This window comes from Halospina sp. K52047b (genome assembly GCF_008709855.1).
Taxonomy (GTDB): domain Bacteria; phylum Pseudomonadota; class Gammaproteobacteria; order Pseudomonadales; family Oleiphilaceae; genus Halospina; species Halospina utahensis_B.
Window position 1 is genome coordinate 112,915 of sequence record NZ_VYJH01000007.1, and the last position, 57,167, is coordinate 170,081.

54 protein-coding genes and 1 tRNA gene (2 of these 55 only partly in view) are annotated in these 57,167 nt (G+C 64.2%); 33 read left to right on the forward strand and 22 right to left on the reverse strand.

Annotated features, from left to right (window positions below; translation table 11 throughout):
- On the forward strand, positions 1–1,860 hold the 3' portion of the coding sequence (locus F3089_RS10345; protein ID WP_151440731.1) for an EAL domain-containing protein. 615 nt of this gene lie to the left of the window's left edge; only the last 1,860 of its 2,475 coding nucleotides appear in the window; its start codon lies beyond the left edge, outside the window; it ends in the stop codon at positions 1,858–1,860.
- Here the strand turns inward: F3089_RS10345 and argH are convergent.
- The gene (argH, locus tag F3089_RS10350) at positions 1,857–3,278 is read right to left on the reverse strand and encodes an argininosuccinate lyase (protein ID WP_151440732.1); all 1,422 of its coding nucleotides are present in this window, start codon (positions 3,276–3,278) and stop codon (positions 1,857–1,859) included. The genes F3089_RS10345 and argH overlap by 4 nt on opposite strands.
- Before the next feature lie 82 nt (positions 3,279–3,360).
- Between argH and F3089_RS10355 the strand changes: the two genes are divergently transcribed.
- From F3089_RS10355 to F3089_RS10380, 6 genes are all read left to right on the forward strand, one after another.
- Positions 3,361–4,410, forward strand: coding sequence for a sensor histidine kinase (locus F3089_RS10355; RefSeq protein ID WP_151440733.1), 1,050 nt, complete (start codon positions 3,361–3,363; stop codon positions 4,408–4,410).
- Positions 4,407–5,132 (forward strand): LytR/AlgR family response regulator transcription factor, encoded by a 726-nt coding sequence (locus tag F3089_RS10360; protein WP_151440734.1) that lies wholly within the window; start codon positions 4,407–4,409, stop codon positions 5,130–5,132. Before F3089_RS10355 ends, F3089_RS10360 begins: the two co-directional genes overlap by 4 nt.
- 84 nt (positions 5,133–5,216) lie before the next feature.
- Complete coding sequence (gene hemC / locus F3089_RS10365) at positions 5,217–6,155, forward strand: hydroxymethylbilane synthase (protein WP_151440735.1); 939 nt, start codon at positions 5,217–5,219, stop codon at positions 6,153–6,155.
- Entirely contained in the window at positions 6,136–6,930 is a 795-nt protein-coding gene (locus F3089_RS10370; protein ID WP_151440736.1) for a uroporphyrinogen-III synthase, read from the forward strand. Before hemC ends, F3089_RS10370 begins: the two co-directional genes overlap by 20 nt.
- Positions 6,931–6,939: 9 nt before the next feature.
- Complete coding sequence (locus tag F3089_RS10375) at positions 6,940–8,034, forward strand: uroporphyrinogen-III C-methyltransferase (RefSeq protein ID WP_151440737.1); 1,095 nt, start codon at positions 6,940–6,942, stop codon at positions 8,032–8,034.
- Positions 8,031–9,293, forward strand: a complete 1,263-nt coding sequence (locus F3089_RS10380) for a heme biosynthesis HemY N-terminal domain-containing protein (protein ID WP_151440738.1) — start codon at positions 8,031–8,033, stop codon at positions 9,291–9,293. Before F3089_RS10375 ends, F3089_RS10380 begins: the two co-directional genes overlap by 4 nt.
- 4 nt (positions 9,294–9,297) lie before the next feature.
- Here F3089_RS10380 and F3089_RS10385 read toward each other — a convergent pair whose 3' ends face one another.
- The 3 genes from F3089_RS10385 to rho are packed head-to-tail and all read right to left on the reverse strand — an operon-like array spanning position 9,298 to position 12,808.
- Positions 9,298–10,029: an NAD(P)H-flavin reductase gene (locus F3089_RS10385; RefSeq protein WP_151440739.1), complete on the reverse strand. Its 732-nt coding sequence runs from the start codon at positions 10,027–10,029 to the stop codon at positions 9,298–9,300.
- Positions 10,030–10,062: 33 nt separating this feature from the next.
- The gene (ubiD, locus tag F3089_RS10390) at positions 10,063–11,529 is read right to left on the reverse strand and encodes a 4-hydroxy-3-polyprenylbenzoate decarboxylase (protein WP_151440740.1); all 1,467 of its coding nucleotides are present in this window, start codon (positions 11,527–11,529) and stop codon (positions 10,063–10,065) included.
- Positions 11,530–11,545: 16 nt separating this feature from the next.
- Positions 11,546–12,808, reverse strand: a complete 1,263-nt coding sequence (gene rho, locus F3089_RS10395; protein WP_077530171.1) for a transcription termination factor Rho — start codon at positions 12,806–12,808, stop codon at positions 11,546–11,548.
- 312 nt (positions 12,809–13,120) lie between these two features.
- Between rho and moaB the strand changes: the two genes are divergently transcribed.
- The 4 genes from moaB to F3089_RS10415 are packed head-to-tail and all read left to right on the forward strand — an operon-like array spanning position 13,121 to position 15,635.
- On the forward strand, positions 13,121–13,696 hold the full coding sequence (gene moaB, locus F3089_RS10400; protein ID WP_151440741.1) for a molybdenum cofactor biosynthesis protein B: 576 nt from the start codon (positions 13,121–13,123) through the stop codon (positions 13,694–13,696).
- Positions 13,696–14,916, forward strand: a complete 1,221-nt coding sequence (locus F3089_RS10405) for a molybdopterin molybdotransferase MoeA (protein ID WP_151440742.1) — start codon at positions 13,696–13,698, stop codon at positions 14,914–14,916. The genes moaB and F3089_RS10405 overlap by 1 nt, the downstream gene beginning before the upstream one ends.
- Positions 14,909–15,169 (forward strand): molybdopterin converting factor subunit 1, encoded by a 261-nt coding sequence (moaD, locus tag F3089_RS10410; RefSeq protein WP_151440743.1) that lies wholly within the window; start codon positions 14,909–14,911, stop codon positions 15,167–15,169. Before F3089_RS10405 ends, moaD begins: the two co-directional genes overlap by 8 nt.
- Before the next feature lies 1 nt (position 15,170).
- Positions 15,171–15,635, forward strand: coding sequence for a molybdenum cofactor biosynthesis protein MoaE (locus tag F3089_RS10415; RefSeq protein ID WP_151440744.1), 465 nt, complete (start codon positions 15,171–15,173; stop codon positions 15,633–15,635).
- On the opposite strand, the gene F3089_RS10420 is transcribed toward F3089_RS10415, so the two are convergent.
- Together F3089_RS10420 and trxA are read right to left on the reverse strand one after the other, a co-directional pair.
- Complete coding sequence (locus tag F3089_RS10420; protein ID WP_151440745.1) at positions 15,621–16,223, reverse strand: NTP transferase domain-containing protein; 603 nt, start codon at positions 16,221–16,223, stop codon at positions 15,621–15,623. The two genes, F3089_RS10415 and F3089_RS10420, sit on opposite strands and share 15 nt — an antisense overlap.
- A 38-nt stretch (positions 16,224–16,261) precedes the next feature.
- The gene (trxA, locus tag F3089_RS10425; RefSeq protein ID WP_077530165.1) at positions 16,262–16,588 is read right to left on the reverse strand and encodes a thioredoxin TrxA; all 327 of its coding nucleotides are present in this window, start codon (positions 16,586–16,588) and stop codon (positions 16,262–16,264) included.
- Positions 16,589–16,772: 184 nt separating this feature from the next.
- Between trxA and ppx the strand changes: the two genes are divergently transcribed.
- Positions 16,773–18,287, forward strand: coding sequence for an exopolyphosphatase (gene ppx, locus F3089_RS10430; protein WP_151440746.1), 1,515 nt, complete (start codon positions 16,773–16,775; stop codon positions 18,285–18,287).
- Here the strand turns inward: ppx and F3089_RS10435 are convergent.
- A complete protein-coding gene (locus F3089_RS10435; RefSeq protein ID WP_151440747.1) occupies positions 18,278–20,215 on the reverse strand; it encodes an ABC-F family ATP-binding cassette domain-containing protein in 1,938 nt (645 codons plus the stop codon). The genes ppx and F3089_RS10435 overlap by 10 nt on opposite strands.
- 25 nt (positions 20,216–20,240) lie before the next feature.
- On the opposite strand from F3089_RS10435, the gene F3089_RS10440 reads away from it, so the two are divergent.
- Positions 20,241–20,747 (forward strand): TIGR02444 family protein, encoded by a 507-nt coding sequence (locus F3089_RS10440; RefSeq protein WP_192497341.1) that lies wholly within the window; start codon positions 20,241–20,243, stop codon positions 20,745–20,747.
- Entirely contained in the window at positions 20,744–21,481 is a 738-nt protein-coding gene (gene bamJ, locus F3089_RS10445) for a BamJ family beta-barrel-assembly machinery protein (RefSeq protein ID WP_225741734.1), read from the forward strand. Before F3089_RS10440 ends, bamJ begins: the two co-directional genes overlap by 4 nt.
- Positions 21,482–21,490: 9 nt before the next feature.
- On the opposite strand, the gene rsd is transcribed toward bamJ, so the two are convergent.
- On the reverse strand, positions 21,491–21,964 hold the full coding sequence (rsd, locus tag F3089_RS10450) for a sigma D regulator (protein WP_151440797.1): 474 nt from the start codon (positions 21,962–21,964) through the stop codon (positions 21,491–21,493).
- Between the two features lie 101 nt (positions 21,965–22,065).
- Positions 22,066–22,575: a disulfide bond formation protein B gene (locus F3089_RS10455; protein ID WP_151440749.1), complete on the reverse strand. Its 510-nt coding sequence runs from the start codon at positions 22,573–22,575 to the stop codon at positions 22,066–22,068.
- A gap of 101 nt (positions 22,576–22,676) precedes the next feature.
- On the opposite strand from F3089_RS10455, the gene F3089_RS10460 reads away from it, so the two are divergent.
- A complete protein-coding gene (locus F3089_RS10460; protein WP_151440750.1) occupies positions 22,677–23,162 on the forward strand; it encodes a flagellar basal body-associated FliL family protein in 486 nt (161 codons plus the stop codon).
- On the opposite strand, the gene rmf is transcribed toward F3089_RS10460, so the two are convergent.
- Genes rmf through F3089_RS10475 form a run of 3 tightly spaced genes read right to left on the reverse strand, consistent with a single transcriptional unit; the run spans position 23,057 to position 27,373 of the window.
- Positions 23,057–23,416 carry a ribosome modulation factor gene (rmf, locus tag F3089_RS16260; RefSeq protein WP_502707336.1) on the reverse strand — a complete coding sequence of 120 codons (360 nt, stop codon included), beginning with the start codon at positions 23,414–23,416 and terminating at the stop codon, positions 23,057–23,059. The genes F3089_RS10460 and rmf overlap by 106 nt on opposite strands.
- 56 nt (positions 23,417–23,472) lie before the next feature.
- Positions 23,473–25,011 carry a glutamate--cysteine ligase gene (gshA, locus tag F3089_RS10470; RefSeq protein ID WP_151440752.1) on the reverse strand — a complete coding sequence of 513 codons (1,539 nt, stop codon included), beginning with the start codon at positions 25,009–25,011 and terminating at the stop codon, positions 23,473–23,475.
- 13 nt (positions 25,012–25,024) lie between these two features.
- Entirely contained in the window at positions 25,025–27,373 is a 2,349-nt protein-coding gene (locus F3089_RS10475) for a Tex family protein (protein WP_151440753.1), read from the reverse strand.
- 275 nt (positions 27,374–27,648) lie between these two features.
- Here F3089_RS10475 and F3089_RS10480 point away from each other — a divergent pair, with 275 nt between their 5' ends.
- The 5 genes from F3089_RS10480 to pstB all read left to right on the forward strand — a co-directional run bounded on the left by F3089_RS10480 (position 27,649) and on the right by pstB (position 33,290).
- Positions 27,649–28,686 carry a porin gene (locus tag F3089_RS10480; protein ID WP_192497342.1) on the forward strand — a complete coding sequence of 346 codons (1,038 nt, stop codon included), beginning with the start codon at positions 27,649–27,651 and terminating at the stop codon, positions 28,684–28,686.
- A gap of 157 nt (positions 28,687–28,843) precedes the next feature.
- Positions 28,844–29,860, forward strand: coding sequence for a substrate-binding domain-containing protein (locus F3089_RS10485; protein WP_151440755.1), 1,017 nt, complete (start codon positions 28,844–28,846; stop codon positions 29,858–29,860).
- A 73-nt stretch (positions 29,861–29,933) separates the two neighbouring features.
- Complete coding sequence (gene pstC / locus F3089_RS10490; RefSeq protein ID WP_151440756.1) at positions 29,934–31,184, forward strand: phosphate ABC transporter permease subunit PstC; 1,251 nt, start codon at positions 29,934–29,936, stop codon at positions 31,182–31,184.
- A gap of 10 nt (positions 31,185–31,194) precedes the next feature.
- Positions 31,195–32,406, forward strand: a complete 1,212-nt coding sequence (gene pstA / locus F3089_RS10495) for a phosphate ABC transporter permease PstA (RefSeq protein WP_192497343.1) — start codon at positions 31,195–31,197, stop codon at positions 32,404–32,406.
- Positions 32,407–32,423: 17 nt separating this feature from the next.
- On the forward strand, positions 32,424–33,290 hold the full coding sequence (gene pstB, locus F3089_RS10500) for a phosphate ABC transporter ATP-binding protein PstB (RefSeq protein ID WP_151440757.1): 867 nt from the start codon (positions 32,424–32,426) through the stop codon (positions 33,288–33,290).
- Between the two features lie 17 nt (positions 33,291–33,307).
- Here the strand turns inward: pstB and F3089_RS10505 are convergent, their stop codons facing one another.
- Positions 33,308–33,595, reverse strand: coding sequence for a PAAR domain-containing protein (locus tag F3089_RS10505; RefSeq protein WP_151440758.1), 288 nt, complete (start codon positions 33,593–33,595; stop codon positions 33,308–33,310).
- Positions 33,596–33,710: 115 nt separating this feature from the next.
- On the opposite strand from F3089_RS10505, the gene rep reads away from it, so the two are divergent.
- Positions 33,711–35,726, forward strand: coding sequence for a DNA helicase Rep (rep, locus tag F3089_RS10510; protein WP_151440759.1), 2,016 nt, complete (start codon positions 33,711–33,713; stop codon positions 35,724–35,726).
- Here the strand turns inward: rep and narL are convergent.
- Together narL and F3089_RS10520 are read right to left on the reverse strand one after the other, a co-directional pair.
- Positions 35,721–36,395, reverse strand: a complete 675-nt coding sequence (gene narL, locus F3089_RS10515; RefSeq protein ID WP_151440760.1) for a two-component system response regulator NarL — start codon at positions 36,393–36,395, stop codon at positions 35,721–35,723. The genes rep and narL overlap by 6 nt on opposite strands.
- Positions 36,396–36,430: 35 nt before the next feature.
- Positions 36,431–38,263 carry a type IV pili methyl-accepting chemotaxis transducer N-terminal domain-containing protein gene (locus tag F3089_RS10520; RefSeq protein WP_151440761.1) on the reverse strand — a complete coding sequence of 611 codons (1,833 nt, stop codon included), beginning with the start codon at positions 38,261–38,263 and terminating at the stop codon, positions 36,431–36,433.
- 171 nt (positions 38,264–38,434) lie between these two features.
- Here F3089_RS10520 and F3089_RS10525 point away from each other — a divergent pair, with 171 nt between their 5' ends.
- The 8 genes from F3089_RS10525 (at position 38,435) to moaA (ending at position 48,572) form a co-directional block, all read left to right on the forward strand.
- Positions 38,435–39,016, forward strand: a complete 582-nt coding sequence (locus F3089_RS10525) for an MFS transporter (RefSeq protein ID WP_151440762.1) — start codon at positions 38,435–38,437, stop codon at positions 39,014–39,016.
- 155 nt (positions 39,017–39,171) lie between these two features.
- A complete protein-coding gene (locus F3089_RS10530) occupies positions 39,172–42,921 on the forward strand; it encodes a nitrate reductase subunit alpha (protein ID WP_151440763.1) in 3,750 nt (1,249 codons plus the stop codon).
- 1 nt (position 42,922) lies between these two features.
- Positions 42,923–44,476, forward strand: coding sequence for a nitrate reductase subunit beta (gene narH / locus F3089_RS10535; RefSeq protein ID WP_151440764.1), 1,554 nt, complete (start codon positions 42,923–42,925; stop codon positions 44,474–44,476).
- A 7-nt stretch (positions 44,477–44,483) separates the two neighbouring features.
- Positions 44,484–45,218: a nitrate reductase molybdenum cofactor assembly chaperone gene (narJ, locus tag F3089_RS10540; RefSeq protein ID WP_192497344.1), complete on the forward strand. Its 735-nt coding sequence runs from the start codon at positions 44,484–44,486 to the stop codon at positions 45,216–45,218.
- 17 nt (positions 45,219–45,235) lie between these two features.
- Positions 45,236–45,919, forward strand: a complete 684-nt coding sequence (gene narI, locus F3089_RS10545; protein ID WP_151440766.1) for a respiratory nitrate reductase subunit gamma — start codon at positions 45,236–45,238, stop codon at positions 45,917–45,919.
- A gap of 156 nt (positions 45,920–46,075) precedes the next feature.
- A complete protein-coding gene (locus F3089_RS10550) occupies positions 46,076–46,888 on the forward strand; it encodes a peptidylprolyl isomerase (RefSeq protein ID WP_151440767.1) in 813 nt (270 codons plus the stop codon).
- Between the two features lie 228 nt (positions 46,889–47,116).
- Complete coding sequence (locus F3089_RS10555; RefSeq protein WP_151440768.1) at positions 47,117–47,563, forward strand: hypothetical protein; 447 nt, start codon at positions 47,117–47,119, stop codon at positions 47,561–47,563.
- Positions 47,564–47,573: 10 nt separating this feature from the next.
- Positions 47,574–48,572 (forward strand): GTP 3',8-cyclase MoaA, encoded by a 999-nt coding sequence (gene moaA, locus F3089_RS10560; protein ID WP_151440769.1) that lies wholly within the window; start codon positions 47,574–47,576, stop codon positions 48,570–48,572.
- A gap of 63 nt (positions 48,573–48,635) precedes the next feature.
- On the opposite strand, the gene F3089_RS10565 is transcribed toward moaA, so the two are convergent.
- From F3089_RS10565 to F3089_RS10580, 4 genes are all read right to left on the reverse strand, one after another.
- On the reverse strand, positions 48,636–49,097 hold the full coding sequence (locus tag F3089_RS10565; protein WP_151440770.1) for an Rrf2 family transcriptional regulator: 462 nt from the start codon (positions 49,095–49,097) through the stop codon (positions 48,636–48,638).
- 68 nt (positions 49,098–49,165) lie between these two features.
- On the reverse strand, positions 49,166–49,579 hold the full coding sequence (locus F3089_RS10570) for a c-type cytochrome (RefSeq protein ID WP_192497345.1): 414 nt from the start codon (positions 49,577–49,579) through the stop codon (positions 49,166–49,168).
- A 66-nt stretch (positions 49,580–49,645) separates the two neighbouring features.
- On the reverse strand, positions 49,646–50,137 hold the full coding sequence (gene bfr, locus F3089_RS10575) for a bacterioferritin (protein WP_095616305.1): 492 nt from the start codon (positions 50,135–50,137) through the stop codon (positions 49,646–49,648).
- A 100-nt stretch (positions 50,138–50,237) separates the two neighbouring features.
- Entirely contained in the window at positions 50,238–50,444 is a 207-nt protein-coding gene (locus F3089_RS10580; protein WP_151440771.1) for a bacterioferritin-associated ferredoxin, read from the reverse strand.
- A 259-nt stretch (positions 50,445–50,703) separates the two neighbouring features.
- On the opposite strand from F3089_RS10580, the gene F3089_RS10585 reads away from it, so the two are divergent.
- The 3 genes from F3089_RS10585 (at position 50,704) to F3089_RS10595 (ending at position 53,717) form a co-directional block, all read left to right on the forward strand.
- Positions 50,704–50,780, forward strand: a tRNA-Arg gene (locus F3089_RS10585).
- Positions 50,781–51,371: 591 nt separating this feature from the next.
- The gene (locus tag F3089_RS10590) at positions 51,372–52,628 is read left to right on the forward strand and encodes an alginate export family protein (protein ID WP_151440772.1); all 1,257 of its coding nucleotides are present in this window, start codon (positions 51,372–51,374) and stop codon (positions 52,626–52,628) included.
- 105 nt (positions 52,629–52,733) lie between these two features.
- On the forward strand, positions 52,734–53,717 hold the full coding sequence (locus F3089_RS10595) for an NAD(P)/FAD-dependent oxidoreductase (RefSeq protein WP_151440773.1): 984 nt from the start codon (positions 52,734–52,736) through the stop codon (positions 53,715–53,717).
- Here the strand turns inward: F3089_RS10595 and F3089_RS10600 are convergent.
- Complete coding sequence (locus F3089_RS10600; protein ID WP_151440774.1) at positions 53,708–54,646, reverse strand: GGDEF domain-containing protein; 939 nt, start codon at positions 54,644–54,646, stop codon at positions 53,708–53,710. The two genes, F3089_RS10595 and F3089_RS10600, sit on opposite strands and share 10 nt — an antisense overlap.
- 238 nt (positions 54,647–54,884) lie before the next feature.
- On the opposite strand from F3089_RS10600, the gene tpx reads away from it, so the two are divergent.
- A complete protein-coding gene (gene tpx / locus F3089_RS10605; RefSeq protein WP_151440775.1) occupies positions 54,885–55,385 on the forward strand; it encodes a thiol peroxidase in 501 nt (166 codons plus the stop codon).
- Here the strand turns inward: tpx and F3089_RS10610 are convergent, their stop codons facing one another.
- Positions 55,386–55,931 (reverse strand): LOG family protein, encoded by a 546-nt coding sequence (locus F3089_RS10610; protein WP_192497346.1) that lies wholly within the window; start codon positions 55,929–55,931, stop codon positions 55,386–55,388.
- A gap of 116 nt (positions 55,932–56,047) precedes the next feature.
- Positions 56,048–57,167: the 3' portion of a methyl-accepting chemotaxis protein gene (locus F3089_RS10615; protein WP_192497347.1), read on the reverse strand. The gene runs 524 nt beyond the window's last position; 1,120 of the gene's 1,644 nt are visible here — the last part of the coding sequence; the start codon falls outside the window, past its right edge — the gene reads right to left on this strand; it ends in the stop codon at positions 56,048–56,050.

Here is a 57,167-nt window from a genome sequence, read left to right on the forward strand (position 1 = left end):
AACCAGAACCACCGCTGGCTGCGGCTCACCGGTCGCAGCCTGGACGATTCCGGCAAACGCCGCCTGATCGCCGGCAGCGCCGTGGACATCACCACTCGCCGTGCGGACGCGCACTCGGCCCAGGTCTGGAAGTACCGTACCGAAAGCGTGCTGGCCGCCTCGAACGATCTGATCGTCATCATGAACCCGGGACTGGAAATCGTCGCGGTCAACCAGGCCTACAATGATGCCTTCCAGGCCGCCTTCGGGGTCATGCCCAATGTGGGCGACCAGCTCACGGATCTGCTCGCGGACTACCCGGAGGAACGGCGCCTCTACGCCCGCCTGTGGGAACGCGCCATGAGCCAGGAAGGCTTCTGCATCGAGATGCCCCTGGCGCAGTCCGAGGAACAGCAGACGGTCTACGAGATCCAGTTCAACCGCATCTTCTCCCCCGGCGGGGAGCTGCTCGGGGCGGCGCAGGTGGCCCGGGACAAACGGGTTTCCCAGCTGGATGGCGAGGATCACGTCCACTACCTGAACCGGCACGATCCGCTGACGGGACTGCTTAACCGCCGCGAGATCCTCCAGCGCCTGCACCGTGCCCTGAGCCTCCAGCGTGAGGCCGGCACACCCCACGCCCTGGTGCACCTGGATCTGGACGGTTTCAGCACCCTCAACGCCCGCTTTGGCTCCGGTGGCTGCGACCGCTACCTGCGGGAAATCAGCAGCATGATGTCGGGCCGTCTGCGCCAGCGCGATGCCCTTGCCCGGGTGGCCAGCGACCAGTTCGTCATCATTCTGGACAACTGCGGTACGGAGGAAGCCGTCAAGGTCTGCCACAACCTGAGGGATGCCGTCAGCGCCTTCGGCTTTGAGTGGCGGGGCGACACCATCCAGACCACCGTCAGTGCCGGTCTCCTGCCCCTGCACCTGGTGACCGACGAATCACCGGAGCAGTGCCTCACCCTGGCTGCGGACCTGTGCGAGACCGCCAAGGCCACCGGCCCCTCCAGCCTCAACCTCTACCGCACCGGCGCCGAAGGCGGTGACGAAACCGCTACCCGCGAGGACCTGGCACAGCTGATGTACGCCATCACCACCGATGCCATCGAGCTGCACTTCCAGGCACTGCGCCCGATCGCCAGCGCCACCTGGGGCGACCATGTGGAGGTACTGGCAAGGCTCTACCGGGAGCCGGACGACCAGGGCCGCCGCGCCGAGGAACTCTGGCGCCCGGCCTCCTTCATGCCGCTGGCGGAACGCTTTGATCTGGGGTATGCACTGGACCGGCGCGTCATCGCCCGCGCCCTGGCCTGGCTGGAGGAGAACCCCCTGATGCAGCCACGGCTCAAGATGATCAGCTTCAACCTGTCCGCCAGCAGCCTTCTTGATGCCAGCTTTGCGGACGAGGTGGCACACCAGATCGAGGCCAGCTCCTTCGAGGCAACCAGCTTCTGCTTTGAGATCCGCGAGACCCAAGCATGCCGGTACCCGGATGAGGCCCGGCGGAGTGCTGAAGCACTGCGGGCGGCAGGGTGCCGGATCGCCCTCGATGCCGCCGGTATCAGCGGTCAGACCCATAACCTGATCGGTGATCTGGGAATCAGCATCGTCAAGCTGGACGAAAGCCTGGTGCATGACCTGGCGGATAACCCGCTGCAGGTGATCATGGTGGAAGCCATCCACCGGATGGCTCTGATGTGCGACGCGGTGACCGTTGCCCCCTTCATTGAGGACGACGCCACCCTGCGCAAGGTGCGTGAACTGGGGCTGCACTTCGGTCAGGGCTATCGCCTGACCAGCCCGGAACTCCTGGACCAGCTCGCACCCCCGGCCCAGCCCGGCAGCCGGGGCGGTTTCTTCAGGGCGCGTGGTTAACCCGCAGCGCCACCCTGCGTCAGCGCTTCCAACTGCTGCGCCGCCTCCCGAGCCGCCTCCCGTACCCGGACTGGCGCGGTGCCACCCACATGGGAACGGGAGCTCACGGAACCCTCCAGGGTCAGCACCTCGTAGACATCGTTACCGATCGCCCCGCTGAACTGCTGCAGCTCGGCGAGCTCAAGGTCTTCCAGGTCGCGACCATCGCGGTCAGCATAGGCAACGGCCTGCCCCACCACCTCGTGGGCATCCCGGAACGCCAGGCCCTGCCGCACCAGGTAGTCCGCCAGGTCGGTGGCGGTGGCGAAACCGCGCCGGGCCGCGGCCCGGGTGTTGTCCCTGCGCACGGAAAGCGCCGGCATCATATCCGCGTACGCCCGCAGGCAGCCCTTGACGGTATCCACGGTGTCGAACAGCGGCTCCTTGTCCTCCTGGTTGTCCTTGTTATACGCCAGCGGCTGGCCCTTCATCAGGGTCAGCAGGGACATGAGATGGCCGTTCACGCGCCCGGTCTTGCCGCGCACCAGCTCGGGCACATCCGGGTTCTTCTTCTGGGGCATGATGGAGGAACCGGTGCAGAACCGGTCCGGCAGATCCACGAAGCTGAACTGCGCGGAGGTCCACAGCACCAGTTCCTCGCTGAAGCGCGAGAGATGGGTCAGAAGCAGCGCGGCGAAGCTGCTGAACTCGATGGCGAAATCCCGGTCACTGACCGAATCCAGTGAGTTGGCAGTAGGGCCGTCAAAGCCCAGCAGTTCCGCGGTGTAGTGGCGGTCGATGGGGTAGCTGGTGCCGGCCAGGGCCGCAGCGCCCAGCGGCAAGCGGTTCACGCGCTTGCGGCAGTCGAGCAGCCGCTCATGGTCCCGCTGCAGCATCTCGTTCCAGGCCAGCATGTGGTGGCCGAAGGTCACAGGCTGGGCGCTCTGGAGATGGGTAAAGCCGGGCATGATGGTGTCCGCCTCGCGCTCAGCCAACTCAATCAGGCCGGACTGCAGCCGGCCCAGTTCAACCGCGATGGCGTCGATCTCGTCGCGCAGGTAGAGGCGGATATCGGTGGCGATCTGGTCGTTACGCGAACGCCCGGTGTGGAGCTTCTTGCCGGTGACACCGATACGCTCGGTCAGCGCCGCCTCGATGTTCATGTGCACGTCCTCAAGGCTCACCGACCACTCAAAACGGCCCGCCTCGATGTCGGCGTGCACGGCCTCCAGACCCTCTATGATCTGGCGCTCCTCCTCAGCGGTGAGCACGCCGACCTTCGCGAGCATGCGCGCGTGGGCAATGGAACCGCGAATGTCATGGTGGTAGAGCCGCTGATCAAAGCCCACCGAGGCTGTGAACCGCTCCACAAAGGCATCCGTGGGCTCGCTGAACCGCCCGCCCCAGAGTTTGGCCGCCGCTTTCCGCTCGTCGCTCATGGTCTATCCTGTTGTCATGGAATCAAATGCACCCGCAGGCCGCGCAGTATAACAGCCTTCCAATCCGGCGCCCTATGTCACCATGAACCAGAGCCAGGAGCCACAAAACGACGGCGGCTTCATCCCGGATCTCTGCCAGGTCCGGGCCGTGTTCCTGCTGGTGCTCACCACCGAGCTGGTGGTGCTGCTGTTCGCACTGGCCCGGCCTTCCAGTGGCCTGCTGGACTGGCACTACCTGGGCCTGGCCTCGCTGCTGGCCCAGTGGGTCACCCTGACCGCCGCCGGCCTCATCTGCACGTTCAGGAGCCAACTCGAATCCCTGGGGGTGCCGCTTGCCACTGTTGCCATCACCCTGCTGGTACTGGTGGACACTGCCGCCTTCACACTGTTCGGCCAATGGCTTCTCAACCCCGCGCTCTCGCCGTTGGACGCCCCGTTCACCCTGCTGCGCAACCTGCTCATGGCAGCGCTGATCACCCTGATGGCGCTGCGCTACTTCCACCTGCAGTACCAGCGCCGCCGCCAGGAGGAAGCGGAAGTTGAGGCCCGCATCGCCGCGCTCCAGGCGCGCATCCAGCCCCATTTCCTGTTCAACAGCATGAATACCATTGCCAGCCTGATCGCCTCCGATCCGGAACGCGCCGAGGAGGTGGTGCTGGATCTCTGCGACCTCTTCCGGGTCAGTCTGAACACCGCCGGGACCCGCCTCATTCCTCTGTCCGAGGAGCTGCGCCTGTGCGAACGCTACCTCGCCATCGAAAAGCTGCGCCTGGGCCCGCGCCTGGAAGTGGACTGGCACCTGGACGACAGCGCAAGCGAACTGCCGGTACCACCGCTGATCCTGCAGCCCCTGATGGAGAACGCGGTCTATCACGGCATCCAGCCCCTGACCGGGGGCGGCACCATCCGGGTGGAATCCGAACGGACCCGGCGCTGGCTCTATATACTGATCCACAATCCTCTGGCCAGCGACCAGGCAGGCCGCCACCAGGGCCAACGCATGGCCCTGGAGAACATCCGGGCCCGGCTGCAGGCGGTCTACGGAGACACCGCGGCTCTCAAGGCCAGCCAGGGGAATGACCACTTCACCGTAACGCTGAGACTGCCGGGAAACAGGGAGAACGAGGCATGACGGAACACCGGGTCCTGATCGTGGACGACGAGGCCCCCGCCCGGGACCGGCTGCGACGGCTGCTGGAAGCCATCGAGGGCTGCCGGGTCTGCGCCGAGGCCGGCAACGGCACCGAAGCCCTGGAAAAAGCAGCGGAACACCGGCCCGACATCGTGCTCATGGACGTGCGGATGCCGGGTATGGACGGAATGGACGCAGCCCGGGAGCTGACCGCCCAGGCCACACCACCGGCGGTGATCTTCTGCACCGCCTATGACGACTACGCCCTGAGCGCCTTCCGGGTGGACGCCACGGACTACCTGGTCAAACCCGTGCGCCGGGAGGCCCTGGCCAGCGCGCTGAGCCGCGCCGGCCGCGTCAATCGCCCACAGAGCCGGCAATTTGCGCCAGAGGACAACCCCGCCATCGTGGTCCGCAACCAGGCTGGCGTGGAGCGCGTTGAGCTCGACCGGCTCTACTACGCCAGCGCCGACAACAAGTACGTGACCCTGGTCCATGACCGCGGCGAAACCCTGTGCGACTACAGCCTGCGCGAGCTGGAGCAGGCCCACGGCGAGCACCTGCTGCGCATCCACCGCCACACCCTGGTCAACCGCCGTTACCTGGAGGCACTGACCCGCACCCAGTCCGGCCACCAGGCCCAGCTTTCGGACCCGGCGGGCACCCGACTGCGCGTCAGCCGCCGCCACGCCGGCAGCGTGCGCGAGCACCTCCAGGGCTGAAGCAGTAACGGGCGACAACGGCCCCCTGAAACGCTACCCTAGGGGACCCCTGACATCATCCACCCACTGAGGAACCGCCGCTCCATGGCCCGAGACACCCTGCGCATCGCCACCCGCCGGAGCCAGCTTGCCCTGTGGCAGGCCGAACACATCAAGAGCCGGCTGGAACAGGCCCATCCAGGGCTGAGCGTCGAGCTGGTGGGCATCAAGACCCGGGGCGACAAGATCCTGGACGTGCCGCTGGCCAAGATCGGTGGCAAGGCCCTGTTCGTGAAGGAACTTGAAGAAGCCATGCTGGATGGGCGTGCGGACATCGCCGTTCACTCCATGAAGGACGTTCCGATGGTCTTCCCCGAGGGCCTGGGGCTCATGGCCATCTGTGAACGTGGCGCTCCCACGGACGCTTTCGTGAGCAACCACCATGCGGATGTGGACGCCCTGCCCGAAGGCGCCGTTATCGGCACCTCCAGCCTGCGCCGCCAGGCACAGCTCGCGGCGCACCGGCCCGACTGCCGCATCGAAACCCTGCGCGGCAATGTCAACACCCGCCTCGCCAAGCTCGATGACGGCCAGTACGACGCCATCGTGCTGGCCACCTCCGGCCTGCGCCGACTGGGCTTCGACGAGCGCATCCGCTACGAGATCCCGCCGGAGATCAGCCTGCCGGCAGTCGGTCAGGGCGCACTGGGCATTGAGTGCCGCGCGGACGACGCCGAGCTCATCGCCATGCTGGAACCGCTGGTCCATGCCGATTCCCGCGACCGGGTACTGGCGGAGCGGGCCCTGAACACACGCCTGGAAGGCGGCTGCCAGGTCCCCATCGGCGCCTATGCCGAACTGGAAGGGGATGAGCTCCACCTGCGCGGCCTGGTGGCCTCACCGGACGGCAGCCGGGTTCACCATGTTGAGGGGCGCGCCCATCGCAGCGAAGGCGAAGCCCTTGGTCGTCGCCTGGCCGAACAGCTTCTTGAAAAGGGCGCCGGCGCCATCCTGGCCGAGGTCTATGGCTACGAGCCCGAATAACCCGCCACTGGCCGGGCGCCGGATCCTGGTGTCCCGCCCCGAACCCAGGGCGGAGGAAACGCGCCAGGCGCTCGAGCAGGCCGGTGCCTGCAGCCGTGCGCTGCCGCTGATCGCCATCCAGCCCCGCACACTGGATGGCCGTGAACGCAGCCTGATCCAGGAACTGGACAACTTCCGGAAGATCATCGCGGTCAGCCCCAATGCCGCACGTCTGCTTCTGGAGCAGGCGGATGACTGGTGGCCGCAGTGGCCCGTGGGCCTGGAGTGGTGGGGGCCCGGCGAAGGCACCGCCAGGGTGTTCCGCGATGCCGGCCTCCCTGGCCAGGCGCCGCTCAGCGGCCATGATTCCGAGGCCCTGCTCAACTGCCCCTCATTCCAGCCGGAGACTGTGGCCGGCGAAAAAGTCCTGATCGCACGCGGCGACCGGGGGCGGGAACTGTTACGCGATACCCTGACGGATCGCGGCGCCCGTGTTGAGGTCCTCCCACTGTACGAGCGCACCCCCATCGACTGGCCCGAGGCCACGCTCCGGGAACACCTCACCACCTTTGACCCGGACACCGTGCTCGCACTTTCCGGGGAAACATTGAAGCGCCTGCTCGAGGTGGGTCAGAATGCAGACTCGAAGCTGCGGGAACGCTGCCTCGTGGTACCGGTGGAACGGGTGGCCCAGCAGGCCCGTGACGCCGGCTTTCGCGACGTCCGGGTGGCCCCGGCCATGAGCCCGGACGGGCTGATCGACGCCTGCGGGGCGTCCCCCTCAAACGCGGAGTAACGGACACTCGTGAACAACAACAGCAAACAGCTTCCGGCGACCACCACAGCCAGCCCCCAGCCCAGCCCCGCGCGGCTCTGGCCACTGTGGCTGATCATCCTCCTTCTGGCCGCGGGCCTGCTTGGCGCCGGGGCCATGCTGTGGGAACAGCACCGCAGCCAGCAGCAGCTCAGCAACCGTCTCGACACCCTCAGCAGCATGGCCTCGGATCTGCGCCAGAGTCAGCGCTCAAGCAGCGAGGCCCGTGAACAGCGCCTCAACCGCATTGAAGGGAAACTCGACGAACAGACCAGCGCACTGGACACCCAGTCGCGCCAGATCGCCCACAACGCCCGCTCCCTGCTCGGACTGGGTCAGCGCACCCGGACCGACTGGCTGCTCGCCGAAGCGGAGTACCTGCTGCGCCTCGCCAACCAGCGGCTGGAACTGGAAAACGACCACCAGGGAGCGCTGCGCCTTCTGGAACGCACCGATGAACTGCTGGCGGGCATCGACGCCGCCGGCGTCCACCCCATCCGCGAAGCCCTTGCCGAGGAGATCCTGGCGCTGCGCACCATGGACCCGGTGGACCGGACCGGCATCCATCTGCAGCTCGAGGCCGCCATTGGGATGATCCCGGAGCTGGGCCGTACCCAGTCCCTGGACCCGGCCGACACACCGCCCGGCGCCAACAGCAAGAGCAGTCAGCAGACGGATGCCGGCCTGTGGCAGCAGCTGCTGGACGTTCTCGACCGCATGGTCCGTATCCGCCGGGTGGAGGGGCCCACCCAGGCCCTGCTGACCCCCGAGCAGGAAACCCAGGCCCAGCTCCATCTCCAGCTGATGTTCGAACAGGCCGCCGCCGCCCTGCTGCGCGGCGACAACGCTGTCTACCGGCGCTCCCTCGGGCGTGCCGGGGACTGGCTGGAGCGCTGGTATGACAGCAGCAACCAGACGGCCTCGGCACTGCGCGAGCTGATCAGCGACCTCCGGGATGAACGCCTCCAGGCCGAAGCGCCGGACATCAGTGAATCCCTGGAACTGCTCAAGGCCCGACTGCGGGCCCGTGCCGACGAATCCGGTCCGCCCCAGTCGGATGATGACAATGGGGAGACCAGCCAATGAGGGCCCTGCTCATTGTTCTGTGCGTCGCCGTGCTGGCAGGCACGCTTCTCAGCCTCGGCATGTCGGAGGACCCCGGCTACATACGCATCAGCATCGGAACCTGGCTGATTGAGACCAACTTCTGGGTGGGGATGTCACTGGTGGTGCTGGCCGCCCTGATCCTGCACTGGCTGCTGGGGCTTGTGCGCGGGCTGCGCCTGAGCCCCGGTGCCATGGGCCAGTGGTGGCGCAACAGCGGGCGCCGCCGCGCCCGGCGCCGGACCACACAGGGGCTGCTGGAGCTGGCCGAGGGCAACTGGGGCCGGGCACGCAAACTGCTTGAACAGGGTGCCGGCAACGCGGAAACACCGCTCATCAATTACCTGTCAGCCGCGGAAGCCGCGCACCAGCAGGGTGACCAGGAGGAGGCCGACCGCTTCCTGCGCCTCGCCTGGGAAAGCACCGCTGGCTCGGATCTGGCGGTCGGCCTGACCCAGGCCCGGCTGCAGCTCAACGCCGGACGCAACGAACAGGCCCTGGCAACACTGCTGCGCCTGCGCCGCAACTCCCCCAATCACCCGCACGTGATGCGCCAGCTCGCGAATGTCTACCGCAACCTCGAGGACTGGCAGGCACTCAGTGAACTGCTGCCGGAACTGCGCCGCCACGCCGCGCTGGATGAAAGCAGCCTGACCGTTCTGGAGCAGGAAGTCTGGCTCAACGTGCTTGACCAGGCCGCCGAGCGGCTGGAACGCCAGCCCCCGGAACAGCGCAACCTGGACCATCTGGACCGGGTCTGGGATCAGCTTCCCCCGCCCCGGCGCAATGACGAGTCCGTGGTGCATCACTACGCCAACCACCTGGCCCGCCTGGGCGCGGAGTCCCGCGCCGAAAGCCTGCTGCGCAAGGTCCTGCGCCACAGCTGGAGTGACCTGCTGATCAACCTCTACGGCCGCATTCAGGGCCCCAGGGAGGATGAGCAGTTATTGGCGGCTGAGGGCTGGCTCAAGGAGCGCCCCAACAACCCGGAACTGCTGCTGGCCCTGGGGCGCATCAGCCTGCGTAACCGGCTCTGGGGCAAGGCCAGGGAATACCTGGAAACCAGTCTCGGAGTACGCCACAGCCAGGAGACGGCCGCGGAACTGTGCCGGCTCTACGCCCACCTGGGCCGCTACGAGGACAGCGTCCGCCTGCTTCGCCAGGGAGTTCTCGAGCACCATGGTCTGCCCAGGCTGCCCATGCCGGAGCCCCGGCGCCGCAGCGGTACCCCGGCGCGCTGAGGCCTCAGCCGCGCGGGGCGTACTGCAGCACGTCCGAGTGGAAGCGGGCCGGGTCGAAACCGGCAGGCGTGAGACCATCCAGAACGCTGTAAACCATTGCGGGTGAACCGCTGGCAATGACCTTCACCTGACCCAGGTCATGGCCATCCGCCAGGATGGCCTCGGCCAGGCGTTCATGATGACAGTCCGAGGCCGCATCCGCCTCGCACACCACCGGCCGGAAATGAAAGTCCGGCCAGGCCTCCTCCCAGCGTTCAGCGGTCCCGCGCAGATACATGTCCCCGGCGTCGCGTGCCCCCCAGTAAAGGGTGACCGGCTGCTCCATGCGGCTGAAGCGCAGGTAGTCCACAATGCTCTTGGCCTGGGCAAACCCTGTCCCGGCCACAACCAGCAGCAGCGGCGCCCCGGGGGGTTCCTTCAGGCAGGCCTCACCATAGGGCATGGAGATCCGGGCGCAGCCCTCGTGACGCAGGTATTCCATGACTTCATGGGCACTGGCCCACTCCGGCGGCGCCTGGATGTGAAGGGTCAGCTGCTCGGCCCCGGGGGCACTGGCGATGGAAAACCAGGCCGGATCCCGCCCGGGCAGATGGATGGCCAGGTACTGCCCGGCACTGAAGGGCACGGGGCGGCCCTGGGGCCACTCGAACCGTACCTGATAGATGTCGTTACCGACCTGCCCGATCTCGCTGAGATGGAACAGGTCTGTCTTCGGCTGTTGCGCGTTGGCGTCCATAGTATCCTCGTACGCGGCGCAGGCGGCCGGAGTTCAGTCGAGGCCGAGCTGGGGCCAGAGTTCGTCCACCCGGCGTTTGACCTCGTCGCTCATGGTAATCGGGCGCCCCCACTCCCGGTCAGTCTCACCAGGCCACTTGGTGGTGGCATCCAGCCCCATCTTGGAACCCAGCCCTGCTACCGGCGATGCGAAATCCAGGTAATCAATGGGCGAGTTGTCCACCAGGGTGGTATCGCGGGTCGGGTCCATGCGGGTGGTGATCGCCCAGATCACGTCCTGCCAGTCGCGGGCATTGATGTCATCATCGGTGACGATCACGAACTTGGTGTACATGAACTGGCGCAGGAAGGACCATACACCCATCATCACGCGTTTGGCATGGCCGGGGTACTGCTTCTTCATGGTCACAACGGCCATGCGATAGGAGCAGCCCTCCGGAGGCAGGTAGAAGTCCACGATCTCCGGAAACTGCTTGCGCAGGATGGGTACGAACACCTCATTCAGGGCCACGCCCAGAACCGCGGGTTCGTCCGGGGGGCGCCCCGTATAGGTGCTGTGGTAGATGGGATTTTTCCGGTGGGTGATGCGTTCAACCGTAAAGACCGGAAAGGTCTCTACCTCGTTGTAGTAGCCGGTATGGTCCCCGAAAGGCCCCTCTGGCGCCGTGTCATCCGGGTAGATGTAGCCTTCCAGGATGATCTCCGCGCTGGCCGGCACCTGCAGGTCACCTACCCCAGCATTGACCAGTTCGGTGCGCGAGCCACGCAGCAGGCCGGAGAACGCGTACTCGGAAAGGGTATCCGGCACTGGTGTCACCGCCCCCAGGATGGTGGCCGGGTCAGCCCCCAGCGCCACCGCCACCGGGAAGGGCTCGCCCGGATGCTGCTGTTGCCACTGCTGGAAATCCTGCGCTCCACCGCGATGGGCCAGCCAGCGCATGATCAGGCGATTGCGCCCGATCCGCTGCTGGCGGTAGATGCCCATGTTCTGGCGTTCCTTCTCCGGCCCGCGTGTGACCACCAGTGGCCAGGTGATGAGCGGCCCCGCATCTTCCGGCCAGCAGGTCTGCACCGGCAACTGGTAGAGGTCCACGTCATCCCCTTCCAGCACCACTTCCTGACAGGGCGCGGACCGCTTGATCTTGGGCCCCATCTTCATGACCTGGCGGAAGATGGGCATCTTGTCGAAGGCATCACGGAAGCCCTTGGGCGGTTCCGGCTCCTTGAGGAACGCCAGCAGCTCGCCGATCTCGCGCAGACTCTCGACGCTGTCACGCCCCATGCCCATGGCCACGCGCTTGGGCGTGCCAAACAGGTTCGCCAGAACCGGCATGTTGTACCCCGTCGGGTTCTCGAACAGCAGCGCCGGTCCCTCCTTCTTCAGGGTCCGGTCGGCGATCTCGGTCATCTCCAGCCGTGGGTCAACCTCGGTGGTGATGCGCTTGAGTTCGCCCTGCTGTTCAAGCTGATCAATGAAATCGCGCAGATCCCGGTACTGCATGAAGGCTCCTGCGGGGTTATCGTTTCTTCATCGCCTGGAAGAATTCCTCGTTGGTCTTCGTGTCCCGCAGCTTGTCGATCAGGAACTCCACGGCGGCCACGTCGTCATCCATCGAGTGCAGGAGCTTGCGCAGGATCCAGACCCGCTGCAGCTCGTCCTCGCTGACCAGCAGATCCTCGCGGCGCGTACCCGAACGGCGGACGTTGATGGCCGGATAGGTGCGGCGCTCGGCGATCCGGCGGTCCAGGTGCACCTCCATATTGCCGGTGCCCTTGAACTCCTCGTAGATCACCTCGTCCATCTTGGAGCCGGTGTCCACCAGGGCCGTGGCCATGATGGTCAGACTGCCACCCTCTTCCACATTCCGCGCAGCGCCGAAGAAACGCTTGGGCTTTTCCAGGGCGTGGGCGTCGACACCACCGGTCAGCACCTTGCCCGAGGACGGGATCACGGTGTTGTAGGCCCGGGCGAGACGGGTGATGGAGTCCAGCAGGATCACCACGTCCTTCTTGTGCTCAACCAGGCGCTTGGCCTTTTCGATCACCATCTCGGCCACCTGCACGTGGCGTGCCGGCGGCTCATCGAAGGTGGAGGCCACAACCTCGCCGCGCACCGTGCGCTGCATCTCCGTGACCTCCTCCGGGCGCTCATCGATGAGCAGCACCATCAGGTGGCAGTCAGGGGAGTTGCGCACAATGGACTGGGCCATGGTCTGCATCAGCAGCGTCTTACCCGCCTTGGGCGGAGAAACGATCAGGCCACGCTGGCCTTTGCCGATGGGGGAGACAAGATCCAGGATCCGCGCCGACAGGTCCTCGGTGGAACCGTTGCCGGCTTCCAGCCGCAGCCGTTCCTCCGGGAAGAGCGGCGTCAGGTTCTCGAACAGGATCTTGTGGCGGGTATTGTCGGCCTTGCCGAAGTTGATGTCGTTGACCTTGAGCAGTGCGAAATACCGCTCGCCGTCTTTCGGAGGCCGGATCTTGCCGGAAATCGAGTCCCCGGTGCGCAGGTTGAACCGCCGGATCTGGCTGGGCGAGACATAGATGTCGTCCGGGCCCGCCAGATAGGAGGAATCGGCGGACCGCAGAAACCCGAACCCGTCCTGGAGGATCTCAAGCACGCCATCGCCGTGGATGTCCTCACCGCTTTTGGCGTGTTTCTTGAGAATCGCGAAGATCACATCCTGCTTTCGCGAACGGGCCATGTTTTCGAGGCCCATCTCCTGGGCAACCTCAATGAGTTCGGGAACGGGTTTTTTCTTGAGTTCGGTCAGATTCATAGATTGTCTGGGATTACGTCTGGATGGATAGGATGAAGTTGGTTGTTATCAGACTGCTGGGGAAGCGAAGTTCCGGATTGCCCGGGTTCTGCCGATCGGGGCGATTCAGTGAAACCAGGGTCAGAACGGAGATTCCGGGATTGGCGGATGGGTGGGGCACCGACCCGCCTGCCTTAATCAGGAGTTGTCAAAATACACCATTTTCAACGGCAGTGCAAAACCCCCGCGTTTACCCCACTGGAGGCATTGGTGCAGCCCCCGGCTGCGCTTATCATGGCAGCATCAAGGAACCCTCACAGGAGACCCGACCCGATGGCATCAGCCAGTGACTTCGCGCCCCTCAACCTTGCCATCCTGACCATCTCTGACAGCCGGGGGCCGAGCGAGGACAGCTCCGGCCAGTTCCTGGTGGATGCCGCCCTTGAGGCGGGTCACAACATCGTGGCGCGGCGCCTGCTGCAGGACGACACCTGCCTTATGCGGGCTCTGGTCAGCCGCTGGATCGTGGATCCGCAGATCCAGAGCGTGCTGATCACTGGCGGCACCGGCCTGCAGGAGCGTGACAGCACGCCGGAATCGCTGGGCCCGCTGTTCGAAAAGACCATCGAGGGTTTCGGTGAGGAATTCCGCCGTCTCTCCGCCCAGGAAATCGGCAACAGCACCATCCAGTCCCGGGCCCTGGCCGGGCTGGCGAACCATACCGTGGTCTTCTGCATGCCGGGCTCCACCGGCGCCTGCCGCACCGCCTGGGAGGGCATCGTGCGTGACCAGCTCGACAGCCGCCATCGACCCTGCAACTTTTCCGCCCTGGTCCAGCGCAAACCCGAGCGGGACCTCAGCGGACTGGACCGGGAAATTCCCCTTGATGCCGCCCGGGGAGCCAACTGATGGCGGGCACGGACACACTGATCAGCGTGGATGAGGCCCGGACACAACTGATGAAGGCCGCCCGGGTCCTGCCCGGTACCGAGACCACGCCCCTGAATGACGCCCTCCAGCGGATCCTCGCCGAGAGCCCGGTTTCAGCGGTACAGGTTCCGCCAGCGGACAACAGCGCCGTGGACGGCTATGCCCTGCGCGCGGCGGATGCCGAAGCGGGCACACTGCCCGTTTCCCAGCGCGTGCCCGCCGGGCAGGCCCCCCACCCCCTGGAGGCCGGCACGGCCGCCCGCATCTTCACCGGCGCCGCCATTCCCGAGGGGGCGGATACCGTCGTCATGCAGGAGAACACCGAGACCGAAGGCGACCGGGTCCGGCTTCTCCAGTCTCCCGGCACCGGCCAGAACATCCGCCCTGCCGGGCAGGACATTGATACCGGCGAGACCCTGATCAACGCCGGAACCCGTCTGGATCCCTGGCATCTGGGGCTGCTCGCCTCCGCCGGACTTCCGGAGATCACCACCTTCCGCCCTCTGCGCGTGGCCATCATCAGCAGCGGCGACGAACTGATCCCGCCCGGCCAGCCCCTGGCGCCGGGGCAGATCCACAATTCCAACCAACCCATGCTGACCGCCCTGGTGCGCGCCGCCGGCTGGGAGCCCGTCCCGTTCCACACCATGGCGGATACTCTGGAGGCCACACAGGACACACTGGCCCAGGCCGCGGAGCAGGCGGACGCCATCATCACCACCGGCGGCGTTTCCGTGGGGGAGGAGGATCACATCCGTGATGCCATCCGGGCGCTGGGCGAGCTGGACCTGTGGCGCATGGCCATCAAACCCGGAAAACCTCTGGCGTTCGGCCATATCAACGAAACCCCCGTCCTCGGGTTGCCCGGCAATCCGGCGGCGGTCCTGGTGACCTTCCTGGTGCTGGGCCGCCCCTTCCTGCGCGCCTGCCAGGGAGAGGACGGCGAGCTCATGCCCCGACCCTGCACCATGCCCGCAGGATTCGCGGTGGAACGCCCCCAGAGCCGACGCGAGTTCCAGCGGGTGCGCTGTCGCTCCATCGAGGGCCGCACCTGGCTTGAATCAGCGCCGACCCAGAGTTCGGGCGTCCTCAGCAGTGCCTGCTGGTCGCACGGGCTGGCCATCATTCCGGAGCACCAGACCCTGGAAGTCGGTGATCCAGTCTCCTTCCTGCCGTTTTCGGAGCTTCTCCATGGCTGAATCCAGTATTGCAATCCGTTTCTTTGCCAGTCTGCGCGAACGCCTGGGGATCAGCGAGGAACAGCTGCCCGCCGACGGCATCACCTGTGTCCGTGATATCCGTGAGCAGCTTCAAAAGCGCGGCGACGAGTGGGCCGAACTGCTGGACGACGACTGTGTGCTCATGGCCGTGAACCAGGCCATGGCCCGGGAGGAAACGCCGGTGAATCCGGGGGACGAAGTGGCCTTCTTCCCACCGGTCACCGGAGGCTGAAATGATCCGCATCCAGAGCGAAGCGCTGGCGATCGAGCCCGTCCTGGCCGCGCTGGAAGACGATGCCCCTGCGATCGGCGCGGTCTGCAGCTTCACTGGCCTTGCCCGCGACCTTGGTGACCAGAGCGGCGTCCAGAGTCTATTCCTGGAGCACTACCCCGGCATGACCGAAACCGCCATCCAGGCCGTGGTGGACGAGGCCGACCGACGCTGGACCATTCACCGCACGGAGATCGTGCACCGTGTGGGCGAGATCCGGGCCGGAGAGCGGATTGTCTTCGTGGGGGTGAGCAGCCGCCACCGACAGGATGCCTTTGAGGCCTGCCAGTTCATCATGGACTACCTGAAAACCCGCGCTCCTTTCTGGAAAAAGGAAATCACCGCGGCGGGTAACAGCGACTGGGTGGAGCAGAAGGCCAGTGACCGCGAGGCAGCCCGGCGCTGGGCGGATTCAGACGGTCTCTGAGCGCGCCTCGCTGCTGAGCCGCGCCTGGTCCCCGGGCTCGTTCACGTTCAGGAACCCTTCCACCATGGCGCTGCAGTCCATCCATTCGGCGCCCAGCTGTTCCGCCAGCTCCAGTGCCCGGCGTTCGCCACGACTGAGATAGCGCTCAACCCGGCCCAGCAGCGCTACCGGGTAGTAGCCGTGCAGCGGGTGTCGCCGCTCACCGGTGTCCGAGAGACAGGGAATGGCGGGGCGCCGTCGCGCCGCCTCCAGGATCTGAACCGCCCATATGGGCGGGAGCCGTGGCGTATCACAGGGCGTCACCACCAGCCCCTGAAATCCACGCATACGGGCCCATCGAAGACCTTCCACCAGCCCCGCCAGAGGGCCGGCTTCGGCAAAGGCGTTATCCGGCAGAACGGTATCCGCCCACTGCCCGTGGGCATCCGCATTGCGGTTGGCACTGATGGCCACCGCGGAGGTCACCGGACACAGAACGTCGGCCAGGTGAGCCGCATAGGAGCGCCCGTCCAGGCGCAGAAGCCCCTTGTCTTCTCCGCCCATCCGTTCACCGCGCCCTCCGGCGAGAATCAGTCCACCAACCACCATAGTGCATCACAGCGCCCCGGCAGACCGGGGCGAAAACGTTACAGGTTGCTGTCGAGGAACGCCGTCAGCTGGGACTTGGACAGTGCACCCACCTTGGTGGCGTCCACATCGCCGTTCTTGAACAGCATCAGGGTCGGGATCCCCCGGATGTTGAAGCGCGGCGGCGTCTGCTGGTTCTCGTCGATGTTGAGCTTGGCGATCTTGAGCTTGCCCTCGTACTCGTCCGCAATCTCTTCGAGAACCGGATGGATCATCTTGCAGGGCCCGCACCATTCCGCCCAGTAGTCCACAAGAACCGGTACGTCCGACTTGAGAACTTCGTCTTCGAAGGTGCCGTCGGTCACGCTCACAATGTTGTCGCTCATCGCCCTACTTCCAAATTGCTGCTGTATGAATGGGAATTTGCCCGCCGTAACCGGCTGTCACCGGGACACGCGAGGATCCCCTCTGTTACATGGGCCGCTCCGCGGGTTAGTATCCGGATCAGATACCAGCCCTGAACACGGCGCTGTTCAGAATATATGGGCTTTCAGCAGGATTTCAAGACAGGTGACTTCCCCGCACAGTTCCCAGGACGCCCCCCGGCTGCTGGCCGCCGTGGACCTTGGCTCCAACAGCTTCCACATGGTCGTGGCCCAGGCGGTGCACGGCGAGATCCGCACCATTGAGAAAATGGGCGAGAAGGTCCAGCTCGGTGCCGGGCTGGACCGTGACAACTACCTCTCCGCCGAGGCCAGGGAACGCGGCCTGGCCTGCCTGCAGCGCTTCGCCCAGCGCATCCGCAGCATGAACGCGGAATCGGTCCGGGTGGTGGGCACCAACGCCCTGCGTGCCGCCCGTAACGCCGATCACTTCATCCAGTCGGCCGAGGAGACCCTGGGCTGCCCGGTGGAGATCGTAGCCGGGCGCGAGGAAGCCCGCCTCATCTACCTGGGGGTCTCCCACACCCTCGCGGATGACGCCGGCCCCCGGCTGGTCATCGACATCGGCGGCGGCAGCACCGAGTTCATCATCGGCGAACGCTTCGAGGCGCGCGAGACGGAAAGCCTGCACATGGGCTGTGTGTCCTTCCGCAACGACTACTTCCCGGACGGCAAGATCTCGCGCAAGCGCATGGACAGAGCCATCACCCACGCACGCCAGGAGCTGCTCAACATCCAGCAGCGTTTCCGCCAGCGCGGCTGGCACAACTGCGTGGGGTCCTCCGGCTCCATCAAGGCCATCATCGGGGTGGTCAACGAGCTGAACCTCAGCCGCGAGGGGGTTACCTGGGAGGCCATGAAGTCACTGCGCAAGCGCCTGATCGACATTGGCCGCACGGAAAAGCTGGATTCGCTCGGGGTACGCGAGGACAGGCGCAGCATTTTCCCGGCCGGTTTCGCCATACTCTATGCCGCCTTTGAATCGCTGGGCATCGAGTCCATGAATTTCGCCGACGGCGCCCTGCGTGAAGGGGTTCTCTACGACCTGCTGGGCCGGGATAACCATGAGGACGTGCGCGAACGCACCATCCAGGCCCTGCAGGAACGCTATTCCGTGGACCTGGACCACGCCTCCGCCGTGGAAGCCACCGCCACCCGCGCACTGGAGCAGGCGGGACCTGCCTGGGGCATCGACACCGCCTACCACACCAGCCTGCTGTGCTGGGCCTGCCGGGTGCACGAGATCGGGCTGGCCATCAGCCATACCCAGTACCACAAGCACGGCGCCTACCTGATGACCCACTCGGACCTGCCGGGATTCTCGCAGGATGACCAGCGGGCGCTGGCCACCCTGGTGCGCACCCACAGGCGCAAGTTCAACAACGCCCTGTTCGAGCACCTTTACCCGGACGAGATCCAGCCGATCAAGCGGCTGGCCGTGATGCTGCGGCTCGCGGTGCTCTTCCAGCACGGGCGTGCGGGCGCGCCACCGCCGCCATTCAGCCTCAGCGCCAAGGGCGCGCGGCTCACGCTGTCACTCCCGGACGACTGGCTGGAGGCACACCCGCTGACACGGGCGGACCTCATGAGCGAACGGGAGCGGGTCAAACAGGCCGATGTCGACCTGGTGATTCAGGAGTAGGCTTCCGTCTCCAGTGATTCCAGGGACTCGCTGGCCTCCACCCAGGCCGCCTCGGCCTCGGATTCCCGGCGCGCCAGCTCCGCCTGGCGGTCCAGGAGCTGCTTCAGTTCATCCTTGCGCTCGGCGTCATAGAGGCCGGTATCGCCGAGGGCCTCTTCCACCTCGGCCTTTTCCTTTGCAAGGCGCTCCAGCTCCTTCTCACAACGCTCGATTTCCTTTTTCAGGGGCGCCATCTTCTGGCGCTGCTCGGCCGCGGCCTTCTTGCGCGCCTGCTTATCGGCCGCACTTTCCTTCACTGCGGGTTGAGGGGCGGATTCCCGTGGCGCTGACTGCTTTCCGTTCCCGCCGGTAGCCCGCTCCCCGCCATCGGCAAGCCAGCGCTCGTACTCGTCCAGGTCCCCGTCAAACTCGGTGACGGTGCCGTCGGCTACCCGCCAGAAGGTGTCCACGGTGTTGCGCAGCAGGTGACGGTCGTGGGAGACCAGAACCATGGCGCCATTGAACGACTGCAGCGCCATGGTCAGGGCCTGGCGCATCTCCAGGTCCAGGTGGTTGGTGGGCTCGTCCAGGAAGAGTACGTTGGGCTTCTGCCAGGCGATGATGGCCAGTGCCAGGCGCGCCTTCTCGCCCCCGGAGCAGTTGCGGATGCTCGCCATGGCGTCGTCGCCGCGGAAGCCGAAGCCCCCCAGGAAGTTGCGGATGGACTGGTCCGACGCCCCCGGGGTCAACCGCTGCAGGTGCAGGAAGGGACTGGCGTCCAGGTCCAGTTCGTCCAGCTGGTGCTGGGCGAAGTAGCCCGGGCGGAAGTGCTCGCCGGTGACCCGCTCCCCGCTGAGAAGCGGCGTGGCCCCGCGCAGCATGCTGATCAGGGTGGACTTGCCCGCGCCGTTCACGCCCAGGAGGCCGATGCGGCTGCCCGGAAGCAGGTGCAGATGGATGCCTCGAAGCAGCGGCTCGCCGTCATAGCCCACGGCGCCGCCACGCACCGTCAGCAGCGGGTTGGAGACCTTGTCCGCCTCGGGAAAACGGAACTCGAACTGGGAATCCACGTGCGCCGGCGCGATGGTCTCCATGCGCTCCAGCGCCTTGATGCGGCTCTGGGCCTGCTTGGCCTTGTTGGCCTGGGCGCGGAAGCGGTCGATGAAGGCCTGGATCTCGGCCACGCGCTTCTGCTGCTTCTCGTACTCCGCCTGCTGGCGGGCCAGATTCTCCGCGCGCTGGCGCTCAAAGGCGTGGTAGTTGCCCACGTAATAGAACAGCTTACGGTGCTCGAAGTGGATGACGTGGGTCGCCACCCGGTCCATGAAATCCCGGTCGTGGGAGATGAACAGCAACGTGCCCTGGTACTGCTTGAGCCAGTTTTCCAGCCAGTAGCAGGCCTCGATGTCCAGGTGGTTGGTGGGCTCGTCCAGAAGCAGCAGGTCCGACGGCACCATCAGGGCCTGGGCCAGGTTCAGGCGGATGCGCCAGCCCCCGGAGAAGCTGTCCACCGGCCGGTCCATGTCCTCATCCGTGAATGCCAGCCCGCGCAGCAGCGCCTCGGCCTGGCGCGGGGCATCCCAGGCCTTGAGGTTGTCCAGCTCACCGTGGGCATGGACCATCCCGTCCTCGTCGCCACTGGCCTCGGCACGGGCCAGGCGTTCCTCCAGCCGCCGCAGCTCGGCGTGGCCATCAAGCACAAAGTCCCGTGCCGTGCGCTGGCTGCCGCCCACCTCCTGGGCCATATGGGCAATGCGGCAGCCACCGGGAACCTGGATCTCCCCGTGTTCCGGTGCCAGTTCCCCCAGGATCATTTGAAAGAGACTGGACTTGCCGGCACCATTACCGCCAACGAGTGCAACCCGCTGCCCCGGCTGGATGGTGGCGGAACAGTCCTCGAGCAGCCACTGGCCGCCGCGCTGAAGTGTCAGGTTATTGAATGCGATCATGGCGGCATTCTACAGGAAAGACCCCATGCCACGGCAGGAGCCCCCCGACAATCTGTCACTGGACAATCCTCTCTGGCAGTACGTGCTGACCCTCTGGCATCACGAGGGGGTTGCAGGGCAGTGCCTGGAAGCCCAGAACCAGGGCCAGGCGGTGACACCCATCCTGGTGGCGCTGTTCTGTGCCGCCCATGGCCGCCATGCGCCGGAGACTGAACCCGAGGGCATCCACCAGTGGCGCACTGGCGTCACGGCCGAGCTGCGTGCCCTGAGAATGAACCTGCCCAGGGGCAACGATACCGCCGCATCACTGCGTGACACCGTCAAGCAGGCGGAGCTGGACTCCGAACAGGTGGAGCTGGCCTGGTGGTGGCAGCATCTTGCGGATGACGGATCCGTCACGCAGCCGGGCCTTTCGCCCACGGCCCTGGCCCGTCATAATCTGGACAGCCTCCTCCCGGGGCTCGACCCAGCCCTTGCCAAAGCACTGGTTGGGCTGTGGCGGGAGATCAAGGAAGCCAACGGAGAACCATGATGACGCGACGCACCTCCCTCACGCTGCAGCGCAGCACCATCGCCGGCGCCTGCCTGATGCTGGCGGTCGGCTGCAGTGCCGAATCCGATGTGAACCTGGAGTCCGAGGACCAGCGGCTCGGCTATGCCATGGGCAAGCTCTTTGCCGACCGCATCCAGCAGGACATGCAGGATCTCGACAGTGATGCCTTCATTGCCGGTGTCCGTGACAGCATGGAAGGCAACGAGGCCCGGCTCTCCGACGAAGAGATCCAGGAGGCCGTGAGCAACTACCAGAAACGCCTTCAGGATGAAGCCGCCGGCAACAACTCCGGCCAGCAGGGCGGTACCAGCAGCGGTGGCGATGCCGAAGATAACCTGGCCGCCTCCAGGGCCTTTCTTGAGGAGAACCGCCAGCGTGACGGCGTGAAGACCACCGAATCGGGACTCCAGTACAAGGTGATCGAGGAAGGGGATGGTGAATCACCGGCCGAGAACGACCGCGTCACGGTCCACTATACCGGCGAGCTGATTGACGGCACCGTTTTTGACAGCTCCAGGGAGCGCGGTGAACCCGCCACCTTTGGCCTGCAACAGGTCATCCCGGGCTGGACGGAAGGGCTCCAGCTGATGGACGAAGGCGATCGCTATCGGCTCTACATCCCACCGGAAATGGCCTATGGCGAGAATGGTCCGCCCTCGATCGGCCCCAATCAGGCGCTGATCTTTGACGTGGAGCTGATCGAGGTCCAGTAAGGGCCCCGGTCAGGCCACCTGGTCGGCATGCGCGTTATGGAGGTTCTCGATCAGCAGATCCTCCAGCTCGAAACGCTCCTCCATGATCTCACCCAGGCGTGAGACGCGGGCGTACATGGCGCGCATGTCCTCCTCGTTCTTCTCGCTCACCTCAAGCAGGTCGTTGAAGGCCAGCATCTCCTGGGTGGTCTTGCTGATCTTCGGGTAGACCCGGTTGGCCACCTCGATACCACCATCATCGAACTCACGGGCCTCGTTCATGAGCTGCTCGTAGACCTCGAAATGGCCGGCGGAGACATAGTCCAGAAGCTGCTCACAGAGGGATGACAGTTGTTCGTAAAGCGGCTCGGTCTGGCTGAAATCCGGGCTGTTGCTGAGCCCGCAGTACTGCACAATCAGCCGCTGGCGCGCCTGCAGCCAACGGTCAACCAGCTCTGTGACGCCGCCCCAGCGCTCCCGGGCATTCCGGCAGTCTTCCAGCATAATCCCCTCCATCATCGGATCAGGTGTTTCCGGAAACCCTGTCAGGTTCCCTTGCTGTTGTTCTTCTCCACCATGTGCGCTTTCAAATTACCGGAACATCATCAGTCCAGCAACCCATGCCGCCGGCCGGCGCCAACCACCAGCAGGCCGACGCCCGCCAGTGCGGCAAGCGCGAACAGCACAAAGCTCCACCCCGGAATGCTCAGGCCCAGGAACTGCCACTGGATCTCCGCGCAGCTGCCATCGCCCTCCAGTGCCATCCGGATCACTTCCGTGAGCGGGAAGGTCTCACGCAGGTAGTCATAACCCGGGCCACAGGGCGGCACCTGATCCGCAGGCAGGTTCTGGAGCCAGAGCTGGCGGCCGGCCAGCCCTCCGCCGGCCAGAGCCGGGATCACCATGAGGCCACCGCCCAGGCGCACGCCCCAGCCAGAGGGGCCGATCAGGGCCGCCAGCAGCGCCACCAGCCCCACGCCCACGAACGCCATGCGCTGGAGCATGCACAGCGGGCAGGGTTCAAGGCCCATCATGTGCTCCATGTAAAGCGCCACCCCCAGCACCGCCACACAGGCCAGCGCAATCAGGGAGAAAACAATCCGGTTGAATCGCATGCCTACTCCTGTGACCGTTTCTCCTGGCCGGGTGCACAAGCGCCCCCGGCCGCCTACAATGGGGTGTAAGTTATCACCCACAATCACGGACAGCATCCTTCATGCGTCAATTCACGGTATTACTTCTGGCTCTCGCCGCGCCGCTCGCGCTCGCTGCGGGTGGCGGAGGGAGTGACGGACCGCCATCCACCTACCTGGAACTGTCTCCCGCCTTTGTGGTCAATATCGGGGATGCGGATGAGGCGGGCAGCTACGCCAAGGCGGAGGTGACGCTGCGCTTCCATGACGCGAAAGCCCGTGAAAAGGCTGAAGCGCATACGCCCTGGCTGCGCCATGAGGTGGTGATGCTGATGAGTGGCCGCTCCGTGGATGAGCTGCGCAGTGCTGAGGGCCAGGAGACACTGCGCTCGGATATCCGCAGGGCGGTAAGCAAGCGGCTCGTCAGTGAGCTCCCGGAACTGGAACAGGCCTCAGGGCAGGATCAGGCTGACAGCGAAGAGAACAACGGGTCCAGCGGGGATGAGGCATCGCCCTCCGGCCCGGTGCGGGAAGTGCTGCTGCCCGATTTCATCGTGCAGTCCAGGTGACCGTCCTCCCAGCCCGCCTCCCAGGCGGCGCGGATCACGTCCGTCCAGTAAGGGCAGCGTGACGGCTCCATGTGAATGGACGCCGCCATGTAGCCATGCTCATAGGCTTTGTTCAGCGACTCCAGGTCCCAGCCCAGCTCCCCATTCCTGGCCATGACCCTGTTCCTCCGGATGCGGTTTTTTGGCCCCGGTAACGGTGCGTTACCCTGTGTAAAAGACGGTAACAGTCGCCATACTGTCCAACAACTGGACATGCCGGGACTGTGCGCCACTGCCGCCCGCGGTGCGGACGGAGTTCACAGGGCGGCCCTCATTCCGCCAGATAGCGGGCCAGAAAGGTCTCGAAATCCTCACTCTCGGAATCTTCCACCGCCTTCTGGTCGGCCAGTGACTGGCGGGCCAGTTCCGCCAGGTGCGCATCCCAACCGTCAGTGGCCCTGTCACGCACCTGCGCCTGCTGGGCGGTGGCCGTAGCCAGCCCCCAGTCCACCAGCTCGCGGCCATCACCCAGCTCACTGAGCAGACGGCCCGAGGGTGTCTGGGCGGGGTCGTCCAGCCGGGCGCGCATGGTGGCAAGAACGGCCTGGTAGCGTTCAGCGCCCGGCAGCACCGCCGCCAGCTCCGCCATGCGGTCCAGGATCCGGTGCCCTGCCTGCGCCAGCGGCTCCGCGCCGGCGCCGAAACAGAACCGCGCACCCGGATCACGCCCGTGTCGGACCACGTCCTGGAAGGCGTTATCCAGGCTGTCGCATTCGTTATCGTCAATCAGCGGGCTGTCGCTGACCAGGCAGTGCAGCAGGAACAGGTCCATGAAATCCAGCTGGTCCTCGCTTACCCCCACCGCGGAGAACGGATCAAGGTCGAGGCAGCGCACCTCCACGTATTCCACACCCCTTTCCTGCAGGGCATGCAGCGGTTTTTCGCCGGATTCGGTGGTGCGCTTGGGGCGGATGGCGCTGTAGTACTCGTTCTCGATCTGCAGCACGCTGTCGTTGATCTGGATGCGTTCGCCATCCCGGAAGAGGCCGATTTCCTGGTAAGGCGGCCAGGTGGTGTGGATGGCGTTGTCCAGGGTGTCGGTGTAGGTCTCGAGCCGGTTGAAGCAGATGTCCAGCGAGGACTGGGCTTGGTTGTTGTAGCCCAGGTCACTCATGCGCAGCGAAGTGGCGCCCTGCTGGAAGAGCGTGCGGTCACCGAGCGGTGCCAGGCCGGAGCGGCTGCCGTTCATGAAGCTGGTGTCCAGCGCCGGCGAAGCGCCGAAAAGGTACATCAGCAGCCAACTCTGGCGGCGGAAGTTGCGGATCAGCCAGAAGTACTGCTGGGTGCGGAAGTCCGCCAGCGAGCCCGGATCGCCGAGCTGCTGCTGCCACTGCCGCCAGAAAGCGTCGGGCAAAGAAAAGTTGTAATGGGTGCCCGCAATGCTCTGCATGATGCGCCCGTAACGCCAGGCCAGACCACGGCGATAGACGGTCTTGAGCATGCCGATGTTGGAGGTGCCGTAATGCGCAATGGGAATGCTCTGCTCACCATCCAGGCGACAGGGCATGCTCAGGGGCCAGAGCGTCTCGTCGCCCAGGTGGCGGTGAACATAGGCATGGATGCCCTCGATGGCGGCCATCAGCTCACTGGTGGATTCACACACAGGGGTGACCAGTTCCAGCAGGGACTCGGAATAGTCCGTGGTAATCGCCGGGTTGGTGAGGGCGGAACCCAGGGCTTCCGGGTGCGGCGTCCGGGCGATGGCGCCCTCGGAATCCACCCGCAGCCCCTCTTTCTCCAGCCCCTTGCGGAATCCCGGCCAGTCACCGCCGGCGATCGACTCCAGGGCCCTGAAACGGCGTTCCCCCATGCAATACTCCCGTTTAATGCTGTTTGTCGGACTGGCGGGCGCGGGCAAAGGCATCCGCCATGGCGCCACCGGCTTCCGGCTTCTTCGGTTTCGACCCGCGACCGCCGGAGCTGTTACGCGGCCCTTTCCCGGCAGGTTCACCCTTACCGGCATTTTTCGGCTTGGCGCTGCCCTGGGTGGCCTGCCCGGGCTCATCGCCCATGCGCATGGTCAGCTCAATGCGCTTGCGGTCCCGGTCCACGGACAGCACCTTCACGGTCACCACATCCCCGGCGCGGACCACATCCCGCGGGTCCTTCACGAACTCGTTGGACAGCGCGGAGATGTGCACCAGCCCGTCCTGGTGGACGCCGATGTCCACGAAGGCCCCGAAGTGGGTCACGTTGGTGACATTGCCCTCAAGCTTCATGCCGGGTTCCAGATCCGCCAGCGTCTCCACGCCCTCGCGGAACTGTGCGTATTCGAATTCCGGGCGCGGATCCCGGCCGGGCTTTTCCAGCTCCTTCAGGATGTCGCGGACCGTGGGTTCACCAAAGCGCTCATCCGCGAGTCTGGCAGGGTCCTGGGCCCGGGTGAATGCGTGATCACCGATAATCGCACCCAGGGAACGCCCCTCCTTCTTCGCCAGGGCCTCGACGAACCCATAGGCCTCCGGGTGCACGGCCGAGGCGTCCAGCGGGTTCTCTCCGTCCATGATGCGCAGGAAGCCGGCGGCCTGTTCGAAGGTCTTTTCCCCCAGCCGGCTGACCTCCATCAGTTCCCGGCGGCTGCGGAACATGCCCTTCTGTTCCCGGTGGCGGATGATGTTCTCGGCAATGCCAGTGTTCAGCCCGGCCACCCGCGTCAGCAGCGGCACGGACGCGGTGTTGAGATCCACACCCACGGCATTCACACAGTCCTCGATCACGGCATCCAGGGTGCGCGCCAGCTGCACCTGGGAGACATCGTGCTGGTACTGGCCCACGCCGATGGACTTGGGCTCGATCTTGACCAGCTCCGCGAGCGGGTCCTGGAGGCGCCTGGCAATGGAGACGGCGCCCCGGATGGTCACGTCCAGGTCCGGCAGCTCCCTGGAGGCGTACTCGGAGGCCGAATACACGGAAGCCCCGGCCTCGTTGACCATGACCCGGGTCACGCCCAGCTCCGGGTAACGCTTGATGAGATCCCCTACCAGCCGGTCTGTCTCCCGGGAGGCGGTGCCGTTGCCAATGGCGATCAGGCCGACCCCGTGCTGGCGGCACCAGCCGGCGAGCTGCTCGATGGACTGGTCCCACTGGTTCCTGGGCGCGTGCGGATGAATGCCCCCCTGGTCGAGAAAGCGGCCGGTGCCGTCCACGATCGCCACCTTCACGCCGGTACGCAGCCCCGGATCCAGGCCGATCGTCGCGGTCTTGCCGGCGGGCGCGGCCATGAGCAGGTCCTTGAGGTTGCTGGCAAAGACCTGGATGGCCTCGGATTCCGCCCGCTCGCGCAGGCTGCCCATGAGGTCGGTTTCCAGATGGGTGCTCAGCTTGACCCGCCAGGTCCAGCGCACCACCTCGCCCAGCCAGCGGTCGGCGGGGCGGCCTTCGTTGCGGATACCCCAGTGCGAGGCGATCATGCCATCGGCCGGATGCGGCGCGCGGCTGTCCGCCTCGGGGTCGCCCACTTCGATGCTGTACTGCAGAACGCCCTCGTTGCGGCCCCGGAAGATGGCCAGGGCGCGGTGCGAGGGCACCTTCTTCAGGGGTTCGCTGTGGTCGAAGTAATCGCGGAAACGGGCACCCTCTTCCTCTTTCCCATTGACCACCTGCACCCGAAGCTGGCCGTCCTGCCACAGGAAGTCACGCAGCCGCGCCAGCAGGTCCGCGTCCTCGGCGAAGCGTTCCATCAGGATGTAACGGGCGCCATCCAGTGCCGCCTTCGCATCCTCAATGCCCGCCTCACTGTTGAGGTAGTCGCCGGCCAGCACTTCCGGGTCCTGATTCGGGTCATCAAAAAGCGCATCCGCCAGCGGTTCCAGCCCCGCCTCCCGGGCGATCTGCCCCTTGGTGCGGCGCTTGGGCTTGTACGGCAGGTAGAGGTCCTCCAGCCGACCCTTGGTGTCCGCTTCACTGAGGCTGGCCAGCAGCGCATCGGTCAGCTGGCCCTGCTCCCGGATGGTCTCAATGATGGTGGCGCGCCTGTCCTCCATCTCCCGGCGGTAGCGCAGCCGTTCGTCGAGCTGGCGAAGCTGGCTGTCATCCAGAGAGCCGGTGACTTCCTTGCGGTAACGGGCGATGAAGGGAACCGTGGCACCTTCGTCCAGCAGGGCCACGGTGGCATCCACCTGGCGCCGGCTGATGCCCAGTTCATTGGCAATGGCCTGATTGATTGAGCTCATGGGGAACCGTTTCCGGTGGGTTTGAAGTCCGGTGGCCATTATAGCGATGCGGGCACTCAGGTACAGGTCCCGCGACCCCCTCCGCAAAGGAGGAATTTCTTTCCTCAATGTCACGAAAATGTCATACCCCCTCCATAGACTCGTCGCCAGACGCTCGCGGGAAGCCCGCAGGGCAACGACCTGCTTCCATTAGAAGAACTTGATGGAACCCAATGACAGACTTTCAGGGCTGGATCACACTTAATCTGGCACAACGCAAACCGAAGGAGCATGCCATGACCAGAAAACAACTTCTCTCCGCCGCCATCGCCGCCACCCTGGCCGCACCCAGCGCGCAGGCCCTGGAGTTCACGGCCGATGAAGGCCTCAGCCTGGCGGAGAACACCACCTTCAACCTCTACGGCACCGTGGAGCCCAAGGTGATCTCGGAAAAGAATGGGGACGGGGACGCCTCCACCGAGCTGGATGACGAGGATTCCACTCTCGGCTTTGCCTTCGAGACCCGGGTCAGCAACGCGGTCACCGCCTTTGGTCAGGTCGAGCTGGAATACAGCAGTGATGACAACAGCGGCGGGCTCGACAACCAGGACAGTGCCTTCCTGGGTGTGAAGGGCGACTTCGGCAAGGTCCAGGCCGGCAACTTCGACAGCGTCTACGAGGACCTGATCGTCGACGCCACCGAGGTAGCGGAAGACGCCGAGATCTCCGATGAGGCCTTCGCCGGTGAGAACAACCAGATCGCCTACTACAGCCCGGACTGGAACGGTTTCAGCTTCCGCACCCAGGCTCGGATCCAGGGGCGTGATGAGGGACCAACCAACGAAGACAGCAACGAGGTTGGCCTTTCGATTGCCGGCGGCTACACGGCGGACAACTGGGGGCTGTATGCCGGCTATGACGATCGGAAGGCCGAATCAACCAATACATACAGTGATGGCGAAACAAATATCCCCGGTGGTGAGACTTACGTCGGCGAGAACACCTACGGCGTATCCGGCATCTACGGCATCGGCCAGTTCGAGTTCGGCGCCAAGTACTCCATCCAGGAGAACGTGGATAACGACCCCGCGGGCGACGAAACCACCTTCACCGCTCTGCGCGGCACCTTCAGCCAGGGCCGTACCGAGTACTACGGCGCTGTCCAGCGCGTCTCGCCGGATGACGAGACGACTATAAAGGAACGCGATGAGATCACCCTGGGTGTTTCACACCAGCTCTACGAGCCGCTGAGCATCTGGGCGGAAGCCGGTCAGTACGACCGCGTCGAGGATGAAGGCGACCACGTCATGGTCGGCGCCATCTTCAGCTTCTGAGCCAGCCCTCCGGGAACCGGTCCGGCCCCCAGCCGGGGCGGTTCCCAGACCCGGGTCCGATCCGGACCTTTCTTTCACCGTTGTCATAAAACTGTCACACGACACCCATAGACTCGTCATTGTTGCGGGAAAGTGGGTCAACCTGAGGAGTGCATCCATGAAGACCTGGAAGAAATCCGCCATCGCACTGGCGGCACTGATGAGCGCCAGCACGGTCTCTGTCGCCCAGGAGCGCGACCAGATCCGGATTGTTGGCTCAAGCACGGTCTACCCGTTCGCCAGCTATGTCACGGAGGAATTCGGGGCCACCACGGAATACCCCACCCCAACCATCGAGTCCACGGGCTCCGGCGGCGGCATCCGGCTCTTCTGTGAAGGCGTCGGCGCCGGTACACCGGACATCACCAACGCTTCCCGCCGCATGAAGGTCAGCGAATTCGAGCGCTGCCAGGAGAACGGCGTGGAGGAGATCACGGAAGCGATGATCGGCTCTGACGGCATTGTCTTCGCCCAGAGCGCCGACAACGATGACCTCAACCTCTCCCGTGAGCAGATCCTGCTGGCCGTTGCCGCCGAAGTCCCACAGGATGGCGAGCTGGTCGAGAACCCCTATGACAACTGGAGCGAGATCGACTCCAGCCTCCCGGACCGCGAGATCGAGATCCTCGGCCCGCCGACCACTTCCGGCACACGGGACGCCTTCGAGGAACTGGTCATGGCCGCGGTCAGCGAGGAAGCCGGTTACCCCGAGGAATACACCGATATCCGCTCTGATGGTGCCTACGTGGATTCCGGCGAAAACGACAACCTGATCATCAAGCGCATCCAGGAGAACAAGGCGGCCTTCGGTGTCTTCGGTTACAGCTTCCTGGAAGAGAACCGGGGCAGCGTCAAGGCGGCCAAGGTTGACGGCGTTGAGCCCACCACCGAGAACATCTCGACGGAAGATTACCCGGTGGCCCGGAGCCTCTGGTTCTACATCAAGAAGGCTCATGAAGGCTCGGTTGCACCCGGCATCGACGGCTACGTCAGCCTCTTCATGGATGACCTGATGATCGGCCCGGGTGGCCTGCTGGTGGAAGAAGGCCTGATCCCGCTTCCGGACAAGGCCCGCCAGCAGTGGCAGGAACGCGTCGCTGACCGGGTCAACCTTGAGCGCAGCGATCTCAAGTAATCTCTGAACCCTTCCCGGCTGCGTCCACCCCTGGTGGCCAGCCGGGTTTTTAGCGTATAGAGGGGAGGCAACAGTGAGCGTAGGTGAAACCACGCTGATACTGCTCGCGGGACTGATCCCGCTGGGCTACGCCGGATTCTTCCTGGGTCGCCGCAAGGCACTGAACACCCAGGCCGAAGGGATCCGGCTTCATTCAAGACCCCAGCAATACGGCTGGTATTCCGTGGTGTCCATGGCGGTGCCGGCCATCGGGGTCGCCTTTGTTGCCTCGCTGCTCAATCTTCTCGGCTGGATTGCCCTGCCATCGGAACTGGTGCTGGCCATGACGCTGGTTACCGCGGCGGCCGGTTTCGGTTTCGGCCTGAGGGCAATCCAGCCCAGCCTCCGCGCGCGCATCAAGCTCGACAACCTGATGCGCTGGCTGCTGCTGAGCGCGGCCCTGATCTCCATCATGACCACCATTGCCATCGTGCTGTCGGTCATCTTCGAGGCCATGCGTTTCTTCCGCGAGGTGAGCGTCTGGGAGTTCATCACGGGAACCGTCTGGGACCCGGGCGACTCCTTCCTGGAAGCTGCCGGCCGTGGTGACGAAATCAGCGAGGGCGGTGGCGGCGTGTTCGGCTCGGTGCCACTGTTCGCGGGCACCTTCATGGTCACCGGCATTGCCATGGCGGTGGCGCTGCCCATCGGGCTGCTGTCGGCCATTTTCATGTCCGAGTACGCCTCCCTGAAGACCCGGGGCGTGGTCAAGCCGATCCTTGAGATCCTCGCCGGCATCCCAACCGTGGTCTACGGCTTCTTTGCCGCCGTCACCGTCACGCCCATCATTGTGGATATTGCCGGTTACTTCGGGCTGGACGCCTCCTACAGCAACATCCTCTCGCCCGGCATCGTCATGGGCATCATGATCATCCCCTTCATCTCGTCACTGTCGGATGACGTCATCAACAGCATTCCCCAGAGCCTGCGCGAGGGCGCTTTCGCCCTGGGCACGACACGTTCCGAGACCATCCGCAACGTGGTGGTGCCGGCAGCGCTGCCCGGGGTGATCTCGGCGTTCCTGCTGGGCGTCTCACGGGCGCTGGGCGAGACCATGATCGTGGTGATGGCCGCGGGCGTACGCCCGAACCTGACCTGGAACCCCCTCGAGGACATGACGACGGTGACCGTGAACATCGTCTACTCCCTGACCGGGGACCAGTCCTTCGACAGCCCCCAGACGCTCTCCGCGTTCGCACTGGGGCTGGTGCTGTTCATTGTGACCCTGACGCTGAACATCATCTCCACGGTGATGGTGCGGCGTTTCAAGCAACAATACGACTGAGCGAACCGACATGAGCACGCGCAAACTGACCGGCTCCGCCAACGACCCCCGCATCCGCCGCCGCTACCGCGCCGAGCGGCGCTTCAAGGCCTACTGCATTGGTGCGGTCACCATCGCCTTCGCGATCATCGTGGCGTTTTTCACTGACATCATCAGCCAGGGCTACACCGCCTTCTGGCAGCATCAGGTCAAGGTCACGCTGGAGTACAACGAGCGCTCGGAACGCCTGGGCCAGTTCGCACTGGACGGTGACATGCGCGAGGTCGCCTCACGCGGCGCCACCCGCTCGATTCCGCGCGCCATCGACCGTAATCCCGACCTGCTCGGGACCACGGAAGAGACATGGGTGCCTGTGAAGGCCGAGATCGACCAGTATCTCAAGCACGGCCGCAACGTTTCCCCCGCCGTGAAGGAACAGGGGGGCGCCCCGGACCTCCCGGACAAGCTGGAGGAGCAGGTCAATGCACTGGCTGAGGAAGGGCGCATCCAGAGCACCTTCAATACGCGCTTCTTCACCTCGGGGGACTCCAAGCTGCCGGAGCTGGCCGGTATCTTCTCGGCGGCCGTGGGCACACTCTATGTGCTGGGCATCACCCTGCTGTTCGCCTTTCCCATCGGCGTCATGTCCGCTGTCTATCTGGAGGAGTTCGCCCCGGACAACAAGCTGACCCAGACCATTGAGGTCAATATCAACAACCTGGCGGCGGTGCCGTCGATCATCTTCGGCCTGCTGGGTCTGGCGCTGTTCATCAACTTCTTCGGCGTGCCCCGTTCCTCGGCCCTGGCCGGCGGCCTGACCCTGGGGCTGATGACACTGCCCATCATCATCATCAGCACCCGCGCGGCATTGCGGGCCGTGCCGGACCCCATCCGCCAGGGGGCCTTCGCCATGGGCTGCTCCCGCTGGCAGGTGGTGCGCGACCATGTGCTGCCCTCCTCGCTGCCGGGCATACTGACCGGCACCATCATCGGCCTGGCACAGGCCATGGGCGAGACGGCGCCGCTGATCATCGTGGGCATGATCGCCTACATCCCGGAGGCTCCCTCCGGCATCTTTGAAGCCGCCACCGTGCTCCCGGCACAGGTCTTCACCTGGGCCTCGGAACCCCAGCAGGCCTATGTGGAGAAAACCGCCGCCGGCATCATGGTTCTGCTGGCGGTGCTGCTGACCCTCAACGCCACGGCCGTCTTTCTGCGGCGCAAATTCGAGCGCCGCTGGTAGCGCTATACGAGGTGCGTATGTACTCTGAAGCCACAACCGAATCCCCAGAAACCACGGAATCAGTAACCTCTATGACCGGGCAGACCGACACCAGTGCCCCGGCCCAGACGGCCGGCACTGCCGAGAAGAACGTCAAGGTAAAGGCCGAGAATGTGAACCTGTGGTATGACAGGACCCAGGCACTGCATGACCTCAACCTCAATATCCACGAAAACGAGGTGACGGCTCTGATCGGCCCGTCCGGCTGCGGCAAGAGTTCCTTCCTGCGCTGCCTCAACCGCATGAACGACCTGATCCCGAGTGTCCGGATCGAAGGTCAGATCACGCTGGACGGCGAGGACATCTACCACCCCGACGTGGACGTGGTGCAGCTGCGCAGCAACGTGGGCATGGTCTTCCAGAAGCCGAACCCCTTCCCCAAGAGCATCTACGAGAACATCGCCTACGCTCCGCGGCTGCACGGCATCGTGAACGGCCGCCGGGATCTGGACGAACTGGTGGAGCACTCGCTCAAGCGCGCAGGGCTGTGGCGGGAGGTTTCGGACCGGCTGCAGACACCGGGTACTGCCCTTTCGGGCGGCCAGCAGCAGCGCCTGTGCATCGCACGGGCCATTGCCGTGAACCCGGAAGTCATCCTGATGGACGAGCCAGCCTCCTCACTGGACCCGCTGGCCACGGCCACCATCGAGGAGCTGATCGACGAACTGAAGGACCGCTACACCATCGCCATCGTCACCCACAACCTCCAGCAGGCCGCCCGGGTGGCCGGCTACACCGCCTTCTTCCACATGGGCGAGATCGTGGAGTTCAACGACACGGACACCCTGTTCACCAATCCGCGTGAGCAGAAGACCGAGGACTACATCACCGGCCGGTACGGCTGAACCGGCAAAGCCGCGTCTCAGCCAATCAGCACGGTCGGGTTGCCGACCACCAGCTTGCCGCCGTGGGCCGTTGCGCAGCCCAGGGTGGCGGCCGGTCTGCCATTGATGAAGACGGTCGGCGAGCCCTCGCTGACCGTATCCGGAGGTCCCACACAGACGGCCTTATCCCCCTGACGCACGGCCGGACGGCCACCGATCAGAACATTCGGTGAACCCTGCACGGCAGGGCCGCCCACGTGGGGTTTGGGACCATCAAACTGGGGACAGGTGTGAAAATCGCCGAGAGTGGCGGCTGGCTTGCCCATGAACGTCTCCCTGTTCCTGATTACTGGGTGAGAGAGATTTAACCACTCGATCCAGCCCCGATCAAGCCATGCCGTCTCAATGCTACAATGCCTCTCCAATCAGGAGGACAGCCCCGTGGCCGATCTCAACCCCCGCCAACGCGAAGCCGTTAAGTACCTGGACGGGCCGCTGCTGGTGCTCGCAGGCGCCGGCAGCGGCAAGACCAGCGTGATCACGCGCAAGATCGCCCACCTGATCGAATACGCCGGCTACCCCGGGCGCCACATTGCCGCCGTGACCTTCACCAACAAGGCGGCGCGGGAGATGAAGGAACGCGTCAGCAAACTGGTGGACCGGCGGGCGGCCCGCGGGCTGACCGTGGCCACCTTCCACAACCTGGGGCTGACGATCCTGCGCGAGGAGCACGACGCGGTGGGTTACCACCCCGGCTTCTCCATCTTCGATGCCGAGGACGCCCGCAACCTGCTGCGCGACCTGCTCGCCGAACATGCCCCGGATACCGGGCTCGAGGTCGGCGACCTGCAGACCACGATCTCGAACTGGAAGAACGCCATGCTGCTGCCGGACCAGGCGCTGAGCCGGGCCAATGACGCCCACGAGGAGCGCTTTGCGGTCATCTATCAGCATTACGCGGACTACCTGAAGGCCTACAACGCCCTGGATTTCGACGACCTGATCCTGCTGCCCGTACTGCTGTTCCGCAACCACGAAGAGGTGCTCCAGAAGTGGCAGCGTCGCATCCGCTACCTCCTGGTGGACGAGTACCAGGACACCAACCTGAGCCAGTACGAACTGGTGCGCCTGCTGGTGGGCCACCGCCAGGGCCTGACGGTGGTGGGCGACGACGACCAGTCCATCTACGCCTGGCGCGGCGCGCGGCCGGAGAACCTGGCCCAGCTCAAGGAGGACTTCCCCTCGCTGAAGATCGTCAAGCTGGAGCAGAACTACCGCTCCATGCGCCGTATTCTGAGCACCGCCAACACCGTCATCGCCAACAACCCCCACGTCTTCGACAAGGCCCTGTGGAGCGAGCTGGGCGTGGGCGACCCCATCCGCGTGCTGCGCTGCCGCAACGAGGAGGGGGAAGCCGAACGCATCGCCTCCGAGATCCTGGACCAGCGCCTGCGGAGCCGGTCGGAATACAGGGATTTCGCCGTTCTGTACCGGGGCAACCACCAGTCGAAACTGCTGGAGATCAAGCTCCAGGCCTACCAGATCCCCTACAAGATCTCCGGAGGTACCTCGTTCTTTGCCCGCAACGAGATCAAGGACGCCATGGCGTACCTGCGCCTGCTCACCAACCCGGATGACGACGTCGCCTTCCTGCGTGTGGTCAACGTGCCCCGCCGCGAGATCGGCCCACGCACCCTGGAGCAGCTCACCGGCTATGCCCGCCAGCGTCAGATGAGCCTGGTCCGCGCCCTGGATGAAGTCGGCGCCGACAGCCACATCCAGGCCCGTGCGCTGGAGAAACTGCGGCGCTTCACGCACTTCCTGCACGACGTCCGCCAGCAGCTTGAAAGCGGCGACGACACCCTGGGCGTGATCCGCCGGATGTTCACGGAAGTGGAATACGAGGAATGGCTGCACCAGAACGCCTCCAGCGCCAAGCAGGCCCAGAAGCGCATGGAGAACGTCTGGTACCTGCTGGACTCCATCGAGCAGATGGAGCCGAACGAGGACGACGGCGAGACGGAGCAGACACTGGAGGAGGCCGTCAGCCGCCTGGTGCTGCGTGACATCCTGGACCGCCAGGAGGAAGAGGACGACAGCGACCGGGTCCAGCTCATGACCCTGCACGCCTCCAAGGGCCTGGAGTTCCCGAATGTCTTCATCATGGGGCTGGAGGAGGAGCTTCTGCCGCACCGCAGCAGCATCGAGTCGGAAACCATCGAGGAGGAGCGGCGGCTGATGTACGTGGGCATCACCCGCGCCCAGCGCTGCCTGACCCTGACCTACGCCGGCCAGCGCAAGCAGTACGGTGAGGTCATCGAGCCCATTCCCAGCCGCTTCCTGGATGAGATGCCGGATGAGCACGTGGAGCGCGAGGGCAGCTCGGACAGGGACCCCGACGCCAACCAGCGCCGGGGCCGCGCCACCCTCTCGGCGCTTATGGACGACCTCTCATGAGTTTTCCGCGTAGCCCTCATGGACCGCCCAGACGGCGGCCTCCACCCGGGAGCGCAGCCCGAGCTTCTTGAGCAGGTGCTTGACGTGCACCTTGACGGTACCCTCGCTGATGTCCAGTCGCCGGGCCACCATCTTGTTCGAGAGCCCTTCCGCAATGTGGCGCAGGATGTCCTTCTCCCTCGGGGTCAGACTGGCGTAGTCCGGTCCCTCCGCCTCCGGCGTGTGCTGATGACGCAGGGCGTCGGCCAGCAGGGTCGTGAGCCGGTCGCTGATCACCAGCTTGCCCACGGCTGCCTGATGCAGCCGGCTCATCAGGTCCTCGGGCTCCATGTCCTTGAGCAGGTAACCATCAGCGCCCGCGCGCAACGCCGCGACCACGTCATCCTCCGCATCCGAGACGGTGAAGATCACGATGCGGCCGGGAAAACCATCATCACGCAGCTTGCGCAGCGTCTCATGACCATCCGTGCCCGGCATGTTCAGGTCCAGAAGAATCAGGTCCGGATCCAATTCCCCGGCAAGGCGGATGCCCTCTTGGGCATTGCTGGCTTCCCCCGCCAGGGTCATGCTGTCCTCCATGTCCAGGAGCTGAGTAATGCCCCGGCGCAGCAGGGGGTGGTCATCAATCAGCAGAATCCGCGCCGGCGTTTTTTCGTCTGTCTGGGTCATAACATCATCCCGTTACTGGTCACTCATCAAGGGGATCAGGAAGCCTGGATCAGGCCGGAGTTGTTCTGGGGAATCATCAGGCGCACCTCGGCGCCGCCCTCTTCCCTGTTGCGCATACTGAGCTCACCACCCAGTGTCTGGCTGCGATCACGCATGATCACGATGCCGTAATGGCTCGGCGGCACCCCTCCGTCGGGCAGGCCCACGCCATTGTCCCGCACCACCACCCGCAACGAACCATTACGCTGGTAAACGCGCACCGAGGCCTCGGTAGCCTGGGCGTGCTTGAGCACATTGGCCAGTGCCTCGCGCACGATCTGGAGCACATGGATCTCCTCGTTCGGCGAGAACATCCGGGGCGGCATGTCGTACTCCAGTGACACCGGATAGCCCAGCCGGTCACTGAACTCCTGGACCGTGCGGTGGAGGGCCTCTTCCAGGCCCGGTGAATCGAACTGCAGGCGGAAGGTGGTCAGCAGTTCACGCAGCTGACGGTAGCCATTGTTCAGCCCGTTGCGCAGCTCCTGGATCACCTCCTCCTCGCGGGCATCCACCTCGCGATCGGACTCCTGCTGCAGCTTCTGCAGGCGCGCCACCTGCATCTTGAGATAGGACAGCGACTGCGCCAGCGAATCATGCAGCTCACGGGCGATCACGGTTCGTTCCTCCATCAGGGTCAGCCGCTGCTGCTCCGTCATCCGGCGGTTCAGGTAGACGGCAGTACCGAGCTGGTCCGCCAGGGTCTCCAGAAGCTGGCGTTCGTGATGCTCAAGGGTCCGGTCACGCTCATACCAGACCTCCAGGGTTCCCACCAGGTCATCCCCGGTGCGCACCGGCAGAAGCAGCCGCTTGCGGTGTTCCTCGGGCTGGTCCTCGAACGTATGGCAACCCGTCAGGCAGGCGTCGCAGTTGAAGGAACGGCAGTGTTCCGGACGTGCCTGGGCGAAGGTGGTAACCGCCTCAAACGAGGACTCGTTCTCCTGCTCATGCAGATAGAGGCTGACCGGGCCAATGTCCAGCAGCCCTTCCAGCTGCTGCAGCAACGGCACCGACCCCTCGCACAGGTCCGAGGAACCGTAGAGCGAGCGGCTGGCGCTGTGCAGAAGCTGCAGCGCACGGTGACTGCGCTCCAGTTCTTCGGTGCGCGCCGCCGCCTGTGATTCCAGGTCCGCGTAGCGCCGGGAGAGGGATTCGCTCATCTGGTCGAAGGTCCGGCCCAGCACGGCCAGCTCATCCTGCCCACGGAAGCCGGTACGCTGAGTGAAATCCTGCCGCGCCGCCGCCCTCGCCATGGCCAGAAGCCGGTTCAGGGGCTCCACCACGCGCCGGCGCACGTCCAGGAACAGTACTACCACCACAGCCAGGGTCAGGATCAGGGAGAGCACCTGGACCATGCCCAGAAGCGCAATACGCGACTCGGCGCGTGCTTCCAGCGCCGTCACCAGCGCATCCACCTCCTCAATGAAGGCGGTGGTCCCGCGCAGAGGCAGAAGCGTGGCGGTTCCCCCGAGTGTTTCCGAGTAGACCGGCCGGATCAGGGCCAGCCAGGTCAGCCGCACATGCTGGTACTGGTCCGTCACCGGATGTGCCAGCCCCGGCATGGCACTGTTGAGAAGGGGGCTTTCAAGGCGGGCGGTGATCTGCTGCATCTGCTCCTGAATTCGCTCCGGCGCGGCATCAGCCTCCCCCAGGGTCACCAGGCGCTGGAGTTCCATACGCACCAGTCCGGAATGGTTGATGGCGGCGGCGTCGCCCCGGGCACTGGCGGAAATTGCCAGCGAAACCCCGATATTGATCAGTGCCAGTATCACAACGGCCGCCAGGGCCACTCCGATACGGGCAATCAGCGAATCCCTGAAAAGGCGCATCTGGTTCTCAGCAAGCGTGTAGGACTGGGCGTATATCGAAAGTAATAGACATGTTACACCAATTCAACAGCAGCTACCCCTAATGACCTTTTGACCAGCATGACGGTTGCGCAGACACTCAAACTACTGAAACCACAATGCTCGCCCATCATGCATGAGGTCCCATATCCAATGCAGCCCGCAGACAAGAACTGGAACCTCTCCAGTTCCCTGCCGCTGGCCACGCTGGTACTGGCGCTGGCGGCAGGCAGCTGGGGCGTTTTCGGCGCACTCGTAACCCTGGTGTCCCAGACTTTTGGGTTCACCAGCACCCAGTTCAGCTTCATCCTGCTGGCCCCGGCAGCCATCGGCATCCCGCTGCTGTGGCCGTTCTACCGCTGGGCCGTCCATGCCGCCAGACCCGGCACCGTGCTGCTGCTGGCCTTTCTGGCACTGATCCCGGCCCTAGCCGGCCTGGCATTGGCAACCCAGTTCAGCCACCTGCTTCTGGTGGGCGCGGGGCTCGGCGTGGTTCCAGGCTGCTTCGCCACGGGCGTGGTCTATCTGCACAGGCTGACCCGGCTCCCCTGCCCCGCGCTCACAGCCGGGCTTCTGGTTCTGTGTGCCCTGGGAGTCGCCTTCGCCTATGCCTCCACCCCCCTGATCACGGACGCCTTCGGCTGGCGCTTCACCCCCCTGATGAGCATCGGCCTGATCGTCATCGCCGCCGGCCTCCTGGCTACCCTTGGCGAATCCACTGAAACCCGCGTGTAATCCTTTCCTATCCCTTGGGGGGTAGACCCCGGTTATCTCGTGGTATCCATGCAGACCTGATACTTCTTTTTGACCAGAATAGGGCCCATCAGCCTGAGCATTGAGAAAGCTCAACGTTTGGGCAGCGCGGACAGGGCAAACCTGAGGAGATCAAGATGAGTAACTTTCTGGACCGACTGACGTTCTTCAAGCGCCAGAGGGAACCCTTCGCCGACGGCCACGGCGTAAGCGTGGACGAGGACCGGCGCTGGGAGGACGGCTACCGTTCCCGCTGGCAGCACGACAAGGTGGTGCGTTCCACCCATGGTGTTAACTGCACCGGCTCATGCTCCTGGAAGATCTATGTGAAGAACGGCCTGGTCACCTGGGAGACCCAGCAGACCGACTACCCGCGCACACGCCCGGGCCTGCCCAACCACGAACCACGCGGCTGCGCCCGGGGCGCCAGTTTCTCCTGGTACATCTACTCCGCCAACCGCCTGAAGTACCCCATGGTGCGCCGCCACCTGGTGGAGCTCTGGCGGGATGCGAAGAAGCAGCACAGTGACCCGGTGGAAGCCTGGGCGTCCATCGTTCAGGACCCACAGAAGGCCCAGTCCTACAAGTCCCGCCGTGGCCTGGGTGGTTTCGTTCGCGCCGACTGGACGGAAGTGCAGGAAATCATCGCCGCCGCCAACGTCTACACCGCGCGCGACTACGGCCCGGACCGGATCATCGGCTTCTCCCCGATCCCGGCCATGTCCATGGTTTCCTACGCCGCCGGCACCCGTTACCTGTCGCTGATCGGCGGCGTCTGCATGAGCTTCTACGACTGGTACTGCGACCTGCCCCCCGCCTCGCCCCAGACCTGGGGTGAGCAGACGGACGTGCCCGAGTCCGCGGACTGGTTCAACTCCACCTTCCTCATGATGTGGGGCTCCAACGTGCCGCAGACGCGCACCCCGGACGCCCACTACATGACCGAAGCCCGCTACCGGGGCACCAAGACCGTCACCGTGACCCCGGACTACTCCGAGGCCTCCAAGTTCGGCGACATCTGGCTCAACCCCAAGCAGGGCACCGACTCCGCCCTGGCCATGGCACTGGGTCACGTCATCCTCAAGGAATGGCACGTTGAGGGTAAGAGCGACTACTTCGACGACTACGTGCGCCGCTACACCGACCTGCCCTACCTGGTCCTGCTGGACGAAGAGAACGGCAACACCGTCCCCGGCCGCTTCCTGCGCGCCTCGGATCTCGCGGATGATCTTGGCGAGCAGGACAACGCCGACTGGAAGACCATCTCCTGGGACGAGAACAGCGGTAGCCTGGTCGCCCCCACCGGCTCCATCGGCTTCCGATGGACCGAGACCAAGGGCAAGTGGAACCTGGAGCAGAAGACCGGCGACGGGAAGGACATCCACCTGCGCCTGAGTCACATCGACAGTTCAGATGACGTCACCAACGTAGCCTTCCCCTACTTCGGGGGCGGCGGCAACCCGCACTTCTCCCACACCAGCCATGACCCGGTGCAGCAGCGTCGCGTTCCGATCCGCACCATCACCCTGGCCGACGGCAGCACCGCCCGCGTAGCCAGCGTATTCGACCTGATGGTGGCCAACTACGGCATTGACCGGGGTCTGGGCGGCGACCACGTGGCCAGCACCTATGACGACGACGTGCCCTACACCCCGGCCTGGCAGGAAGCCATCACCGGCGTGCCGCGCGAGAAGGTCATCACCGTGGCGCGGCAGTTCGCCGAGAACGCCCACAAGACCCAGGGCAAGTCCATGATCATCATCGGTGCCGCCATGAACCACTGGTACCACATGGACATGAACTACCGGGGCGTCATCAAGATGCTGATGATGTGCGGCTGTGTCGGCGTTTCCGGCGGCGGCTGGGCCCACTACGTCGGCCAGGAGAAGCTGCGGCCGCAGACCGGCTGGGCGCCGGTGGCGTTCGCGATGGACTGGCACCGTCCGCCACGCCACATGAACTCCACCTCCTTCTTCTACGCCCACACCAGCCAGTGGCGCCACGAGACAGTGAAGATGGATGAGATCCTGTCACCGCTGGTCAACGCGGATGACTGGAACGGCTCCATGATCGACTACAACGTGCGCGCCGAGCGCATGGGGTGGCTCCCGTCCGCGCCCCAGCTCTCGCGCAACCCGCTGCAGGTCGCCCGCGAGGCCAAGGAAGCGGGCATGGAGATCAAGGACTACATTGTGCAGTCCCTGAAGGACGGCAGCCTGCAGTTCGCCTGCGAGGATCCGGACAACCCGGCCAACTTCCCGCGCAACATGTTCGTCTGGCGCTCCAACCTGCTGGGCTCCTCGGGCAAGGGCCACGAGTACTTCCTCAAGTACCTGCTCGGCACCGAGAACGGCCTGCAGGGCAAGGACCTGGACAGCATCCCCAACGCGGAGAAGCCGGAAGAAGTGCAGTGGCGCGACGCGGCTACCGGCAAGCTGGACCTGCTGACCACACTGGACTTCCGCATGTCCACTACCTGCATGTACTCGGACATCGTGCTGCCGACCGCGACCTGGTACGAGAAGCACGACATGAACACCTCCGACATGCACCCCTTCATCCACCCGCTGACCGCGGCCGTGGACCCGGCCTGGGAATCACGTTCGGACTGGGACATCTACAAGGGCATCGCGAAGAAGTTCTCGGAGCTGTGCCAGGGCCACCTCGGTGAGGAAACCGACGTGACCACCCTGCCGCACATCCACGACACCCCGGCGGAAATGGCCCAGCCCAAGGACGTGAAGGACTGGAAGAAGGGCGAGTGCGACGCCATTCCGGGCAAGACCATGCCCAACATGGTGCCGGTGGAGCGCAACTACCCCGAGACCTACAACCGCTTCACCGCGCTTGGCCCGCTCATGGACAACGTGGGCAACGGCGGCAAGGGGATCACCTGGAAGACCAACGACGAGGTGGAATTCCTGGGCGATCTCAACGGCCGGGTCACCGAGGATGTGAGCACCAAGGGGCGTCCGAAGATCCGCACCGCCATCAACGCCTGCGAGACCATCCTGAGCCTGGCGCCTGAGACCAACGGTCACGTGGCGGTGCGCTCCTGGGACGCGCTGAGCGTCCAGACCGGCCGCGAGCACGCGCACCTGGCCCGCCACCATGAAGGCGAAACCATCCGCTTCAATGACATCGTGGCCCAGCCGCGCAAGATCATCTCCTCGCCCACCTGGTCCGGCATCGAGTCCGAGAAGGTGAGCTACAACGCCGGCTGGACCAACATCAACGAGCTGATCCCCTGGCGGACCATTACCGGGCGCCAGCAGTTCTACCAGGATCACCTCTGGATGCGCGCCTTCGGCGAGACCCTGTGCGTGTACAAGCCACCGATCGATATGAAGACGATCGACCCGATCATGAACAAGAAGGGCAACGGCAATACCGAGATCGTGCTCAACTTCATCACCCCGCACCAGAAGTGGGGCATCCACAGCACCTACACGGACAACCTGCTGATGCTCACGCTCTCGCGGGGCGGCCCGATCGTGTGGATGAGCGAGACCGACGCGGCCAAGGCCGGGATTGAGGACAACGACTGGATCGAGGCCTTCAACGTCAACGGCGCCATCACGGCGCGGGCGGTGGTCAGCCAGCGGGTGCCCGAGGGCATGTCGATGATGTACCACGCCCAGGAGAAGATCGTGAACACGCCCGGATCCGAGATCACCGGCAACCGGGGCGGCATTCACAACTCGGTAACCAGGGCGGTGCTCAAGCCGACACACATGATCGGCGGCTACGCCCAGCAGAGCTACTTCTTCAACTACCACGGAACCGTCGGTTCCAACCGCGACGAGTTCATCGTCATCCGGAAGATGAGCAACATCGACTGGATGGACGAGGAATCGGGCGATGCCATGCGGACAGAGGGGGCATGACATGAGGATACGCGCACAGATCGGCAAGGTGCTGAACCTGGACAAGTGCATCGGGTGCCACACCTGCTCGGTGACCTGCAAGAACGTCTGGACCTCCCGCGAGGGCATGGAATACGCCTGGTTCAACAACGTTGAGACCAAGCCCGGCGTGGGCTACCCCAAGGAATGGGAGAACCAGGAGCGTTGGAAGGGCGGCTGGAAACGCCTCGACGACGGCAGCATCCAGCCACGCATCGGCGGGCGCTGGCGGGTACTGGCGAACATCTTCGCCAACCCGGACATGCCGGCTATCGACGACTACTACGAGCCCTTCGACTTCGACTACGCCCACCTGCAGCAGGCGGGCGACGCCAAGACCATGCCCACGGCCCGGCCACGCTCGCTGCTGACCGGCAAGCGCATGGAAAAGATCGAATGGGGCCCGAACTGGGAGGAAATCCTGGGCACGGAATTCAAGCACCGCTCGAAGGACTACAACTTCGAGGGCGTGCAGAAGGAGATCTACGGCCAGTTCGAGAACACCTTCATGATGTACCTGCCCCGGCTGTGCGAGCACTGCCTCAACCCGACCTGTGTCGCGTCCTGCCCGAGCGGCGCGATCTACAAGCGGGAAGAGGACGGCATTGTACTGATCGACCAGGACAAGTGCCGCGGCTGGCGCATGTGCGTCTCCGGCTGCCCGTACAAGAAGATCTATTACAACTGGAAGTCCGGCAAATCCGAGAAGTGCACCTTCTGCTACCCGCGCATCGAAGTGGGCCAGCCGACCGTGTGCTCCGAGACCTGCGTGGGCCGGATCCGCTACCTGGGCGTGATGCTCTACGATGCCGACCGCATCGAGGAAGCAGCCAGCACGCCGAACGAGCAGGATCTGTACGAAGCCCAGATGGACGTCTTCCTCAATCCGCACGATCCGGAGATCGAGGCCGAAGCACGGCGCCAGGGCATTCCGGACGACTGGCTGGAAGCCGCCAAGAACTCCCCGGTCTACAAGATGGCCATGGAGTGGAAGGTCGCCTTCCCGCTGCACCCGGAATACCGGACCCTGCCGATGGTGTGGTACGCCCCGCCGCTGTCGCCCATCCAGTCCGCCGCCGAATCCGGCCGTATCGGCTACAACGGCGCCATCCCGGATGTGGACCAGCTGCGCATTCCGGTGCGCTACCTGGCCAACATGCTCACCGCCGGTGAAGAGCAGCCCATCACCCACGCCCTGGAACGGATGCTGGCCATGCGCGCCTTCATGCGCGGACGCAACGTGGATGGCGTTGAGAACACCGAGGTGCTGGAGCGGGTTGGTCTGGACGTGCACACAGTCGAGGAGATGTTCCGCTACATGGCCATCGCCGACTACGAGGACCGCTTCGTGATCCCGACCAACAAGCGCGAATACGCCCACTCCATGTACGACGGCCAGACCGAGCGCGGCGGCTGCGGCTTCAGCTTCGGCAGCGGCTGCAATGCCGGCGGTGGCGAGGACGCCGATGTCTTCGGCGGCAAGCCCAACAACAAGCGCCAGTTCTTCTCCGTTCGCGTTGAGAAGATGGGCAACTGAGGAGATCATGATGAAAACACTGCGCGCTATCGCCCACCTCATGGCCTACCCGACAGGGCCCATGCAGGAAGCCCTGCCGGAGCTGGCCGAGGTCATCCGCGAGGAGTCGCGCCTCACGGGCCAGGCCCGTGACGGACTCCTGGCCCTGATCGACGACCTGGCGGAACGCCCCCTGGGCGAAATCCAGGAGAACTACGTCAGCCTGTTCGACCGCGGCCGGCACCTGTCGCTGCACCTGTTCGAACACGTGCACGGCGAGTCCCGGGACCGCGGCCAGGCCATGGTCGACCTGATGGAACACTACCGCCTCAACGGCTACGAACTGGACGCCAAGGAACTGCCGGACCACATCCCGCTGTTCCTGGAATACCTCTCCACCCAGGACGAAACCGAGATCACCGACATGCTCGGTGACGCCATGCCCGTCATGGTGCTGCTCGGCGCCCGCCTGGAGGAAAAGGAATCCCCCTATGCCGCCCTCTTCCACGCGCTGGAAGCCATCGGCGGCAGCTGCGAACAGGCCCGCGACATGCGGGAACTGGCCGCCAACGAGGGTCCGGACGAATCCATCACCAGGATGGATGAGATCTGGGAAGAGGAACAGGTCACCTTCCTCGGCAATAACGACCCGGCCGGCGGCGGCTGCGGCAACACGAGCCCCGGCCCCGCCACCACACCCACGGACGAGATCCCTGTGCGCTGGGTGGACAACCCCGGCGCCCAGGCCGCCGGCCAACGCTGATTCAGGGGAGAGACACCATGGAAACCTACATCAACCAACTGATCTTCGGCGTCGGCCCCTACCTGGCCGGCACCGTCTTCCTGCTCGGCAGCTTCCTGCGCTACGAGCGCGGCCAGTACACCTGGCGGGCCATGTCCAGCCAGACACTGAACAACCCGCCGGCGTTCCGCTGGGCGAGCATCGCCTTCCACGTGGGCATACTGCTGTTGTTCTTCGGCCACCTGTTCGGCCTGCTCACGCCCACCGTGGTCTACACCTCACTGGGCATGACGCCGGGCGCCAAGCAGATCATGGCCATGGTCGCCGGCGGCCTTTTCGGTCTGCTTTGCTTCGCCGGCCTCAGCTACCTGGTGTTCCGGCGGCTGTTCAACGCCCGTGTGCGCGCCAACAGCAGCCCCATGGACACCTTCATCATCTGCCTGATCTACCTGCAGCTGATCACCGGCCTGTGCACCCTGTTCGTCTCCATGGACCACCTGGACGGCGCCGTCATGCTCGAGCTCGCCCACTGGGCCCAGGGCATCGTGACCTTCCAGGCAGGGGCATGGGAATACATCGTCGACGTGCACTGGATCTACAAGACCCACATCTTCCTCGGCCTGCTCATGTTCACCGCCTTCCCGTTCAGCCGGCTGGTGCACATCTGGAGCTGGCCGGTGGAATACGTGGCCCGGCGGTACCAGATCGTACGGCCGCAGTAGAGCCCGAAATCACGGGGCGGCCGGTGCCGGGGATGCTCGGAGGGAAACTCGGTGACCATGGATGGTCACCGCGTAGCGCACAGGGATGTGCTTGTAGCGGTTCCCGGAGAGCATCCCCGGTAGCGGCCGACCTGCAGCAGAGACAGAGGTAACAGCATGCAAGCCATCCCTATTCAGCAAGTCGCCGGTGGCGAAATCCTGGTTAACGGTCGCACTATCACCGAAGATGCCATTGATCAGGAAGTCCAATATCATCCGGCATCATCGCTCCAGGAAGCCCGAAAAGAAGCGGCACGCGCCCTGTCCATCCGCACGATGCTGATTACAGAAGCCGAACGCCAGGGCATCACCGGTGAAAACCGCCAGACCGCGGAAACCCAGGAAGAAGCCCAGATCCGTCAGCTCCTCGACCAGGAACTGGATAACCCGGAACCGGACGAAGCCGCCTGCCGACAGTACTACGAAAGCAACCGCGAACGCTTCCGTTCACCCAGCCGGTACCACGTCTCCCACATCTTCCGCCCGGCCCCGGCCGACGACGCCGACGCCCGCGTCGCCGCCCGCGAACGCTGCCGCCGGATCATCCGCGTCTGCCAGGCCGACCCGGGCCGCTTCACACGGCTGGCGTTCAAACACTCCAGATGCCCGTCCGCCGAAGCCGGCGGTGACATGGGCACCGTCGGCCCCGGCGACACCTCACACGACTTCGAAAAGGCCCTGGATCGCCTCCCCGAAGGCGAACTCTCCGCCCATCCACTGGAAACCCGTTACGGCTTCCACGTGGTCTGGCTGCACGAACGCCAGCGCGGCGACCAGCTGCCCTACGAAGCCGTGAAGGAAAAGATCGCCACCTATCTGAAGGAATCCGTCTGGCGCCGCTCCGTCAGCCAGTACCTCCAGATCCTGGCCGGGCGCTCCCGGATTGAAGGCATTGACCTCAGCGGCGCTGACAACCCTCTGGTGCAATGAATGGCGAACATGTTGCGATTGGCGCAGATAGAATCGGGGGCAGCGACTCCCTGGGGGGTCAGAGCATTGATGCAGGGGACCCCTTTCAGGGAGGCTCGATGACAGGATGTCATCGCGCCAGCGCCCATGGATGGGTTCACAGCGGTCCCTGAAAGGGGTCCCCTGTAGCAATGCCGGCAGCAAACCAACAGTCTGGATACTGACCAGAATCCCAGTAAGGCGTAGACAATGACCGTAGAAACCTTCACCCCTGAACCAAGAATCGCCACCTTCGACGACCTGGCCAGAATGTCCGAAATGGACGGCCCCGGCACCAAGCTCCTGGTCGTACTCATCCACGTCCAGCGCCTCCAGGAAAAAACCGCCAACGGCGAACACGCCGACATGGACGACCAGGGCACCCTCATGCCCCTGATGGTCCGCGACTTCCCCTTGACACCCCAGACCCGCCTCAAGGACATTGTCGAAGAAGCGGACCAGGTCAGCACCAACTGGGAATTCCTGATGACCGCCGTCCTCCCCGGGCGCAACGGCGAGCCCGCGCCCGAGGACGAGACCGAACAACACCTCACGCGCATGGCCCAGACCCTCACCACCGGTGAAAATCTTGACCAGTTCGCCATCTTCACGCGCGACGGCGAACCGGTACAGCTCCAGGCCATGAGCGAGCAGTAAGGAGAACACGATGTCCGAACCGCAAAAGGCACTGGTCGACCAGTTCGGGCGCACCATCACCTACGTGCGCATCTCCGTCACCGACCGCTGCGACTTCCGCTGTGTCTACTGCATGAGCGAGGACATGGAATTCCTGCCCCGCCAGCAGGTGCTCAGCCTGGAAGAGATCGGGCGCATTGCCCGCATCTTCCGCGAACTCGGTGTCGAGAAGATCCGCCTGACCGGGGGCGAGCCCCTGGTGCGCAAGGGCATCGTGAAACTGGTTGAGGACATCGGTGGCCTGGGCCTGGACGACCTGACCATGACCACCAATGGCAGCCAGCTGCCGCACATGGCCCATGACCTCAAGGCCGCCGGCATGGACCGCCTCAACATCAGCCTCGACTCGCTGGACGCCGAAAAGTTCCGTGCCATCACCCGCACCGGTGACCTCAACAAGGTTATCAAGGGCATTGATACCGCCGTAGAGGCGGGCTTCAAGGGCATCAAGCTCAACAGCGTCATCATGAAGAACCGCAACGACCACGAAGTACTCGACCTGGTCGAGTTCGCCCGGTCACGCGGCATCGACATCAGCTTCATCGAGGAAATGCCCCTGGGCGAGATCTCCGACCATACCCGGGACGAGACCTTCTGCTCCAGCGACGAGGTCCGGGAGATCATCGAACAGCGTTACGATCTGATCCCCAGCACCGCGGACACCGGTGGCCCCTCACGCTATTTCCGGATGCCGGACTCACAGAGCAAGGTCGGCTTCATCTCCCCGCACACCCACAACTTCTGTGGCGACTGCAACCGCGTACGCCTGACCGTCGAGGGCCGCCTGCTGCTGTGCCTCGGCAATGAGCACTCAAAGGACCTGAAGGGACTGATGCGGCGCTACCCCGAGAACGACGAACCCATACGCGAGGCCATCATCAGCGCCATGGACCTGAAGCCGAAGGAACACCACTTCACCACTGACGGTGATGTTCAGATCCTGCGGTTCATGAATATGACCGGGGGATAACGCTGAGCCGGGTGATACCAGAGCTTGCGGAATCGCGACCACAGGTCGCTCCTGCGAGGTGAATCACTCGGCGGCAGCGGATTCTTCAACAGGGATGTTGAGAAGTCGGATCAGCTGGGGTGCGTCCCCTTCCGTAACGATATCCGCCAGGGTATAGCGGTCAAGGGTTGCCAGGAAGGCATTCAGTGCCTCGCCCAGAACGCCCTTGAGGGAACATACCGGTGAGATCACGCAGGTATTGTCCGGCCCGAAGCACTCCACGAGGTTCAGATCCGGCTCCATCTCGCGCACCAGCACACCAAGGTTGATCTCCGACGGGCTGAGGCGGAGTCGGATGCCGCCCTTCTTGCCCCGGACACTGTCCAGGTAACCCTTGCGGGTCAGCTGATGGACCACCTTCATGAGATGGTTCTTGGAGATCCCGTACCGGTCGGCGACTTCCTGGATCGTCGCCAACCGGTCACCCTGAAGTGACAGGTAGATCAGGACCCGGAGGGAATAGTCTGTATAGCCGGTTATTCGCATTGACCGCTCTCACTGTCTGAGACAACGCGCGCGGCACCCCGAGTCCCTGCCGGGTTAAGCAGCGTGGTTTATTCGCTCTCCGCCACCATGTGATCCACAGCGTTCTGTATTTCCTCATCGGAACAGCCGCTGCAGCCGCCTTTCGCGGGCATGGCATTGAAGCCATTGATCGCATGATCGTAAAGGGTCTCGTTCCCCTTACTGATGCGGTCCGACCAGGCACCGGAATCACCGGTCTTGGGTGCGCCCGCGGCACCGGAGTCATGGCACGCAGCACAGGCATCAGCGTAGACTTCTTCGCCACCGCGCGGTCCACTGGACTGCTGCTGCGCCGCCTGGCCCTCTTCACCCGCAATACTCACATTGCCGGTCGGCTTGATGCGTTCCCTGATCTGATCCTCAACAGCCGCCAGTGTGAGCGCGGAACCGCCCAGCGCCACAATGAGGCCGAGACTTGCTAAAATTCGGGTCAGCTTGTTCATTACCACACCTCAGTCGTCAGAAGCGGGCGTATTGTACCCGCTCCCGGCCGATGATACGAGCCTGCGTTATTCGCCGCCTTCCTCGGCAGTGCCACTGGACTGCAGCTGGCAGTAGTTTTCGAGACCCATGCGGTCGATCATGTCGAGCTGTGTCTCGAGGAAGTCCACATGCCCTTCCTCGTCCGCCAGAAGGCTCGCCAGCAGGTCACGCGTACCGTAATCCTGGACGGATTCGGCGTGCTTGATGCCAGCCCGGTAGATGGCGATGCCGTCGTGCTCGGCCTTGAGGTCACACTCAAGGATTTCCTTGACGTTCTCGCCGATCAGCAGCTTGTTCAGGTCCTGGAGATTCGGCAGACCGCCCAGGAACAGGATGCGCTCGATCAGCTGGTCGGCGTGCTTCATCTCATCGATCGATTCGTCGTATTCGATCTTGCCCAGCTTGTCGATGCCCCAGTCCTTGAGCATGCGCGCGTGGAGAAAGTACTGGTTGATAGCGGTCAGCTCCGCCGCCAGCGCCTGATTCAGATACTGTATGACCTGCTTGTCGCCCTTCATGGGAATTGCCTCCTGATCCGGTCTGTCTTTATTCAATTACGCAAAACTACCACACACGGATCAGGGGCGGCCAGTCAGTTACAGGGAGTAGCAGGGGCGGTCAGGCGGGGCGTGCCAGCGCATTGATCAGATCCAGATCCACGCTGCTACGGTGCTCATCCAGGATTTCCCGGGCCATGTTTCCACAGCGGCCACACTGGGTAGCCACACCGAGCTCATTCCTGAGCTGACGCATGCTGGAGCAGCCATCCTCTACCGCCCGGCGGATTTCGTGATCAGTGATTTGATTACAGAGACACACGTACATGACAACTCCTGCGTGGCAGCTAACGAGCACCTTAATGCTAATTATTCTTATTTCCGCAAAAGAATGCAAGCATTTTGTGTAAAAAATGTTCTCATTGAACATTGGCACAATGGGTAACGGCTTTCAACTGCTGAAATGTCACCTGGGGATGGACGTGTGGGCCAACGGCCCTTATCATACGCCCCCTGTTTCGATGGCGTTGCTCACAAGGCGCCGGCCGTCGAACCGACACCGGAGCCATCCATTCCGGTGTCATTCTCCGCCCGTAGCTCAGCTGGATAGAGCGCTGCCCTCCGGAGGCAGAGGTCATAGGTTCGAATCCTATCGGGCGGGCCATACAGTTGAAGGGCCTGCAGGTAACTGCGGGCCCTTTTCTTTTCCTCTCCCTGTTCCAGCAATCCGTTTCCAATCCCCGCACCCGTTGTGACGCCTGCGCTGCTTCTGACGGTGGCCGCCAGGGCGACCGTGCCACCCTGATCATCCATTGCTGTAAAACGATTGCCAACAATGTTGGATAGCGTACAGATACAGGCCCACAGCCAGCGTAATGTCTTCAGTCACGGGCACTGAGAAAAGCGATGGGCTATCAGTTTCCCGGACCGTCTTTCCTCAGGATGATGAAAGACGAGCCTACACGGAGGACCAGGGAGAAATTGCAACACCAAGGGACGACAGGGATGTATTTAGGCGTGTCCGGGGTGGATCTTCGCTCGCCCGGTCCGCCCCCTCACCCAACAGCTGGCACTCGATACACAATCCCACCAGGCCTCCCTCATTGGCTAAAAGGCCTACCCATTAATGTGTATATAACTGATAGTGAAGGGGAAAATTTCCAGTAGCTTGATAAGTATCATTTAGTATATTCCTTTCATGGAGGATACTCAGCTGAGAATCAAATACTCAGCCGGCCACTGGAGGCCATCACCCATGAGTACCCAATCGACCCTTACCACCCCCCTGCGCTCCCCTGCTGGCAAGGTTTCCCTCGCGGTTGCTGTCGCAGCATTTTCCGGCGTTATCTGTGCAGACCCCATTACGGATGCCATCAGCAACGGCACACCGTCACTCGATACCCGGTACCGTTACGAAACCGTGGATGAGGACACCTTTCCGGATGACGCACGGGCATCAACGCTCCGAGCCAGACTGGGCTATGAAACAGCGGAAGTCGGCAACCTCAAAGGCTACCTCGAGATGGAACATGCCACCTCGGTCGGCCCTGAGAATTACAACAGCACGATCAACGGCCGAGACAGCCGCCCGATCGTTGCCGACCCGACTGAAACCGAACTGAACCAGGCTTACCTGGCATACAGTGGCCTGTCGGACACCCGACTGACGATTGGCCGCCAACGCCTGAAGCTGGACAACGACCGTTTCATTGGCAATGTCGGCTGGCGACAGAATGAGCAGACCTTTGACGGCACAACCCTGATCAACACCTCGCTGCCGGATACCACCATCACGGCGGGCTATCTCCATAACGCCAACCGTATTGTCTCCGATGCCAGCCCCAAGGGTGACCTTGCCATGAAGACCGGCATCCTGAATGGCCAGTACGACGGTTTCGATTACGGCTCACTCTCGGCCTACAGCTACCTGGTCGCCCTCGATAACAAGCCCGAGGAATCAACCCAGACCTATGGGCTGCGGTATACGGGGAACGCACCGCTCGCCGGGGACCTGAGCGCGCTGTATACACTGGAATACGCCCACCAGAGCGACTATGACGACAACACCCGTGACCTGGACCAGGACTACTATATGCTTGAAGCGGGGGTCGATTATGCCGGCGTTCAGTTCAAGCTCGGCCAGGAGGTGCTGGGCAGTGATGACGGCGATACGGCCTTCCAGACACCCCTTGCCACCCTGCACGCCTTCAACGGCTTCACGGACCGGTTCCTTTCAAGCCCGGACGCCGGACTTGTGGACCGCTATACCAGCCTATCCGGGACTCTGAATGGCGTAGACCTGATGGCCGTCTACCATGAGTTTGAAAGCGATGAAGGCAGCGGTGATTACGGCTCTGAAGCAGCGCTACAGGCGACGTACAGGATCAACGGGACATACACTCTGGGCGCAAAGTACGCCTCCTACGATGCCGATGGCTTCAGCCAGGACAGCAGCTCCCCCTTCAACCGGGATACGGATAAAGGCTGGGTGTGGGTGCAGGCCTCGTTCTAGTTCCAGGTCATGTCTGCCGCGTGCGGGCAGGGCCACCCTGCCCGCGACCGATCAATATACTGCGCAGCACTGATCCATAATACGGCAGCGAACGAATAAGGAACCATGGATCAGACCCCGGACATTGCCATCATCGGAGCCGGCATCGCCGGTCTCACTGCCGCCCTCCGCGCCAGCGAAGCCGGGCTGGCGCCGCTCGTATTCGAAAAAAGCCGCGGCCCCGGCGGGCGTCTTGCCAGCAAGCGCACCCAAGACGGCACTAGCGTGGATATGGGTGCCCAGTTCTTCACCGTACGCAACCCGCGCTTCAGGGCACTGCTGGCGGACTACGCCGGCGAAGAGAGTTTCGGGCTCTGGGATGCCACACTCTGGCATGAGAACCGGGAAGGAGAGGTGGCCCACTTCCATCAGGCCCTGCGCCATGTCGGCGTTCCCCGCATGACCGCCATCACCCGGGCCCTTGCCGATGGTCTGCCGATCCAGACGGGAACCCGGATCACCGCGCTGACCCAGGCACCTGGCGGCTGGTGGCTGGAAACGGATCAGGGGCAACAGGGCCCTTTCCCCAGGGTGATCATCACCGCGCCTCCTGAGCAGGCACGGGATCTCCTGCCGGACACTGTCACCCGCTCCCTCGAACTGGAAAGCTTCGGGATGCTGCCATGCTGGAGCCTGGCGCTGCGCTTCGGGGAACCGCTCGAACTGGGCTTTGACGGCATGCAGCTTGCCCATGAATCCCTGGGCTGGGTGGCCCGGAACGCCAGCAAACCGGAACGCGGGAGCGCGGAGTGGTGGGTGCTGCACGCCAACAGCACCTGGTCGGCCACGCACCGGAACGCTGACAGCGACGACGTTGCCGCAGCCATGACCACCGCTTTCCGCCAGCGCTTTGACGTCCGGCAGACGGCCACTGATCACCTGGTTCACCGCTGGCTTTACGCTCGCCCCGCCGTGGGGCCCACCCCCGGCTTCCTGAGCACGGCTGACTACAGTCTTGGCCTCTGCGGCGACTGGCTGGCGGGTGGGCGTGTCGAAGGCGCGTTTGAGAGTGCGGATGCCCTGGCCGCCACGTGGTTCGGTCAGCCGTAAACGCAGTCCCGTCCGGCCCGCTTGGCCCGGTAAAGCGCGCGGTCCGCACGGGCCATGAGATCATCAATTCCGTCGTCGGCCGGGATCAGGGAGGAAACCCCGAAGCTGGCACTCACACTGACGGTGGCATCACGGCAGGCAACGGACGAACCGGAAAGGCTCTGACGCAGCCGGTTGGCCAGGGTTCGCGCTTCCTCCTGGTCCGTATCCGGAAGCAGCAGCACGAACTCCTCGCCGCCGATGCGAGCCGCAACGTCACCCTCGCGCACACAGTTGCCGATCAGCTGGCCGATATGGCTCAGAAGACGGTCACCGGCCTCATGGCCATGCTCGTCATTGATCTGCTTGAACCAGTCCAGATCGAACTGCACCAGTGAGAGGGGCTGATCGCTGCGACGGGCCCTAGCGAGCAGCTTCTCCGCCGCCTCGAAAAAGGCCCGCCGGTTGTTCAGCCCAGTCAGCTCGTCCTCGCGTGCCAGCGCATCCGCGCGCTCACGCTCGGCCCTCAGCGCCTCCTCCATCTCCCTGCGCTCGGTGATGTCCGTGGCGATCTCCAGCCGCACAAGGCGCCCGTCCGGCCAGCGAATGGCCTGGTCACGGCACTGGTACCAGCGGCCGTTCGCTTCGTTGCGGAACTCCCAAACCAGTGGTTCAGTAGGCTGATCCTGCTCATCCACAAGCTGGGGATTGGTGCAGAAGGGGCATGGACCGTCCCGGCCCTGGAGGACCGCCCAGCACTTGCGGGCTCCGGGATCCCCCCAGACGCGCCGGCCGTAGTCGTTCATGAACAGCATTTCGTGCGTATCCATGTCTGCTACATAGATGAGCGCATCCACATTATCGAGGATGGTCAGCAGGGCCTGTGGGTCCGTCTGGCGGAAATCGGTATCGGAAGTTTCCCTGAAAAACACCGGATCGCCGTCCTGCATACGCGGGCTCCATACCTCAGAAGGGGTAAGTATCGGTGCGAAGCGGTACGCATGACAACGGCGCGACATAAAATCTGAAAAAATACCGGGAAAAGTCAATAAAAACGAAACGGTCACCTGGTGGGCCACAGGCTTTGTTCCCATATCTCATTGTGGCACTGTTGAGTCATCCATGGTCACCGCGACAGCGTAGCCTACGGGGTATTCCAACAAACGGACTGAAACAGGGAGAACAGCAATGGCACAGGTCACACTTGGCGGCAATCCGGTGGAAGTCAGCGGCAATCTGCCACAGCCCGGCGAAACCGCGCCCGATTTCACCCTGACCAACCCGGACATGGAGGGGAAATCCCTCGGTGACTGGCAGGGTCAGCGCCGCATCCTGAACATCATTCCCAGCGTGGATACCGGCGTCTGCGCCGCTTCAACCCGCACCTTCAACGAAAAGGCCAGCAGCCTGGACAACACCGTGGTACTGGTGATCTCGGCGGACCTGCCGTTCGCGGCGGCGCGCTTCTGCGGCGCGGAAGGGCTGAAGGATGTGACCACCCTGTCGTGTTTCCGCAACGATGGCTTCCGGCAGGATTATGGCGTCGACCTGACCTCCGGCCCCTTCCGTGGCCTCTGTGCCCGCGCCGTGGTGGTTCTCGACGAGAACGGTAAGGTGCTGCACAGCCAGCTGGTCTCGGAGATCGGTGAGGAGCCGGACTACGAGGCGGCCCTGAAGGCGCTGGGGTAACTAAAGCAGGGCAAGGGCCTCGAGCAAGTCTTCCGGGGCCTGCGACACGGTCAGCATGGCCCGGTGCCGGGGATGCACAAACCCCTCGGAAACGGTGCCATCAAGGAAACGGATCAGGTCGTCGTAATAGCCGTTGGTGTTCAGGAGCCCGATGGGCTTGGCGTGAAAGCGCAGCTGGCCCCAGGTGAGGATCTCGAACAGTTCCTCCAGGGTGCCAAGTCCCCCCGGCATGGCGATGAAGGCATCGGCGCGCTCGGCCATCAGGCGCTTGCGCTCGTGCATGTCCGCGGTGATCAGAAGTTCCGTGAGCCCTGCATGGGCCACCTCCTTCTGCTGAAGGGACTCCGGGATCACCCCGGTCACGGCGGCCCCGGCCGCCAGCATTTCATCAGCAATCACCCCCATCATGCCGATGGAGGCGCCACCATAGACCAGCCCGAAACCCTGCGCCGCCATAGCCCTTCCCAGCCGGCGTGCAGCGTCCGTGTATTCATCACCATGCCCCGAACGGGAGCCGCAGTAGACACAGATGGACGTCATCACCATCTCTCCAGATCACACGTTGCCGAAAACCTTAACCCGGCGCGGGATTCTGTTCCACACAGATCTTCCCGCGCCGGGTGACATCAAGGCATCCGGCAGGTGACGCAGTGGCGCCCGGCTCAGTCCACCCGGAACTGGCGCACCATGGATTCGATGGATTCCGCGGCACTGCCCAGGGACTGGGACTGCTCCTGGATGCTGTTGAGTTCCTCGCGGACCTGACCCGCCAGTGTGGTCAGATGGTTCAGGCTGGCCGAGATCTCGTTGGAGGCCTGGGACTGCTCCTCCGCCGAGGTGGCCACATGCTGGGTCATGTCGGTGATGGTGCTGACCGAACCGGCGATGGCCTCCAGCGCCTCCCGGGCTGAGTCCACGCTCGACTGCATGCTCTGGGTCTGCTCACTGCTGCGCTGCATGGTCTCAACCGCGTGGCGGGTACCCTCCTGCAGCTGGTTGATCATCTCGCGGATCTCATCCGTGGATTGCTGGGTACGGCTGGCCAGGCTGCGCACCTCGTCCGCCACCACCGCGAAGCCGCGCCCGTGCTCGCCGGCGCGGGCCGCCTCAATGGCCGCGTTCAGGGCCAGCAGGTTGGTCTGGTCCGCCACGCCATGGATCACATCCAGCACCTGGCCAATGTTCTGGGCATGCTCATCCAGCTTGCCAATGGCATCGCTGGACTGCTGCACCTCCTGGACCAGGTTCGCCATGCGGTCACGGGCCTCCTGTGCGGTGTGCTCACCTTCGCTGGCGCGGTCGTTGGCGGTGCTGGCGGCGTCCGCCGCCTCACTGATGCGCTTGGCCACGTCATCCACGGTCTGGGTCATTTCCTCGATGGCGGAGGCGACCGTGTCCAGCTCGGATTTCTGCTGGTCAAAGGACTGCCCGGCCTCGGTCACCGAGTTGCGGACGCTGCCGGCCACTTCCTTGTTGGTCCCGACCACATCCCGGAGTTCACGCACCATGTCCTGAATCCGGGCCACAAAGCTGTTGAAGCCATGGGCAACGCGGGCAACCTCATCACCCCCGCTGTCATCCAGGCGCCGGGTCAGATCCCCCTCACCCGTGGCGATGCTCTCCATGGCGGCAGCGGCCGTGCCCATGGGCTGGGTCACACTGCGCACAATCAGGAAGCTCACACCTATAAGCACGAGAATGCCGATCACTGCCACCGTCACCACGCCGCTCATGGCAGAGGCATTCTGTGCTTCCTGTTCATCCAGATAGATCCCGGTTCCG

Coding starts and splice junctions, on each gene's coding strand:
- argH (WP_151440732.1), bottom strand. CDS start 3,278: ATGAGCGACGAGCGGAAAGCGGCGGCCAAACTCTGGGGCGGGCGGTTC.
- F3089_RS10355 (WP_151440733.1), top strand. CDS start 3,361: ATGAACCAGAGCCAGGAGCCACAAAACGACGGCGGCTTCATCCCGGAT.
- F3089_RS10360 (WP_151440734.1), top strand. CDS start 4,407: ATGACGGAACACCGGGTCCTGATCGTGGACGACGAGGCCCCCGCCCGG.
- hemC (WP_151440735.1), top strand. CDS start 5,217: ATGGCCCGAGACACCCTGCGCATCGCCACCCGCCGGAGCCAGCTTGCC.
- F3089_RS10370 (WP_151440736.1), top strand. CDS start 6,136: ATGGCTACGAGCCCGAATAACCCGCCACTGGCCGGGCGCCGGATCCTG.
- F3089_RS10380 (WP_151440738.1), top strand. CDS start 8,031: ATGAGGGCCCTGCTCATTGTTCTGTGCGTCGCCGTGCTGGCAGGCACG.
- F3089_RS10385 (WP_151440739.1), bottom strand. CDS start 10,029: ATGGACGCCAACGCGCAACAGCCGAAGACAGACCTGTTCCATCTCAGC.
- ubiD (WP_151440740.1), bottom strand. CDS start 11,529: ATGCAGTACCGGGATCTGCGCGATTTCATTGATCAGCTTGAACAGCAG.
- rho (WP_077530171.1), bottom strand. CDS start 12,808: ATGAATCTGACCGAACTCAAGAAAAAACCCGTTCCCGAACTCATTGAG.
- moaB (WP_151440741.1), top strand. CDS start 13,121: ATGGCATCAGCCAGTGACTTCGCGCCCCTCAACCTTGCCATCCTGACC.
- F3089_RS10405 (WP_151440742.1), top strand. CDS start 13,696: ATGGCGGGCACGGACACACTGATCAGCGTGGATGAGGCCCGGACACAA.
- moaD (WP_151440743.1), top strand. CDS start 14,909: ATGGCTGAATCCAGTATTGCAATCCGTTTCTTTGCCAGTCTGCGCGAA.
- F3089_RS10415 (WP_151440744.1), top strand. CDS start 15,171: ATGATCCGCATCCAGAGCGAAGCGCTGGCGATCGAGCCCGTCCTGGCC.
- F3089_RS10420 (WP_151440745.1), bottom strand. CDS start 16,223: ATGGTGGTTGGTGGACTGATTCTCGCCGGAGGGCGCGGTGAACGGATG.
- trxA (WP_077530165.1), bottom strand. CDS start 16,588: ATGAGCGACAACATTGTGAGCGTGACCGACGGCACCTTCGAAGACGAA.
- F3089_RS10435 (WP_151440747.1), bottom strand. CDS start 20,215: ATGATCGCATTCAATAACCTGACACTTCAGCGCGGCGGCCAGTGGCTG.
- F3089_RS10440 (WP_192497341.1), top strand. CDS start 20,241: ATGCCACGGCAGGAGCCCCCCGACAATCTGTCACTGGACAATCCTCTC.
- bamJ (WP_225741734.1), top strand. CDS start 20,744: ATGATGACGCGACGCACCTCCCTCACGCTGCAGCGCAGCACCATCGCC.
- rsd (WP_151440797.1), bottom strand. CDS start 21,964: ATGCTGGAAGACTGCCGGAATGCCCGGGAGCGCTGGGGCGGCGTCACA.
- F3089_RS10455 (WP_151440749.1), bottom strand. CDS start 22,575: ATGCGATTCAACCGGATTGTTTTCTCCCTGATTGCGCTGGCCTGTGTG.
- F3089_RS10460 (WP_151440750.1), top strand. CDS start 22,677: ATGCGTCAATTCACGGTATTACTTCTGGCTCTCGCCGCGCCGCTCGCG.
- rmf (WP_502707336.1), bottom strand. CDS start 23,416: ATGTCCAGTTGTTGGACAGTATGGCGACTGTTACCGTCTTTTACACAG.
- gshA (WP_151440752.1), bottom strand. CDS start 25,011: ATGGGGGAACGCCGTTTCAGGGCCCTGGAGTCGATCGCCGGCGGTGAC.
- F3089_RS10475 (WP_151440753.1), bottom strand. CDS start 27,373: ATGAGCTCAATCAATCAGGCCATTGCCAATGAACTGGGCATCAGCCGG.
- F3089_RS10480 (WP_192497342.1), top strand. CDS start 27,649: ATGACCAGAAAACAACTTCTCTCCGCCGCCATCGCCGCCACCCTGGCC.
- F3089_RS10485 (WP_151440755.1), top strand. CDS start 28,844: ATGAAGACCTGGAAGAAATCCGCCATCGCACTGGCGGCACTGATGAGC.
- pstA (WP_192497343.1), top strand. CDS start 31,195: ATGAGCACGCGCAAACTGACCGGCTCCGCCAACGACCCCCGCATCCGC.
- pstB (WP_151440757.1), top strand. CDS start 32,424: ATGTACTCTGAAGCCACAACCGAATCCCCAGAAACCACGGAATCAGTA.
- F3089_RS10505 (WP_151440758.1), bottom strand. CDS start 33,595: ATGGGCAAGCCAGCCGCCACTCTCGGCGATTTTCACACCTGTCCCCAG.
- narL (WP_151440760.1), bottom strand. CDS start 36,395: ATGACCCAGACAGACGAAAAAACGCCGGCGCGGATTCTGCTGATTGAT.
- F3089_RS10520 (WP_151440761.1), bottom strand. CDS start 38,263: ATGCGCCTTTTCAGGGATTCGCTGATTGCCCGTATCGGAGTGGCCCTG.
- F3089_RS10525 (WP_151440762.1), top strand. CDS start 38,435: ATGCAGCCCGCAGACAAGAACTGGAACCTCTCCAGTTCCCTGCCGCTG.
- F3089_RS10530 (WP_151440763.1), top strand. CDS start 39,172: ATGAGTAACTTTCTGGACCGACTGACGTTCTTCAAGCGCCAGAGGGAA.
- narH (WP_151440764.1), top strand. CDS start 42,923: ATGAGGATACGCGCACAGATCGGCAAGGTGCTGAACCTGGACAAGTGC.
- narJ (WP_192497344.1), top strand. CDS start 44,484: ATGATGAAAACACTGCGCGCTATCGCCCACCTCATGGCCTACCCGACA.
- narI (WP_151440766.1), top strand. CDS start 45,236: ATGGAAACCTACATCAACCAACTGATCTTCGGCGTCGGCCCCTACCTG.
- F3089_RS10550 (WP_151440767.1), top strand. CDS start 46,076: ATGCAAGCCATCCCTATTCAGCAAGTCGCCGGTGGCGAAATCCTGGTT.
- F3089_RS10555 (WP_151440768.1), top strand. CDS start 47,117: ATGACCGTAGAAACCTTCACCCCTGAACCAAGAATCGCCACCTTCGAC.
- moaA (WP_151440769.1), top strand. CDS start 47,574: ATGTCCGAACCGCAAAAGGCACTGGTCGACCAGTTCGGGCGCACCATC.
- F3089_RS10565 (WP_151440770.1), bottom strand. CDS start 49,097: ATGCGAATAACCGGCTATACAGACTATTCCCTCCGGGTCCTGATCTAC.
- F3089_RS10570 (WP_192497345.1), bottom strand. CDS start 49,579: ATGAACAAGCTGACCCGAATTTTAGCAAGTCTCGGCCTCATTGTGGCG.
- bfr (WP_095616305.1), bottom strand. CDS start 50,137: ATGAAGGGCGACAAGCAGGTCATACAGTATCTGAATCAGGCGCTGGCG.
- F3089_RS10580 (WP_151440771.1), bottom strand. CDS start 50,444: ATGTACGTGTGTCTCTGTAATCAAATCACTGATCACGAAATCCGCCGG.
- F3089_RS10590 (WP_151440772.1), top strand. CDS start 51,372: ATGAGTACCCAATCGACCCTTACCACCCCCCTGCGCTCCCCTGCTGGC.
- F3089_RS10595 (WP_151440773.1), top strand. CDS start 52,734: ATGGATCAGACCCCGGACATTGCCATCATCGGAGCCGGCATCGCCGGT.
- F3089_RS10600 (WP_151440774.1), bottom strand. CDS start 54,646: ATGCAGGACGGCGATCCGGTGTTTTTCAGGGAAACTTCCGATACCGAT.
- tpx (WP_151440775.1), top strand. CDS start 54,885: ATGGCACAGGTCACACTTGGCGGCAATCCGGTGGAAGTCAGCGGCAAT.
- F3089_RS10610 (WP_192497346.1), bottom strand. CDS start 55,931: ATGGTGATGACGTCCATCTGTGTCTACTGCGGCTCCCGTTCGGGGCAT.